The following is a 57,671-nucleotide window of genomic DNA, read 5'->3' on the forward strand; positions in this document are numbered from 1 at the left end:
GTTATGTGTTCCGGGTGAACCGGGATTTGGTGGTCCTCAATGATGTGAATTCGGGCAATGTCTGGCTGGTCAACCAGAACATGCAGCTCGTCAACAACTGGGACGACGTGGTGCCGCCCAAGAACCAGGCCGATGACCAGGACCAGGAGTCGGCGGACACCAACACCGTCAACGTCCTGCCCGACCGCACCAAACCCAACCGGCCCCCGGAAACCAAGCCTGACGCCGTCGGCGTCCGCCCGGGCCGCACCACCATCCTCCCCGTGCTCGACAACGACTCGGACCCCGACGGCGATGTCCTCACGGCCTCCGTCGGGGACAACGGCCCGGTATCCGGCAGCCTCGAGAACATCTACGGCGGCACCGCCTTCCAGATCACCGTCCCGGCGGACGCGTTGCCCGGCACCGAAACCTTTAGCTACAACGCCGCCGACGGCCGCGGCCTCTCCGCTGCCGGCAACATCACCCTGAACGTCGTCGGCCCGGACGAGAACTTTCCACCCTTGTTCAAACGCGGCGAGCCCACCACCATGCTGGTGGAGCAGGGCAAAACCGTCAGCCAGAACATCCTCACCGACTGGACCGACCCCGACGGCGATGACCTCGTGCTGATGGACGCCAAGGCCGACAACGACCAGGACCAGGTCAAGGTCCGCCGCGACGGGCTGCTCACCTACCAGGACTCCGGCGCCGCGCCGGGCAGGAAATCCGTCACCGTCACCGTCTGGGACGGCCGGGCCACCACCACCGGCAAGGTCGTCGTGAACGTCCAGCCTCCCGGCGCCCTGCCACCAGTGGTCAACGCCGACCACGTCACCGCCGTCGCCGGCCAGGACCTCGTGATCGCGCCGCTCAAGAACGACGTCGACCCCAACGGCGGCGCGCTGCGGCTGGCCCAGGTGGAGGCCGCCGGCACCGCGGAACTGGGTCCCGTGACCGACGGGGGAACTTTCACCTTCCGCAGCGGCACCCCCGGCCCCATCTACCTGAGCTATATCGCCAGCAACGGCCCGCAAAGCAGCCAGGGCCTGATCCGCGTGGACGTCGAATCCGGCAAGGACCCCGGCAACCCGGTGGCCGTGCACGACCTCGCCCTGATGCCCGTCGGCGGCAGTGTGCTCCTGGATCCGCTGGCCAACGACTCGGACCCGTCAGGCGGCGTGCTGGTGCTGCAGTCCGTCCAGCTGCCCGAGAACGCGACCGCCTCGGTCAGCGTGATCGACCACAGCGTCCTGCGGATCACCGACATCGTCGGCACCAAGGACCCGTTCACTTTCCGCTACACCATGTCCAACGGCACCAAGTCGGCCACCGGCAGTGTCTCCGTGGTTCCCGTCCCGGCTCCCGCCGTGCTCGAGGCCCCGCAGCCCAAGCCGGACGAGGTGAACGTGCGGGTCAACGACGTCGTCACCATCCCGGTGCTGGCCAACGACACCCACCCCCAGGGCGAGAAGCTCAGTGTGGATGCCGTCCTGCCGCAGCCCGTCCCCGAAACCGACGGGAAGAGCTTCGTCTCCGAAAACACCCTCCGCTTCATCGCCGGCGCGGAGCCCAGGACCGTCCGCGCGATCTACAACGCCGTCGACCCGCAGGGCCAGAAGAGCGCCGCGGCCGTCACCATCCACATCCTGCCGCTGGAGGGCGCGGAAAACTCCCGCCCGCAGCCCAGGAACCTCACCGCCCGTGTGGTGGCGGCCGGGTCTGTGCGGATTCCGGTGGAGCTCGACGGGATCGACCCCGACGGCGACTCCGTCCAGCTGACCGGGATCGACAGCACCCCGGCAATGGGCACCGCCACGGTGGGCAGCACCTTCATCGACTTCACGGCAGCCGGCGACGGCGCCGGCACGGACACCTTCCGCTACAAAGTGGTGGACCGCCAGGGCGCCATCAACACCGGCACCGTGACCGTGGGCATCGCCCCGCGCGGGGAGACGAACCAGTCACCCACCCCGGTGGACGACGAGGTCAAAGTCCGCCCCGGACGGCAGATCGCCGTGGACGCCACCGGCAACGACACCGACCCCGACGGCGACCAGATCCGGATCATCAGCGACGGCATCGAAGCCGCTCCGGAACTGCAGGCCACCGTCAGCAAGCAGTCTTCGCGCATCATCCTGCTCGCCCCCGGGGCAGAAGGGACCGTCAACGTGCGCTACTCCGTGGCGGACGACCGCGGCGCCACGGCGCAGGCCGCCATCGCCGTCAAGGTGCAGGCAGACGTGCCGCTGCAGGCCCCGATCGCCCGGGACGACCGGGTGACCTCCGCCCAGACGCTCGGCAAGACCGCCGTCGACGTCCCCGTCCTCAAAAATGACGAGGACCCCGACGGCGTCGGCGAAAACCTCAAGATCGCCACCGACGCCACGACCGCCCGGCCGGGCGCCGAGGGCACCATGAACGTGGAACTGACCGAACAGCCGCAGCTCATCCCGTACACGGTAGAGGACCTCGACGGACAGAAATCCACCGCCATCATCTGGGTCCCCGGCGTGGGCCAACAGGTCCCCACGCTGGCCAGGGACGAAGTGATTGAAGTCGTCGCCGGGCAGTCCGTCACCGTAGACCTCAAGGAATGGGTCAAGGTCCGTGACGGACGATCGCCGCGCCTGACCCAGGCCGACCGGATCAAACTGATCGGTGCCGACGGGTCAGACCCCGTTGCCGGCAACGGGGCCGCCCTGAAATACACGGCCGGCCAGGACTACGTGGGCCCCGGCTCGCTCAGCTTCGAAGTCACCGACGGATCCGGCCCGGACGACCCCGCCGGACTGAAGTCCACCCTCAGCATCCGCACCAAGGTGCTCCCGGACCCCAACCGGAACAACCCGCCGGTGCTGCTGGGCAGCCAGGTGGAGGTGCCCACGGCGGACTCCACCACGACCGACCTGGGCAAACTGACCACCGACCCCGATAACGGCGACGTGGACAAGATGGCGTATGAACTGGTGGGCGGTGTTCCGGCGGGCCTGGACGCCAGCATTGACGGGAAGACCCTCAAAGCCTCCGCCAAGGACGGCACTGAGGCCGGCGCCACAGGAGCGGTCCAGGTCAAGGCCAGGGACCCCCGCGGGCTCGAGGCCACCGCGACCTACCAGCTGACCGTCACGGCCTCCAACCGGCCCAAGCCGGTGGCCAACGACGATCTGGAACCCAACGCCGCCGCAGGCAAACCCGTCACCGTGCGGGTGCTCGACAATGACGCCAACCCGTTCCCGGAGACGGCGCTGAAGATCGTGTCGGCTGTGACCGAGACCGGCCAGGGCTCCGCGGACGTCAACGGGGACTCCGTCACCGTCACGCCGGCCGACGGGTTCTCGGGCACCATGATCGTGGCCTACACCGTCGCGGACAAGACCGGGGCGTCCTCGCGCTACGCAACGGCGCGGATCCGGCTGACGGTCAAGGACAAGCCGCTGGCGCCGACCACACCGCAGGCTGCGAGCGTGGGGGACAGCACCGCCTTGCTGAACTGGACTGCGCCCGCGGACCGTGGCTCGGCTATCACCAAGTACACGGTCACCGGCGAGGGCGGCTACAGCCAGGACTGCCCGGCCAACTCCTGCACGCTCACCGGGCTGGCCAACAACACCATGTACCACTTCCAGGTCACGGCCACCAACGCCCTGGGCACCTCCGAGCCGTCCCCGGCGTCGGCCGAAGTACGCCCCGACGTCAAGCCGGACACCCCGGCCGCGCCCGCAGCGAAGTACGGCGACACACAGCTCACCCTGACATGGCCGGCACCCGCTTCCAAGGGCTCGCCGGTCAAGTCCTACGACCTGGAGATCTCCCCGGCCCCGGCCGGGCAGAACGCCCAGATCCAGAACCTGGGCTCGGTGAGCTACGTCTGGAAGGGACTCAAGAACGGAGTGGCCTACAAGGTGCGCGTCCTGGCCCGCAATGACGCCAGGGAGCCCTCCGAATGGAGCGCCTACTCCGCAGCGGAAACCCCTGCCGGGGTGCCCGTCACCCCGGCAGCGCCGAATGCGACGGCGGCTGGCCCAGTGGGCAACCAGAGCCAGCTCAAGGTGAACTGGACGGCCCCGAACAACAACGGCGACGCTGTTTCGGCCTACACGCTGACCACCCTGCGCGGCGGCGCCGCCGTGGCAACCCAGCAGGTGTCCGGCACCACGCAGAACGTCACCGTGGCCAACTCGGAAGCGGACTACACCTTCACGGTGTCCGCCACAAATAAGGCCGGAACCTCCGGAACGAGCGCCCAGTCCGCGGCCGTGCGCGCCGTGGGCAAACCGGCGATGGTGGGCCAGCCGTCGGCAACCCTGGTGGATACCGGCGGCGACGGCGGCAAGATCGACGTCCGCTTCACCGCGCTCACCGCGGAGCAGCGCAACGGCTCCAGCGCCGGTGAAATCACGTACAAATACAAGCTCACGTCCGGCGCCGGCAGCGGCAACATTGTCGCCGGCGGCGCGGTGGTGGCCGCCCCCAACGGGACCGCCACCGCCGTGGTGGTCTGGGCGGTCTCCTCGAGGAGCTCCAGCACCGGCGACGCCAGCCCCGCCTCGGCTTCGGTGAACCCGTACGGACTCGCGTCCGCACCGGCCGTCACCGGAGCCAGCAAGCCCCAGGGCGACAGGTCCGTGTCCTGGACCTGGACCCAGCCCAACGGCAACGGACGTCCCGTCACCGGCTACCAGTACAGCCTCGACGGCGGCGGCTGGGTCGACACCGACCAGCGCTCCTTCTCCGCCGGTGCCGGCTACAGCGAAACCAAGACGCTGCGTGTCCGCGCCATCAGCGCGGGCCAGCCCGGCCGGATCGGCCAGGACAACTCCCGCAGCGGTTCGGAGCCGCCGCCACCGGTTCCGGTGTCCCAGATCCAGGTCGAGGCCAGCACCGTCAGGACGTGTCCAGGCAAACCGAACCAGACCGACACGTACTCGCCCGGTCCGCCGAAGGACTGCGGCGTCGGCTGGGTCGAACGGGCTGAGGGCAAGCTCGCCATCAACTGCACCAAGGACATCTACGGCAACGGCACCCCTTGGTACCGCGTCACCGAAGGCAGCCACCCGGGCTGGTTCGTCAAGTCCACCACCGTGGACCTCACCGGACCTCGCCCCGGCGGCTGCTGATGCGTCCAACTAGACTTACCGCCGGACACAGCAGGATTCCCTGCCGGCGGGCCACCCAGCACTTTCTACCAGAACAGATTCACCCAGAACAGAAGAGGACCACCCCATGACCATGACCACCGAACAGGCCGAATGGTTTTCCGGCACCTTCGAGAAGCTCGTCGCCAACGTCGGCCAGGCCGTCCTGGGCAAGACCCACGTCATCCGGCTGACCTTCACCGCGATGCTCGCCGAGGGACATGTCCTCTTCGAGGACGCCCCGGGCACCGGCAAGACCATGCTGGCCCGTGCCCTCGCGGCCACCGTCCAGGGTTCGAACAACCGCATCCAGTTCACCCCGGACCTGCTGCCCTCGGACGTCACCGGCGTGACCATCTACGACCAGAAGACGCAGAAGTTCGAGTTCCACAAGGGGCCCATCTTCAACAACATCGTCCTCGCCGACGAAATCAACCGGGCCTCGCCCAAGACCCAGTCGGCACTGCTGGAGGTCATGGAGGAATCCCGCGTCACGGTGGACGGAACCACCTACGAGGCCGGCCGCCCGTTTATGGTGATGGCGACCCAGAACCCGATCGAGCAGGCCGGCACCTACCGGCTGCCCGAGGCCCAGCTGGACCGCTTCCTCATGAAGACCTCCATCGGTTACCCCGATCACGCCTCCACGGTGCAGTTGCTCGGCGGCGCCAACCTCAAGGACCGCTCCAAGGAGATCACCCCCGTCATCACCACCCAGGCGATCGCGGACATGGCAGACCTTGCCGCCACGACGCATGTGGACACCGCAGTGCTCGAATACATCTCCCGGCTGTGCGAGGAGACCCGCAACGCCCCGGAAACCCGGCTCGGCGTCTCCGTCCGCGGCGCCCTCGCGATGGTCCGCGCCGCCAAGGTCTGGGCCGCCAGCCAGGGACGCAACTTCGTGCTCCCGGACGACATCAAGGAGCTGGCCGCCGTCGTCTGGACGCACCGCTTCGTGATGGACCCGGAAGCCGAGTTCTCCGGTGCGACCCCCGAGGCTGTGCTGACCCGCGTCCTCGCCGCGGTCGCCGCACCGCAGCAGCGCGCCTCCCTTGTCTAAGAGCACCGGCTAGCAGCACCGGCACCCAGAAAACCCAGCACGAACAAAGGCACCCATATGTCCTCCAGCACTCCGCTGACCCGGCTTGCTGAACGCCTGCAACAGCCCTTCCACCGGGACGGCAGGCGCACCCGGCTGCATCCCGGCTCGATCTGGACCGAGGCGGGAAGCACTGCAGGCCTGGTCCTCGCCCCGGCCTGGCGCGCCGTCCGCGCGCTGTGGCTGCGCCACGTGTGGCCTGTCCTGTCCGTGGTGAGCCTCCTGGGCTGGTTCGTCCTGGCGGCCTCGATCCTGCTCTGGACCCTTGGCCAGGCGTTCGGCTGGCAGGAAGCCAAGGCGGCAGCGATCGCCGCGTTCGTCCTGTTCGTCCTCGCCGTCGGCTTCATTCTGGGCCGCTCCTCCTATGGCGTGGTCCTGGATCTGGCGCGGACGCGGGTGGCGGTGGGGGACAGCGCCGTCGGCAGCATTGCGGTCTCCAACACCTCCGCCCGGCCCCTGCTGGCCGCGGACCTGGAACTCCCGGTGGGGGCTGCCACAGCCGTGTTCCACCTGCCGAGGATGAAACCCCGGCAGGTCCATGAGGACCTGTTCACCATCCCCACCGCGCGCCGGGCCGTGATTGTGGTGGGTCCGGTCCGCTCCGTCCGCGCCGACCCGCTGCACCTGCTGCGCCGCCAGGTGCGCTGGACCGAACCCGAGGACCTGTTCGTGCACCCGAAAACCACGGCGCTGGCCGGCTCGGCCGCCGGATTCATCCGCGACCTGGAGGGTATGCCCACCACGGACCTGTCCAGTGCCGACGTATCCTTCCACGCGCTGCGCGACTACGTGCCGGGCGATGACCGGAGGCACATCCACTGGAAGACCACGGCACGCACCAACAAGCTCATGGTCCGCCAGTTCGAGGAAACCCGCCGCGCACACCTCGCCATTTCGCTGTCCATCAACGCGGACGAATACGCCTCCGAAGAGGAGTTCGAGCTGGCCATCTCCGCCGCCGCCTCGATCGGACGGCAGGCCATCCGCGAACAACGCGACCTCGATGTGCTCACCCAGAAGGGCCCGCTGCGCTGCGAAACCGGCCGCAACATGCTCGATGAAATGACGCGGATCGTCGGCGCACCACAGCGCAGGACAGCCGTTGACCTCGCACGGAGCCTTGCGGACACCGTCCCCAACGCCTCCGTGGTGTTCCTGATTGTGGGCAGCAACGTCACCGCCACCCAGCTGCGCTCCGCCGCGGCCGCGGTGCCCTTGGGTGTCCGCACCCTCGCCATCCGGCTCCAGTCCGGGGCCGCCCCGGCCCGGGCCACCATCGGGGACCTGACCGTGCTGACCCTCGGCGACCTCCCGGACCTGGCCATCGTGCTGAGGAAGGCAGCAGCATGAGCACCGCAACCCCGCTCCGCTCCCGCAACCACACTGCAGCTGCGAAGCGCTCCGGCTTTGCCGGCGGCCAGCCGCTCTGGCACCTCGGGCTCGACGCCGGTGCCCTCACCGTGCTGCTTGGCCTGGGGGTGCTGGGCTTCAGCCTCAGCTTCGGGGGGGACCCCTACTATCTGGTCGCGGGCTTCGGCGGCATCCTGCTGGGCCTGGCCCTGGCGGCGGCCGCGGTGCACTTCCGGCTCGGGCTCCTGATCACCGCTGCCCTCACGCTCGGGGCATACCTGGTCTTCGGCACCGCCCTGGCCGTCCCGGAAGCCTCCTTCGCCGGGGTGCTGCCCACCCTCGATTCGCTGCGCACCCTGCTGCTCGGGGTCGTGTTCGCCTGGAAGGACATGCTCACCGTCGGTGTGCCGGTCGGCACCGCCGGCGGCACCCTGATTGTGCCGTTCCTGAGTTCACTCCTCACCGCGCTGGCGGCCGGGCTGCTGATCTGGCGGCTCAAGAGCCCGTACTGGCCGCTGCTGCCGGTGCTGGTCCTGTTCATCACCGGCATCGCCTTCAGCACGAACGCCGGGTTCCTCACGGTGGAACGCGGTATCTCACTCACCGTGGTCGCGATCGCCTGGGCCACCTTCCGCCGCGACGCACTCCGCCGCAGCGACACCCGCACGGTTTCCGTCAACCGGCCGGAGACGGACGAGGCCGCCGCCCGCGCGGCCGCCCTGCGCCGGCTTGGCACCGCCGCGGCGGTGATCGCCGTCGCCGTGGCGGTCACCGCCGTCGCGTCCCCGCTGGTCACCGCCGGCGACGACCGCCGCGTGCTGCGCAACACGATCGTCCCGCCGTTCGATCCCAAGGACTATGTGACGCCGCTGGCGAGCTTCCGCAGCCTCGTCAAGGACAAAAAGGACGACAACCTCTTCGTCGTCAAGGGCCTGCCCAGGGATGCCCGGGTGCGCCTGGCCGCGCTCGACTCCTTCAACGGCACCAACTACAACATGGACCCGAACGGTTCCGGCAGCTTCAGCAAGGTGGGCGACGCGAAGTCCCTTAACACCCTGGCCGACTCCACCGGGATTGTGCCCAGCAACAACTACACCCTGGACATCACGATCGAGGACTACCAGGGCTACTTCCTCCCCGGCGGCCGCAAGACCACCGGAATCAGCTTCGCCCGAGACGGCTCGGGCGCAGCGTCCGGCCTGTATTTCAACGCCGGCACGGACACGGCCGTGACCACCAGGGGGCTGGCGAAGGGCGATGCCTACCGCGTCCAGGTGGCCGATCCCGCCACCCTGGAACACGGGCAGCTGACGCAGTACGACTTCGCCCAATTGTCCCTCCCGGACCCCGCCGAAGTGCCCCCCGTCGTCGGGTCCCAGGCGAACGACCTCGCCTCCGATGCCCCCACCGCCATTGACCGGGTGCGCCAGATCGAGGCGCACTTCCAGAAGAAGGGCGCCTTCAGCAACGGCCTGATCGCCGACGGCCAGCTGCCCAGCGTTTCCGGCCACGGCGCCAACCGCGTCCGGAGCCTGCTCACCGCCAAACAGATGCTGGGCGACGACGAGCAGTACGCCGTGGCGATGTCCCTTATGCTGCGCCACCTCGGCATCCCCTCCCGGGTGGTGATGGGGTTCTACCCGGATCCCAAGAGCCCGGAAAACGGCGCCGGCGAAGTCAGGATCACGGGCAAGGACGTCCACGCCTGGGTCGAGGTCGCCTTCGACCGCGTGGGCTGGGTGTCCTTCGATCCCACCCCGCCCAAGGACAATGTGCCGATCCCGCCGGATCCGGAGAACAAGTCCAAGCCCAAGCCGCAGGTGCTGCAACCGCCGCCGCCGCCGCAGGAGCCCGCGGACCTTCCGCCCGACTCCTCACCGGATGCGCTCGATGCCGACGAGAAGAAGAACAACCCCTGGCTCTTCTGGGGACCCCTCCTCACGGCGGTCGGCCTGGCGCTCATCCCGGTCGCGGTCCTGGCACTGCCGCTGCTGCTGATCGCCCTGCTCAAGTCCCGTCGCCGGAAGGCCCGCTTCAGCGAAGGCCCGCCGGCGCAGCGCGTCGGCGGCGGCTGGAGCGAAGTCGTCAGCCTTGCGACGGACCTCGGCGCCGGGGTGGACACCCGCGCCACCCGGCGCGAGTCCGCCGTCGTGCTCGCCGGTGCGTTCCCGGCCACCGGCGGAACCACCACGCTCCTCGCCCACCGGGCCGATGCGGCGATCTTCGGCGCCGGCCAGCCGAGCGAGGACCAGGTGCGGCAGTACTGGGAGAGCGTGGATGGCTCGCTCAAGGAGATGACCGGAACGCTTGGCTTCTGGGCCCGGCAGCGGGCCCGGTTCTCGCCGCGTTCCCTGCTGGCCGACGGCCGGGCCGCGCTCAAGCGCCGGGGCCCCGGGTCCGGCCGCCCCGGCTTCAAGCGCGCGGCGCCCGCCGGTCCGCAAACCCCTGCCGGTACAGTGGAGTCCGGTCCGCCGGCGGCAGCCCACCCTGATGCTGCCGCCAACCCCCCGGTCGACGCCAGCCAGACCGCCAGGAAGAACCGCAACACGCCATGACCGACGACACCGAGCTCTGCCCGCGCTGCCAGCAGCCGCTCCGCCACGGGGCTGCTTTCTGCACCTCCTGCGGGACGCCACTGAGTAACCGTTCCGCGCGGAATGTCCGTAACGTGCGGGAGCTTCCCGCGGCCGGGGACCAGCAGGAGATCCACGCGTGGGGTCCCGGCGGCGCGGACGCCCGGAACCCCGCCGCCGGGCACACCGGCCTGATCCCCGGTAGTATCCCCGTAGCGCAGGGCCCAGCCACGGGCCGCGGACCAGGGGGAGGGACTTCCATGCCGAACAAGCTTGAACTGGTTCCCGCCGCTGCCGGAAAGCGGCTGGGGGCCGCCGTGCTGGACTGGCTGCCGCCGGTCACCATCCTGGCGATTCTGCTGGCGATCGGTTTCGCCGGGGTCACCAGGAGCCAAAGCGGGGGCTTCATCGTCTACGACACCTCCTCCCTGGTGCTGTTCGGCGGGATCGGCGCGGGACTCACTCTGATCTACACGGCGGTTCTCGCGTCGCTCGAAGCCCGTTCCGGCGCGACCCCCGGCAACCGGCTGATGGGCATCCGCAGCACGGATGCTGACGGCTCCGCCCCGGGCGGGGGAGCGGTGTTCCTCCGCGGCCTCATCACCGGTGCCGGCGTGCTGCTCGGAGTGGCCGCTGCCGCCGCGGTCGTGATCTTCCAGTGGTTCGGCGTCGCGCTGCTGGTGCTGGGACCCCTGCTGTTCCTGGGCACGGCCTGGGCTGTCCTCGTGGTGCTCTCCAACACCTGGGACCGCAACGGCCAGCTCCGCGGCTGGCACGACACAGCCGCCAAGACCCTCGTCTTCGACGTCAAAGCCGGACGCAGTCCGATCACCACCGGCGGCATCCAGGGCCCGTACAGCTTCGCGCCGATGGACCTTCCCCCGGTGCAGCAGGTCATGTCGCCGCTGGCGGCCGCCGCAGCCGCCGCCCCCGCGCCGGTTGCTCCCGCGGTCCCGGCGGTCCTCAATCCCCGCCAGTGGCAGCCGCCCGCGGCGCCGCAGCCCGCGCCGCCCGCCCCGACACCACCCTCGCTCAACGTGGATTTCCAGCCGGGCACGCACCCCGACGACGACCACGACCGCACCCGGGCCCGGGGCGACACCCACGCTCCGGTCACCGTGGCGATCCTCCGGATCCGGCTGGACGACGGCCGGGACGTCGAGCTGGACCGCACCGTGCTGATCGGCCGGAACCCCGCCGGACACCCCGGGGAGGACACCGCGCAGCTCATCCGGGTCGCCGATCCCGGCCGTTCCATTTCCAAGACCCACCTGCACCTGCTTGCCGGAGACGGGGGGGTCTGGGTCACCGACCGCGACTCCACCAACGGCAGCTCCGTCACCACCCCGGACGGTAGCCGTACCGCCCTCGCGGCGGGCGAGCCCGCCCACGTCCGCCCCGGGTCCACCGTGCACTTCGGTGACCGCTCCTTCTACCTAGGACAGGCATGATTCCCCAGCCGGCCGCCGTTTCCTCCCCCGCCAACTCCGACAGTGCCCCCGTGCCGGGCCCGGGCAGTACCCCAGGCCTGCGGCTGAACCCCGGATTCGGCACGGACCGCGGCCTGCGCCGCGAAATGAACGAGGATTCCTATATTGCCTCCGATCCCGTCTTCGCTGTCGCGGACGGCATGGGCGGGCACGAGGCCGGTGAGATCGCCAGCGGCATCTGCGTCCGCACGCTCGCCCGGATCCCGCAGCTGGCGGGCGGCGGGCGGGACGCCACCGCCGGCGTCGTGCAGGAGCACCTGCTGATGGCCGACGAAAGCATCCGCGAGGCCACGGGTGCCCGCGCCGGGACCACACTTTCCGGCGTTGTGGTGGTGGAGCAGATGGGGGTCCCGTACTGGCTGGTCCTCAACATCGGCGACTCCCGGACCTACCGGCTCAGCCAGGGCAAACTCAAGCAGGTCAGCGTCGACCACTCCGAGGTCCAGGAACTCGTGGACGCCGGACAGATCAGCCAGGCGCAGGCCGCCGTGCACCCTCGCCGCCACGTCGTCACCCGCGCCCTGGGCACCGGCGACGAGATCGAGGCCGACTACTGGCTGCTGCCCGTCGAGGAGGGGGACAGGATCCTGGTCTGCTCCGACGGGCTCAACGGCGAACTCGACGACGAGCACATCTCCAATATCCTGCGCTCCCAGACGGACCCGCAGGCGGCCGTCGATGAACTCATCCAGGCCGCCCTGCGCAGCGGCGGCCGGGACAATGTCACCTGCATCGTCGTGGACGCCACCAATGTCAACAACGACGACGGCGCCGCCCGGACCGCGCCGCGCAGCGCCGCCGCAGCGGAGGACATGGACACCCTGCCGCGGACCGAGGCCCTGGACCTGGCCCCCACCGGGGATCCGGTTTCTGCGGGACAGGTTCCTGAAGGACAGGGCAAGGACCCACATGATGGCAAGCAGTAACCCCGCCGCGGCCGCGCGTTACGCGCCCGGCAGCTGGCTCGGTATGGTGCGCTCCGGGACCGTGGTCCTGCTGGGGCCGGACAGCGCGCCGGCCCTGGTTGACTCACTGTGGGAGCTGCTGGCCACCGGTCCCGACGCACCTGAGGTGCTCGAGGCGGTGTCCTCGGCCTCGGGCGGTTCGCTCGCCCGGCTGCCGTGGTTCGCGATCGTGGCCCACCGCGGCCCCATCCAGGTGTTCCTGCGCGGTGAGATCGACCTCACCGTGGACCTGCCGTCCGGCCCGGTGGAACTGAGTGGCCGCGAGGTCACCACCTGGACGGAACGGCGCTTCGCGCAGGCCGACGGATTCAGCCTGAATGTCCCCGGCGCCGGCACCGCAGGGACCTCCGGCGCCGTGGCGGACCTGCCGCTGGCTGACGGGGTGGTCCTGCTCCAGTGCCTCCGGGTGGACTTCGCCGGTGCAGCCATTTCGGCGGCCTTCACCGGTGCTGCCGTTCCGGCGGCCGCCCCGGCGGTCCCAGCCGCGGCAGTCCCCGCAGCGGCAGCCTTGGCGGCTGATGGGGAGCCAGTTGCGGCGGACACCGGGACAGCGGCTCAGGATGAAGCGGCCAAGGATGAAGCAGCCGTGGAGGACGAAGTCCTGGCGGCCGCCGAAGCCGACATCGCGGCGGAGCTGAGCGAGTACGGTGCCTCCGCGGAGACCGTGCTGGAGTTCCCCGGCGCGGACTTCGAGCTCGACGGCACCCTGCACGAAGAACCGGAAACGGAACCCGAACCCGAACCCGAACCGGAACCGGACGCCGAATCCGCAGCGGCCGGTCGTGAGCCGGAACCATCCGCGCAGCGGCCTGCCGCGGCACCGGAACCGGCCGAACAGGAGCCCACCGGCACCTACGACCACCTTTGGGAACAGACGGTGATGCGGAACATCGAAGACGCGGCCGTCCGCGAGGATCCCGACGCCGAACCCGCGGTCGAATCCGCCAGCCCGGACTCCGCCGGCACCGGGTCCGCCGGCGCAGAGCCTGGGCCGGCGAAGGAGGCCGCGGAACCCGAAGCCGCCCCCGCTCCCGCCCCAGCCCCAGCTCCCGCACCCGAACCGTCCGCGCCGCCGCGCCCGCCGCTGCCCACCGGGCTGATCGACTCCGTCCCCTGGCACACCGGCGGCGACCGGCAGCCGTCGTCGGCGTCCCGGGCACCAGCAATGTCGCCCCCGCCGGCGTTGGCGCCTGCGCCCGCGGCGGCTGGGCCTGCACCCGCGGCGCTGCCGCCGTCGGCTCCGCAGCCGCCTGCCCTGCAACTGCCTGCCCTGCACCTGCCGGCCCGCCCGCCGGAAGCGGATGCCGACCATGACGGCGAGACGATCATGAAGAGCGACCTCCCAGGGGCCGGCCCGCGGCCGTCCAGTGCGCAGCGCCCGTCCACAGGACCGGCTACGGACCCGGCCACCGGACCCTTGGTGCTGGCCCGCGTCTGCCCGCAGGGCCACGCCAACCCGTCCACGTACTCCCAGTGCGGCCGCTGCGGCCAGCCGCTGCCCGGCGACGGCGTCCAGGTCCGGCGGCCCCAGCTGGGCCGGATGCGCCTGTCCACCGGCGAGCTGATCGACCTCGACCAGTCACTCATCGTGGGACGCCAGCCCTCGGTGTCGCGCGTCCAGGGCGCCGTGATGCCCAAGCTGATCCAGGTGGCGAGTCCCAGCGGAGACATTTCCCGCTCTCACGTGGAGGTCCGGCTCGAAGGCTGGCACGTTATGCTCTGCGACCTCAAGGCAACCAACGGCACCGTGCTGGTCCGCGAGGGCCAGCCCCCGCGCCGGCTCGCGCAGGGCGAAATGGCCATCCTGCTCGACGGCGACATCGCAGAAGTCGGCGACGGCATCTCGCTGCGCTTTGAGGAGATCCCGTGAGCTCAAAACGGCCCGTCGCCCCGCCGCCAGTCATCCCGGGGTTCACTTACATCAGCCTGCTCGGCTCCGGCGGCTTCTCCGACGTCTACCTCTACGAGCAGGACCGGCCCCACCGCAAGGTCGCCGTCAAGGTGCTGCTCTCGGACCTGAAAACCGAAGGCGCCCGCCGCCGCTTCGAATCCGAAGCCAACCTGATGGCGCAGCTGTCCTCGCACCCGTACATCGTGACGATCTTCGAAGCCGAGATCACCGATTCCGGGCATTCCTACCTCGCCATGGAGTATTGCTCCCGGCCCAGCCTGGACGTCCGCTACCGGCGGCAGCGCTTCAGCGTGGACGAGGTCCTGGCCATCGGCATCCAGGTGGCGTCCGCCGTCGAGACCGCCCACCGGGCCGGGATCGCGCACCGGGACATCAAGCCCGCCAACATCCTGGTCACGGACTACAACCGGCCCGCACTGACGGACTTCGGCATCTCCGGCACCCTGGCCGGGGACGCGGACGAGGACGCGGGCATGTCCATCCCATGGTCCCCGCCGGAGCAGTTCACCGGCCACCATGTCGACGGCGTCCTGGTGGACGTCTGGGCGCTCGGCGCCACGCTCTATACCCTGCTGGCCGGACGGTCCCCGTTTGTGCTGCCGGGGGCGGACAATTCCCAGCGTGAGCTGATCTCACGGATCACCAACCTGCCGGTGCCGAAACTGGGCCGCGCCGACGTGCCGGAATCCCTGGAACTGGCGCTCTCGACGGCGATGGCCAAGTCCGCTTCCTCCCGCTACTCCTCAGCGCACGCCTTCGCGCTGGCCCTGCAGCGGATCCAGGCCGAACTGAATCTCTCCGTGACATCGTTCGAAGTCCTGGAGGAGCCGCGCGCCGAGGAAAACCAGCCGGACGACGGCTTCGAGGAAACCAGGGTCCGCAGCATCGCCGCGATCGACCCGGACGCCACCGGCAGCGCCCCCACCTTCCCGGCCCGGTTCCGCGGCACGGACACGGGTTCCACTCCCGACAACGCCACCACCTTCAACAACGCCACCACCTTCAACACCGAAACCGCCCAGCGCCCGGCGCTGCCCGGCTTCGGTGCGCCCGGTGCGCCCGGTGCGCCCGGCGCGGCCCGGACTTCCGCCGCCCCGACTCCCGCTACCGGAGGTCCCGCCCCCGACGACGACCTTGCGGCCACGGTCAACCGTTCCAGTGCGGCCCCTCCCGCCAGCAGCGGGGGCGAGGGTGCGGGGGAGCAGCCGGCCGGCCACGGCCGCCGCAAGCTGCTGCTCTCCATTGCCGGCGGCACCGTCCTGGTGGCCGGCGTCGCCCTCGGGATCGTGGCCGGCACCACCCGGCCCGAGCCGGCGCCGAAAGCCACCGACCAGGTCAGCAGACCGCCCGCGGACGCCCTGGACAACGGCACCGTGCCGGACGTCACCGGGCTGGCCGGGGTGGCCGGTGCGGCCGGGAAAGTCAACTTCACCTGGACCAACCCGCAGCCGAAACCCGGCGACAGCTATAAATGGCGGGTCCACACCCTCAAAGGTGACGGCGAGTACCAGTCGTCCGCCGGACCCGCCGCGGACATCGCGGCGAACCCGGCCGAACCCAGCTGCATCCAGGTCATGATCGTCCGCAGCGACGGGGCTTCCTCGCCGCTGGGCCCTGATTCCATCGCCTGCGTCCCGAACTAGCGCCACCAACGACTTTTCTGAAAGGCACGGACTATGGGGGATCTGGCAATAGATTTCTGCGGCGAGTGGCATGAACCCTCGGACGGGGACATCTTCAGCATCGGCCGCGAAGGCGACCTTGAGGTGGACGACAACCCGTATCTGCACCGGCAGTTCCTGCAGATCGCCAGCTATGACGGCATCTGGTGGCTGAGCAACGTCGGCAGCATGCTGTGCGCGACCATTGCCGATGCCTCCGGCGGGATGCAGGCCTGGCTCTCGCCCGGCGCCCGGATTCCGCTGGTGTTCAGCCTCACCAACGTCATCTTCACCGCCGGCCCCACCACGTACGAGTTTGCCGTGCATCTGCGGACCCCCGCGTTCCGGCAGGAATCCCGCGACGAGGACAGCGGCGGCGACACCACGATCGGCCCGGTGCTCTTCACCGACTCGCAGAAGTCCCTGATCGTGGCCGTCGCCGAACCCGTGCTGCGCCGGGAGGGGACCGGTTTCAGTGCCATCCCGTCCTCGGCCGACGCCGCCAAAACCCTGGGCTGGGCCCTGACGCGGTTCAACAGAAAGCTGGACAACGTGTGCGACAAGCTCGACAAGGTGGGGGTCGCCGGTCTGCGGGGAGGCGGCGGGAAGCTCGCCACCAACCGCCGCGCGCGGCTCGTGGAATACGCCGTCACCTCACACCTGGTGACCCCGGCTGACCTGTATCTGCTGCAACAGCACCCTGCTGAAAAGCACAACGCTGAAAAGCACACAACTGACGAACTGACTGGAGTCGACGTAGCGTGAGAATCCGACTGACGCTGCGCCGCGACCCGGCCGACGCCAAAGACCTCGCCGTCACCGTTGACGGCCTCGCCACCGTGGCGGACATCGCCACGCAGCTCTGGGCGGCCGATCCGGCCCGGCGCGGGACCCCGCCGCCGTCGAACCTGTCCCTGAGCATCGAGGAGGCCTTCGCCGCCGGCGGCATGAAGGGCAGCATCCTGGACCGCAAGGACAACCTGCTCGAATCCGGGCTGCGGCCCGGGTCCATTGTCTCGCTGACCCAGCTCAGTGAGCAGTTCGCGACGCCCGGGGCGAACCGGGGACCGGCGGCGGCGACGCTGCGTGTGCTGTCCGGGCCCGACGTCGGACGTGAATTCTCGCTGCCATCGGGCACCAGCTACGTCGGCCGGGACCGCGACGTCGACGTCCGGCTCACGGACCCGCTCACCTCCAAGCGGCACGCCCGCATCACCGTCGGCGAGACGGTCGAGATCGTGGACACGAACTCGGCCAACGGGCTGCTGATGGACGGGCTGCCGGTCACCCGCGCCACGCTGAACTCCTCGGACACCGTGACCCTGGGCGACACCACTGTCTCCGTGGTCTCGCTCGGCACCGGACACAGTTCCGCCCCGAGCTCGCCGTTGATCGACTTCAACCGCTCGCCGCGCGTGGTGCCCCGGTTCGAGCAGCAGAAACGGATGCTCCCGGCCGGGCCCAAACGCCAGGAGCACCACGCCTTCCCGTACATCATGCTGCTCGCGCCGCTGATGATGGGCGGCATCCTGTTCGCCGTCACGCAGAACGTGCTCTCGGTCATCTTTATGCTGATGATGCCGCTGTTCATCGTGGGCCACTATGTGGACCAGAAGCTGCAGGCCAAACGGGAGCGCAAGGAACAACACAAGCAGTTCCGCGGGTCCATGGCCGCCTTCCGGACGGACATCACCCGGCTGCAGAACGTGGAACGCTCGGTCCGGCTGCAGGAAGCACCCTCGGTCAGCGACACGGTCGACTCGATCTACAAGCTCGGCCCGCTGCTCTGGACCCACCGGCCCGAGCACACCGGCTTCCTGGGACTGCGCTTCGGCCTGGGCACGGCGCCTTCGCGGATCCAGTTCGAGGAGCCCAACAGCAACGACACCGAGGCCGAGTACATGGCCGAGATCCAGGAGTGCCTGGCGCAGTTCCGGGACATCGAAGGGGTGCCGATCGTCTCGCAGCTGCGTTCCGCCGGGTCCTTCGGACTCGCCGGGTCCCGGGGCCTCGTCGACGAGGTGGCCCGCGGCATGGTCCTGCAGTTCGTCGGCCTGCACTCGCCCGCGGAAGTCGTCCTGGCCGCCATCACCTCGGCGCAGTCCAAGGAACGCTGGGAATGGCTGCAGTGGCTCCCGCACGTCGGCTCCGGCCACAGCCCGCTCAGCGGCGACCACCTCGCCGCCGGCCCCGCGGGCGGATCGGCCCTGCTGTCCCGGCTGGAAGACCTGATTGACCAGCGGGAGGCCGCCTCCCAGGCCCCGCGCCCGGCCCCGCGGCCCGGCGTCGACCCACTCAGCACGGACCTTCCGGAACCGCTGCTGCCCGCCGTGCTGGTGGTCGTCGAGGACGACGCCCCGGTGGACCGCGGCCGGCTCACCCGGGTCCTCGAGCGGGGCCCGGACTCCGGGGTGCACGTGATGTGGGTGGCGTCCTCGGTGCAGCAGCTTCCGGCCGCCTGCCGGGACTTCATGGCCGTCGACGGCGACCACGGCACCACCACCGGCCAGGTCCGGCTCGGCCGGCACACCTTCCCGGTGAGCTGCGAAAGCCTCGACACCGGCCTCGCCGCCCAGCTGGCCCGCATGCTCACACCCGTCGTCGACGTCGGCAAGCCGCTGGAGGACGACTCCGACCTGCCGCGTGCCGTGTCCTACGCGACCCTGATCGGCAAAGACTTCCTGGACAACCCGGCGGCCGTGGCCGAGCGCTGGACCGAAAACAACTCGGTCCGGGCCTCCGCCGTGCCCAACCGCAAGGACAACGGCTCGCTCCGGGCCCTGGTCGGTTCCAAGGGCATCGAACCGCTCTACCTCGACCTGAAAAACGAGGGCCCGCACGCCCTGGTCGGCGGGACCACCGGCGCCGGCAAGTCCGAGTTCCTGCAGTCCTGGGTGATGGGCATGGCCGCGGCCTACAGCCCGGACCGGGTGAGTTTCCTCTTTGTCGACTACAAGGGCGGCGCCGCGTTCGCGGACTGCCTGCACCTGCCGCACACCGTGGGCCTGGTCACCGACCTCTCCCCGCACCTCGTCCGCCGCGCCCTGACCTCGCTGCGGGCCGAGCTGCATTACCGGGAGCGGCTGCTGAACCGGAAAAAGGCCAAGGACCTGCTGGAACTCCAGCGCGAAGCGGACCCGGACGCGCCGCCGTACCTGATCATCATCGTGGACGAATTCGCGGCCCTCGCCACCGAGGTGCCGGAGTTCGTCGACGGTGTGGTGGACGTCGCCGCCCGCGGCCGTTCCCTGGGCCTGCACCTGATCCTGGCCACCCAGCGCCCGGCCGGCGTGATCAAGGAAAGCCTGCGCGCCAACACCAACCTGCGGGTGGCGCTGCGGATGGCCGACGTGGACGACGCGCTCGACATCCTCGGCGTGCCGACTGCCGCCTACTTCGACCCCTCCATTCCCGGACGCGGCGCCGCCAAGACCGGCCCCGGCCGGATCCAGGGTTTCCAGACCGGGTACGCCGGCGGCTGGACCACCGAGAAGCCGCAGCGGCCGCAGATCGAGATCGTCGAGATGGCCTTCGGCTCCGGCCCGGCCTGGGCTGCCCCGGCGCCCGCGACCCCGGTGAAGGAGGAGGCGGCGGGCCCGAACGACATCGCCCGGATGACGGCCAACATCATCAAGGCCGCCGACGTGCTCTCCATCGACCCGCCCCGCAAGCCCTGGCTGGACGAACTCGCCACCACCTACGACTTCTCCCGGCTGCCGAACCCGCGCACGGACGAACGGCTGCTCCTCGGGGTGGCGGACGACCCGGCGCACCAGGACCAGCCCACGGTGTTCTACGAACCGGACCGGGACGGCAACATGGCCATCTACGGCACCGGCGGCTCGGGCAAGTCCGCAGCCCTGCGCGGCATCGCGATCGCGGCCGCGGTCACCCCGCGCGGCGGGCCGGTGCACGTCTACGGCATCGACTGCGGCTCCTCGGGGCTGAAGATGCTCGATGAGCTGCCGCACGTCGGCGAGATCATCAACGGCGACGACGTCGAACGCGTCGGCCGGCTGCTGCGCTGGCTCCGGGACCTCGCCGACGACCGCGCGGCCCGCTATTCAGAAATCCGCGCGTCGACCATCGTGGAGTACCGGACCCTCGCGGACCGGCCGGAGGAAAAACGGATCTTCGTGCTGGTGGACGGCATGTCCGCCTTCCGCGAGGCCTACGAATACAGCAAGCTCTCCGCGCTCTGGGACATTTTCCTGCAGCTCGCCACCGACGGCCGCCCGCTGGGCATCCACCTCGTGGTCAGCGGGGACCGGCCCAACTCCGTGCCGGCGTCGCTGCTGGCCTCGATCCAGCGCCGGCTGGTGCTGCGCCTGTCCTCCGAGGATGACTACCTGTCGATGGATGTGCCCAAGGACGTCCTGGGCCAGGTCTCGCCTCCGGGCCGCGGCCTGCTGGGCAACCTTGAGGTCCAGCTCGCGGTGCTCGGCGGCAACTCCAACCTGGCCGTGCAGGCCCGCGAGGTGCACAAACTCACCGAGGCCATGCTGCGCCAGGGTGTCGAACGCGCCCCGCAGATCGAGCGCCTGCCGGACCAGATCGACCTCGACATCCTGCCCGCCGGCAGCCCGGACCTGCCGGTGATCGGCGTCGACGACGAGACGCTCCAGCCCGCTGAAATCCTGGCCAAGGGACCGCTGCTGCTGGCAGGCCCGCCCGGCTCCGGCCGCACCGTGGCCCTGGTGACCCTGGCCTACGCGCTGCGCCGCTCCAACCCCGGCGTCGAACTGCTGTACATCGGCTCCCGCCGCTCCGCCGCGGCGTCCCTGAAGCTCTGGGACCGCTCCGTGGTGGGCGCGGACGACGTCGAGGCAGCCATCGACGAGCTGGTGGACTACTCCACCGGCACCCCGGGCAAGCTCGCGATCTTCATCGAGGGACTGACCGACTTCACCGACACAGGAGCCGAATCCGGGATCGAACGGCTCATCACCGCCTCGATCAAGGCCGAACAGTGGGTGGTGGGGGAATCCGAGACCTCCACCTGGTCCTCGGCCTGGTCCCTCGCGCAGCCGTTCAAGTCCGGCCGCCGGGGCCTGCTGCTCAACCCCGGCGACATCGAGGGCGACAGCCTGCTCAGCACCTCACTGGGCCGGATCAGCACGGACTTCATCCCCGGCCGCGGCTACATCGTGGGCCGCGGCAAGGTCCGCAAGCTCCAGGTCGCGCTGCCGCCCGAGAACCGGAACTAGGCCCGTTGCCCTGTCAGTTGTGGTTGCTTCCGGGCCCAAATGGGGACAACAACTGATAGGGCATCGGGGAGGATCTAGGGCAGGATAGGTCTGTGAGCACAGCGAACACTGCAGCAGAAGCCGAAACACACACCCCCTCCGAGGCCGTGCGCGAGGAGTACGAGGTCCTCGTCGAGGAGGTCCGCAAGCACCGCTTCGCGTACTACCAGGAGGACGCCCCGATCATTGCGGACGCCGCGTTCGACGAGCTCTACCGGCGGCTGGAAACGATCGAGGCCATGCACCCGGAACTCGTGGCCAACGATTCCCCGACCCAGGAGGTGGGCGGCGAGGTGTCCGCCGCCTTTGCCGCCGTCGAACACCTGCAGCGGATGTACAGCCTGGAGGACGTCTTCTCCCTTGAGGAGCTTCAGGCGTGGATCGCCAAAGCGGAAGCGAACATCACCAAACTCGGCAACGGGACGCCGGCCTGGCTCACCGAACTCAAGATCGACGGGCTCGCCGTCAACCTGCTTTACCGCGACGGCGTGCTGATCCGGGCCGCCACCCGCGGCGACGGCACCACGGGGGAGGACATCACCCACAACGTCCTCACCATCAAGGAAATCCCGCAGCAGCTGCGCGGCGCGGGCTTCCCGGCCGAGATGGAGGTCCGGGGCGAGGTCTTTATCCCTTCCAAGGCCTTCGCCGAATTCAACGAGACGCTGATCGAGGCCGGCAAAGCGCCTTTGGCCAACCCCCGCAACGCCGCCGCCGGCTCGCTGCGCCAGAAGGACCCGGCGGAAACCGCCAAGCGTCCGCTCCGGATGTACGTGCACGGCATCGGCGCCCGCGAAGGGCTGGACACCGCCAGCCAGTCGGACACCTACCGCCAGCTCGCCGAGTGGGGGCTGCCCACCAGCCCGTACTTCGAGGTCCTCCCCGGGCTCAAGGACGTCCTGGCCTTCATCACCCGCTACGGCGACAAGCGGCACAGCCTCACCCACGAAATCGACGGCATCGTCATCAAGGTTGACGACTTCGCCACCCAGCGCGCGCTTGGCTACACCTCCCGCGTTCCGCGCTGGGCCGTCGCCTACAAGTACCCGCCCGAGGAGGTCCACACCAAGCTGCTGGACATCGCGGTCAACGTCGGCCGCACCGGCCGCGTCACCCCGTACGGCGTGATGGAGCCCGTCAAGGTCGCCGGCTCCACTGTGGAGATGGCGACCCTGCACAACCAGGAGGTCGTCAAGGCCAAGGGCGTCATGATCGGCGACATCGTGGTGCTGCGCAAGGCCGGTGACGTCATCCCGGAGATCGTCGGGCCGGTCCTGGCCCTGCGCGGGCAGCAGGATCCGCCGGTCCGCGACTTTGTGATGCCCACCGAATGCCCGGCCTGCGGCACTCCGCTGGCGCCGGCCAAGGAGGGGGACGTGGACATCCGCTGCCCCAACTCCCGCTCCTGCCCGGCGCAGCTGCGCGAACGCGTCTTCCACCTCGCCGGCCGCGGCGCCTTCGACATCGAGGCCCTCGGCTGGGAAGCCGCCATCGCCCTGACCCAGCCGGCCGAGCCGGAAACCCCGCCGCTGACCACAGAGGCGAACCTGTTCCGGCTGACCCCCGCAGACCTCGCCGGCGTCCGGATCCGGCGCGAAAAACGGTCCAAGGGCGTGGCCACCGGAGAGTTCGAACTGGTGCCGTACTTCTTCAGCAAAGGCACCGCCAAGACCCCGTCCAAGCCCACGGCCACCACGGAGAAGCTGTTCCGCGAACTGGAGAAGGCCAAAACCCAGCCGCTCTGGCGCATCCTCGTGGCGCTGTCCATCCGGCACGTCGGGCCGCGGGCCTCCCGCGCCCTCGCGACCGCGTTCGGGAGCATGGACGCCATCCGGCAGGCTTCCGAAGAGGAACTCGCCCACGTCGACGGCGTCGGGCCCGTGATCGCGGCGGCCCTGACCGAATGGTTCACCGAGGACTGGCACCGCGAGATCGTCGACACCTGGGCGGCCGACGGCGTCCGGATGGCGGACGACCGGGACGACTCCATGCCCCGGACCCTGGAGGGACTGACCATCGTGGTGACCGGCAGCCTGGAAGGCTTCAGCCGGGACGAGGCGAAGGAAGCCATCCTGATCCGCGGCGGCAAGGCATCCGGCTCGGTCTCGAAAAAGACGGACTACGTCGTGGCCGGCGAGAACGCGGGCACCAAGCTGGACAAGGCCGAACAGCTCGGCGTGCCGGTCCTGGACGAGGACGGCTTCCGCGCGCTGCTGGCGAACGGCCCGGCGGACGGGGCCGCCGGCGGCCCGGCGGAAAGTTCCGCGGACCCCGGAGCCGCCGGGGACGACGCCGGCGACGGCGCTGTTGAGGATGCCGAGGAGGACCACCAGGAAGTGGTGACCGAATGAGCCCCGGCGCCCCCGGCGCCCCCGGCCGGACCGCCGGTTCCCTGCCGGCCGCGCTGCTGGAACTCGCGCAGCAGGCGGCAGCGGCCGGGGCCGCGGTCCTGGCCGGCCGGAACGCCGCCGGGCTGGACGTCAGCAACAAGGGCGACACCGGGGACTGGGTGACCGCTTTCGATCTCGCCGCGGAAACCGCCGTCCGGGACGTCATTACCGCGGCGAGGCCGTTCGACATCATCACCGGCGAGGAAGGCGGCACCGTCCTTCCGGCGTCGCCCAGCGGCTACCGCTGGTCCATCGACCCGCTGGACGGGACCACCAACTTCATCCGCAACATCGTCTACTACGGCACCTCCGTGGCCGTGGCGGACCCCGACGGCGTCTGGCTGGCCGGCGTCGTCAACGCCCCGGCGCTGGGCCGGCGGTACTACGCGCTCCGCGGGCAGGGCGCCTGGCTTGAGGAGGACGGCAGGCTCACGCAGCTGTCCGGACCGGTCGCGGGGCGCACCGGGCAGATCCTGGCCACCGGTTTCAGCTACGACCCGGCCGTCCGTGCCGAACAGGCAGCCGGGCTGGGCACCATCATGGACGGCTTCGCCGACGTCCGCCGGCTCGGCTCCGCCGCCCTGGACCTCTGCCTCGTGGCGGACGGCACCCACGACGCCTACGGTGAACGGGGCCTGAACGAACACGACTTCGCCGCCGGTGCCCTGATCGCCGAGGAAGCCGGCTGCTGGGTGCGCCGTCCGCGGCTGACCAGCCCGCTGGCCGGCGGCCCCTCCGACGACGAACGCCTTGCGGCCTGGACCTGCGCCGGGACGCTGGAACTCGCCGGCACGTTCCCGCTCTAGCGCAGCCCCTTGCGGCCGGTGCCGTGCTGATAGTTCAGTCACGGAAACCGGCGATCCGTGATCCGGCCTCGGCGCCCGCCCGTACCATGGACAGGTGCATCCTCAGATCCTGATCCGCCCCGCAGTTCCGGCCGACTACGACGCCATCGCGCGCATCACCCGGGACGCCTACCTGGCCGCGGGCTACTTCGAGAGCGCCGACCACCCGTACATGCGCCAGATCCAGGACGTGGCCCGCCGGCATGCGAAGGCCACCATCTGGGTGGCGGAACGCGCCGGAAGCATCGTCGGCTCCGTGACCCTCGCCGTCGCCGGGGAACCCTACGCGGACATCGCCGAGGCCGACGAGCTGGAATTCCGGATGCTTGTGGTGGACCCGGCCGTGCAGCGCAGCGGTGCCGGCAAAGCCATGGTCCACGCCATCCTGGACCATGCACGCGCGCTGCCGGGAATCAACGCCGTGGCGCTGACCACGGGCCTGACCTGGGAAAGCGCCCATGGGCTCTACCAGAAGACCGGCTTCCAGCGGGCCCCCGAGCGTGACTGGGTCGTGCCGGACACCGACATCAAGCTGCTCGTCTACCGCCAGGAGCTGTAAGCCGGGACGGCAAGAAACCCGGGGCAACAGCCGCCGTCAGGTAGGGTTTAGGGCAATTGAAACGCTCAGGCACGGCAACCTGGAGGACCCATGGCACCGCACATCCCCGGCTCAATTGACGAGAAGCTCCTCGGTTTGTACCTCTCGGACCACCTGAGCGGCGCCACCGCCGGCGTCTCCCGGATCCAGCGCATGGCCGACGCCTTCGCCGACACCCCGGTGTCCGCCGAACTGTCCCGGGTCAGCGCCGAACTCACCCGGGAACGCGAGGTGCTCCGCAACCTGATCCAGGACCTGGGCGTGCGGCGGCGCCCGCACCGCCAGGCCGCCGCCTGGCTCGCCGAGCACGCCGGCCGGCTCAAGCTGAACGGGCGCATCGTGCGCCGGTCCCCGATGACCATGGTGCTGGAGGCCGAGCTGATGCGCGCCGCAGTCCTGGGAAAGCTCGGCGGCTGGCAGACCCTGGAAGAGCTGGCACCCGAGCTCGGACTGGACAAGGCCACGTTCACCGCATTCGCGGACGACGCCCGGGCGCAGATCGAGGCTCTCAGCCGCGTCCACGAACACGCCCGCAGCAACGCCTTCCGCAAGAACCGGGACATCAGCACCTAACCACAACGCGGGGTCACCTGCGGCCCATCCCGGGGTCCCGGATGGGCCGTATCTGACCCCGCGTTGCTTTGGGGGCGGTGGCCCGGGAGACGCCCACCCGGGTGGGCGTGCAGGAGCGCACCCGCCTCCGCGCCGCCACCATGGCCCTGCTGGCCCTGAGCCATCGGCATCGGCTAACAGGACCCACGAGGTGACAGTTCGCGCCGGTGTTTACTCAAAACATCGGCACGAACTCTCACCTCGGCGTGAACACCCTTCCCGGCAGGGGGTCCGCCGGGAAGTAACAGCAGGCGAACCCACGTAGACTGGGACGGAAAATAATCCGAACTTGCAGGGGAGATCCATGGCTGCGATCAACCGCGACGACGTCGCGCATCTCGCGCGTCTCGCGCACATCGAGATGAGTGCTGAAGAGCTCGACAGGATGGCCGGCGAACTCGCCGTCATCGTCGATTCAGTGAAATCCGTCAGTGAAGCCGCCGGTGATGACGTCCCGGCCACGTCCCACCCGATCCCGCTGACGAATGTGTTCCGCGAGGACGTCGTGGGCCACTCTTTCACCGCCGAGCAGGCACTCTCCGGCGCCCCCGATGCGTACGAAGGCCGCTTCAAGGTCCCGGCAATCCTGGATGAGGGCTAAGAACATGACTGAGAACAACGAACTGATCCGCTCCTCCGCCGCAACGCTCGCCGCCCGACTGGCCGCCCGCGACGTCTCCGCCGTCGAGGTCACCCAGGCGCACCTGGACCGCATCGCCGCCGTCGACGGCAAGGTCCACGCCTTCCTGCACGTCAACACGGACGAGGCGCTCGCCGTCGCCGCCGAGGTCGACGCGATCCGCGCCGCGGGAGGCGCCCCGGCCCAGGAACTGCACGCCCTCGCCGGGGTGCCGATCGCCGTCAAGGACCTGATTGTCACCATCGGCCAGCCCACCACGGCCGGCTCGAAAATCCTCGAAGGCTGGCACAGCCCCTACGACGCCACCGTTGTCAAGCGCCTGCGCGCCGCGAAGATGCCGATCCTGGGCAAGACCAACCTGGACGAATTCGCGATGGGCTCCTCCACCGAGCACTCCGCCTTCGGCCCCACCCACAACCCCTGGGACCTGGACCGGATCCCCGGTGGCTCCGGCGGCGGTTCCGCCGCCGCCGTCGCGGCCTTCGAGGCCCCGCTGGCCCTCGGCACCGACACCGGCGGCTCGATCCGCCAGCCCGGCGCCGTCACCGGCACCGTCGGAGTGAAGCCCACCTACGGCGGTGTGTCCCGTTACGGCGCGATCGCCATGGCCTCCTCGCTGGACCAGATCGGTCCGGTCTCGCGCACCGTGCTGGACTCCGCCCTGCTGCACCAGGTCATCGGCGGGCACGATCCGCGCGACTCGACCTCGCTGCCGGATCCGCTGGAGGACCTCGTCGCCGCCGCGTCGACCGGCAACGTGCACGGCATGAAGATCGGCATCATTAAGGAACTGCACGGCGAGGGCTACCAGACCGGCGTCGAGAACCGCTTCAACGAATCGCTCGAGCTGCTCAAGGGCGCCGGCGCCGAAATCGTGGAGGTGTCCTGCCCGAACTTCAAGTACGCGCTGGGCGCCTACTACCTGATCATGCCGTCGGAGGCTTCCTCCAACCTGGCCAAGTTCGACGGCGTCCGGTACGGCCTGCGGGTCCTGCCCGAAGACGGCCCGATGACGATTGAACGCGTGATGGGTGCCACCCGCGCCGCCGGATTCGGCGACGAGGTCAAGCGCCGCATCATCCTGGGCACCTACGCCCTGAGCGCCGGCTACTATGACGCCTACTACGGCTCGGCCCAGAAGGTGCGCACGCTGATCCAGCGCGACTTCGACGCCGCGTTCGCCCAGGCCGATGTGCTGATTTCCCCGACCGCGCCGACCACGGCGTTCAAGCTCGGCGAGAAGCTCAACGACCCGCTGGCGATGTACCTCAACGACGTCGCCACTATCCCCGCCAACATGGCCGGCGTCCCCGGGCTCTCCCTGCCCGGCGGCCTGGCCGACGAGGACGGACTGCCGGTCGGCGTCCAGCTGCTGGCCCCCGCCCGCCAGGATGCCCGGCTTTACCGCGTCGGCGCGGTGCTGGAATCCCTGCTCGAGGCCCAGTGGGGCGGCCCGCTGCTGGACCAGGCTCCCTCACTGACCGCTCCCGCACTGACTGCCCCGTCGATGACGGCCGGCCCTGCCCTGAACGACGCTGCCGCTTCGAGCCACGGAGGTTCCCACTAATGCCTGACGCAACCCTCAGCTTCGAAGAGGCGATGGAAAAGTACGATCCGGTCCTGGGCTTCGAGGTCCATGTGGAGCTCAACACCAAGACGAAGATGTTCTCCTCCGCCCCGAACGTGTTCGGCGACGAGCCCAACACCAACGTCAACGAGGTGGATCTGGGCATGCCCGGCGTGCTTCCCGTGGTGAACAGGACCGCGATCGAGTCCTCGATCAAGATCGGCCTGGCACTGAACTGCAAGATCGCCGAGACCTGCCGTTTCGCCCGGAAGAACTACTTCTACCCGGACACCCCGAAGAACTTCCAGACCTCCCAGTACGACGAGCCCATCGCGTACGACGGCTACCTGGACATCGAGCTCTCCGACGGCACCATGTTCCGCGTCGAAATCGAGCGCGCGCACATGGAGGAGGACGCCGGCAAGCTGACCCACATGGGCGGCGCCACCGGCCGCATCCAGGGCGCGGACTATTCCCTCGTGGACTACAACCGCTCCGGTGTGCCGCTCGTGGAGATCGTGACCAAGCCGATCGAGGGTGCCGGCAGCCGCGCGCCCGAGCTGGCCAAGGCCTACGTCGCCGCGGTCCGCGAGATCGTCAAGAACCTCGGCGTTTCCGACGCCAAGATGGAACGCGGCAATGTCCGCTGCGACGCCAACGTCTCGCTCCGCCCGCACGGCCGCGAACGCTTCGGCATCCGCTCCGAGACGAAGAACGTCAACTCCCTGCGCGCCGTCGAGCACGCCGTGCACTACGAGATCCGGCGGCACGCCGCTGTGCTGGACTCCGGCGAACCGGTCATCCAGGAGACCCGCCACTGGCACGAGGACACCCGCTCCACGACCTCGGGCCGGCCCAAGTCCGACGCCGACGACTACCGCTACTTCCCGGAACCGGACCTGGTGCCGATTGTCGCCTCCCGCGAATGGGTCGAGGAACTCCGCGCCACGCTGCCCGAGCCCCCGGCCGAACGCCGGAAGCGGCTGCAGGCCGACTGGGGCTACGCCGACCTGGAATTCCGCGACGTCGTCAACGCCGGCGTTCTGGATGAGATCGAGGAAACCATCGCCGCCGGCGCCACCGCCACGGTGGCCCGCAAGTGGTGGATGGGCGAAATCGTCGGACGGGCCAAGATCGCCGACGTCGATCCCGGCCAGCTCGGCGTCGCACCTGCGACCATTGTGGAACTGAACACGATGGTCGAAGACGGCAAGATCAACAACAAGATGGCCACCGAGGTCCTCGACGGCGTGCTCGCCGGCGAAGGCACCCCGGCGGAGATCGTGGCCAAGCGCGGCCTCGCCGTGGTCTCCGACGACGGACCCCTGCTCGAAGCCATCGACGCGGCCCTCGCCGCGCAGCCCGGCGTCGCGGACAAGATCCGCGGCGGCAAGGTCCAGGCGATCGGCGCGATCGTCGGCGGCGTCATGAAGGCGACCCGCGGCCAGGCCGACGCCGGACGCGTCCGCGAGCTGATCCTGGAGCGCCTCGGCGTCGAAGGCTAGGCCTTAGCCATCCACTAAATCGGTCATGATGGACTGCAGTGCTTCGCAGACCATCATGACCGATGTGCGTTTAAGGTTCTCCGGGCGGGCCAGGATGTCGATCCGGCGCCGGGTGCTGATGCCCTCAAGCGGCCGCAGCACAATGCCCGGGCCCAGCACCGGACGGGCCGTGTACCGGGGCAGCAGCCCGATCACACTCCCGGTCGCCACCAGCGCCGCCACCGTGGAGTAGTCGTTGATCCGGTGGACGACGTTCAGTTCCCGGCTGGAGAGGGCCGCGACGGCGGCGAGTACATCCGCGGGGGAGTAGCCGGTGCGGCTGGTCACCCAGGGTTCCCCGACGACGTCGTCCGCCGTCACCGCCCGCTGGCCGGCCAGCCGGTGCCCGGCCGGCAGCGCGACATCCAGCGGCTCGTGCGCGAGCGGAATCACCGCCACCCGCTCCCCGGGCCAGCGCGGGCTGTGGTCCATCCGGTGCGCGAGCACCAGGTCATACCGGGCCGTCAGCGCGGGGAAATCCTGCTGGGCCACATCCTCGTCGGAGAGCAGGATCCGCGGCTGGCCCGGCCCGGCCAGCAGCCGGGCGAGCGGGGCGAACAAGGCCTGCCCCGCGCTGTGGAACCCGCTCAGCGTCACCGGTGCCACCGGGGAGCCGTGGTACGCGCCGATCGCCGTCCTCGCGTCCGCCATGGCGGACACGACGGCGGCCCCGGCGTCCGCAAGGACCTGCCCGGCCTCGGTCAGGACCAGGTTCCGGCCCTCCCTGCGGGTCAGCGGCACCTCCACGGATTTCTGCAGGGCGGCCAGCTGCTGCGAGACCGCCGAGGGCGTAACGAGCAGGGTTTCGGCGACGGCCTTGACGCTGCCGAGCGCCCCGAGTTCGCGGAGCATCTCCAGCTGGTGGATTTCCATGCCGCCCAGTCTATGCGTAAGGAAAGGCTACATCGTCGATTGAGAAAAAGCCGGTTGTGCTAACGCTTTGCAGGGGCTCTAATGGGTGGGTTGTCCCACACGAGCTGTCCTACGGCAGCGGATCTTACCCGTGCCTGACCAAGGCACAGTCAGGAAGGCCCATGAAGGCTCTGTATAAGGCCGGCGCCCACGCAGGATTCGACCTCGTGGACCGTCCCGAACCGGAAACCGGGCCCGGCGATGTCCTGATCCGCGTCATGACCACCGGCATCTGCGGCACCGACCTGCACATCCAGTCGTGGGACGCGTGGGCGCAGGGCATCATCAACGCCCCCCTGATCGCCGGCCATGAGTTCTACGGCGAGGTCGTCGCCACCGGCGGGGACGTCCTGGACGTCAAGGTCGGCGACCGCGTATCCGGCGAGGGCCACATCGTCTGCGGCATCTGCCGCAACTGCCGCGCCGGCCGCAAGCAGATGTGCATCAACACCGTCAGCGTCGGCGTCCAGCGCGACGGCGCGTTCGCCGAGTACGTCGTAATCCCCGAGACCAACGTGTGGGTCCACCAGGACCCCTCCGTGACGCCGGAACTCGGCGCCATCTTCGACCCCTTCGGCAACGCCGTCCACACCGCTCTCAGCTTCCCCCTCGTCGGCGAGGACGTGCTGATCACTGGCGCCGGACCCATCGGACTGATGGCGATCGCCGTCGCCCGCCACGCCGGCGCCCGCAAGATCGCCATCACCGACGTGTCCGCCCCGCGGCTGGAACTGGCCCGGGCCCTCGGCGTCGACCTCGCGATCGACGTCTCGAAGAGGCGTGTCAAGGACGCCCAGTGCGAGCTGGGCATGCGCGAGGGATTCGACATCGGGATGGAAATGTCGGGACACCGCACGGCGCTGCCTGAGATGATCGAGAACATGAACCACGGCGGCCGGATCGCGATGCTGGGACTGCCCAGCCAGTCGATCGACATCGACTGGGGCAAAGTGGTCACGCATATGCTGACCATGAAGGGCATCTACGGCCGCGAAATGTTCGAGACCTGGTACGCGATGAGCGCCATGCTCTCCTCCAGCCCGGTCCTGCACGCGAACATCTCCGCCGTCGTGACGGACACCCTTCCCGCCACCGACTGGGAAAAGGGCTTTGAGATCGCCCGCGCCGGCGTGGGCGGCAAAGTGGTCCTCGACTGGACCTGCTTCTAACCCGCCCCGCAGCGGCCCACCGACCCCACCAGCTCAGGAGCACAACGACATGTATTCAGCCATCAAGGACCAGCTGCAGCACGAGCTGGACGAGATCCGCAGCGCCGGCCTGTTCAAGACCGAGCGGCACATTGACTCGCCGCAGGCCAGCCACATCAAAGCCGGGCAGATCGGCGGGGCAAGCGCGGAGGTGCTGAACTTCTGCGCCAACAACTACCTGGGCCTCGCCGACCACCCGGAGATCATCGCCGCCGCCAAGGCCGCGATGGACGACCGCGGCTTCGGCATGGCCAGCGTGCGGTTCATCTGCGGCACCCAGGACCTGCACCTGGCCCTTGAGGAACGCGTCTCCACGTTCCTCGGCACCGAAGACACCATCCTGTTCTCCAGCTGCTTCGACGCCAACGGCGGCGTGTTCGAATCGCTCTTCGGCCCGGAAGACGCCGTCATCTCCGACGCGCTGAACCACGCCTCGATCATCGACGGCATCCGGCTCTGCAAGGCCCAGCGCTTCCGCTACGCCAACCAGGACATGGCGGACCTCGAATCCCGGCTGATCGAGGCCACCACGCAGGAGAACCCGGCCCGCCGCAAGATCATCGTCACGGACGGTGTCTTCTCGATGGACGGCTTCCTCGCCCCGCTCGAGGCGATCTGCGACCTCGCGGAAAAATACGACGCCATGGTCATGGTGGACGACTCCCACGCCGTGGGCTTCATGGGCGCCAGCGGCGCGGGCACCCCGGAGCACGCCGGCGTCCCGGACCGCGTGGACATCTACACCGGCACCTTCGGCAAGGCCCTGGGCGGCGCCTCCGGCGGCTACGTCTCCGGCCGCCGCGAAGTCGTCGCGATGCTCCGCCAGAAGGCCCGCCCGTACCTGTTCTCCAACTCGCTGGCCCCGGCCATCGTCGCCGCGACGCTCAAGGCCCTGGACCTCGTGGAGAGCTCCGGGGACCTGCGCAGCAAGCTCTTCGCCAACGCCGCGCTGTTCCGGAGCCGGATGTCCGGGGAGGGCTTCGAGCTGCTCCCGGGCGAGCACGCCATCGTCCCGGTCATGTTCGGCGATGCCGTGATGGCCGCCAAGGTGGCGGACGCCATGCTGCACCACGGCGTCTTCGTCACGGCGTTCAGCTACCCGGTGGTGCCCAAGGGCGCGGCCCGGATCCGCGTCCAGCTCTCCGCCGCGCACAGCGCCGCGGACGTGGAGGCGTGCGTGCAGGCCTTCGTGCGCAGCCGCGACGCCGTCGCTGCCGCCGTCGCCGCCGGTTAGGCGGGGCGTCACCGGCACAGCAGAACCGAGGTTGCGGGGCCACAAACGGCGCCGCAACCGTTTCTGTCTGCAAGGATGGACCCATGTCAGCTAATTACGATGTCGTGATTGTCGGCGGCGGTATCGCCGGCCTGTCCCTTGCCTCCGCCCTCGCCGGCAAATGCAGCGTGGCGCTGGTCGAAGCTGAGCACTCGCTGGGGTACCACACCTCCGCCCGCTCGGCCCGGCAGCTGGTCCCCAGCTACGGGCCGCCCGTGGTCCAGGAACTGACCCTCCGCACGCTGGAGCTCATCGGCACCCGCGAGGGGACGCGGCCCGAACCCGTGCTCTCGCCGCGCCGGTTCATGCTGATCGGCGACGAGGACGCCGTCCAGGAGCAGGCCAGCGGCTTCATGCACCGGATCAGCCATGCCGACGCCCTGAAAATCTGCCCCGCGCTTAAACCGGAGTCCTTCACGGCCGCCGGACTGGACTCCGGATCCTTCGCCTGCAACGCGTCCCTGCTGCTGGAAGACCACCGGGAGTGGGCGGTTGAGGGCGGCGTGGACATCATCACCGGCGCTAAGGTCCACTCGGCCCAGCGGCTCGGCTCCGGCTGGCAACTCGGTGCCGGCCAGGAAGGCATTGAAGCCGCCGTCGTGGTCAACGCCGCCGGCGCCTGGGCGGACGAGCTCGCCGTGCTCAGCGGCGTCGAGAAGCTCGGACTCCAGCCCTACCGCCGCACCGCGGCGATTGTCGACGTCGACCACCCCCTCCCGCAGGGCTGCCCGATGGTGGCGTCGGCCGGCAGCTTCTACTTCCGGCCGGACGGACGGCGGCAGGTGCTGATCTCACCGTCCGAAACCGTGCCGAGCGGCCCCGAGGATGCCCAGCCCTATCCGGGCGACATCGAGGCGCTGGTCGCCCGGCTCAACACCCTCACCACGATGGGGATCGGCAGCATCCGCCGGGCCTGGACCGGGCTGCGGACCGAGGCCGCCGACGGCATCCCCGTGGTGGGCTTCGACGCCGAAGCCCCAGGTTTCTTCTGGCTCGCCGGCCAGGGCGGCTACGGCTTCCAGACCTCCTCCGGCATCGCTGAGCTGGCCGCGGGGCTGATCCTCGCAGGCCAGGGCGCCGCGGAGCCGCACCCGGCCGACAGTCCGGCATCCCGGACAGTCGCCGCTCTGGCGGCGACCCGGATGTCCATCCGGCGCTGAACAATGGACCCATGAGCACCCTGATCACCAACATCGCCGAGCTGATGACCCAGGACCCGGACCACCGGGTCCTGAAGAACGCGGCCGTGGTGATCGAGGGCGAACGGATCGCCTGGCTGGGGCAGGCGGCCGACGCGCCGGCCGCCGACCGGTCCGTCGATGCCGGCGGCCGTGCCCTGCTGCCGGGCTGGGTCGATTCGCACACCCACCTGATCTTCGCCGGGGACCGGACCGCCGAGTTCGAGGCCCGGATGGCGGGGGAGAGCTACAGCGCCGGCGGGATCGCCGTGACCACCGCCGCCACCCGGGGCACGGGCGACTTCGACCTCACCCGGCTGGCGATGGGCCGGGTGGCCGAGGCCGTCTCGCAGGGCACCACCTACCTGGAAACGAAGACCGGCTACGGCCTGGACATTGACAACGAGGCCCGCAGCGCCCGGATCGCCTCCACCGTGGTCGATGAGGTCACCTACCTCGGCGCGCACCTGGTGCCTGCGGGGATGGACGCCGGGGAGTACACGGACCTGGTCTGCGGGCCCATGCTCGCCGCCGTCCGGCCGTACGTGCGCTGGGCCGATGTCTTCTGCGAGCGGGGCGCCTTCACCGAAGACCAGTCCCGGCGCGTGCTCCAGGCCTGCCGGGACGCCGGGCTGGGCCTGCGCGTGCACGGCAACCAGCTCGGCGAGGGCCCCGGGGTGCGGCTCGCGGTGGAATTCGGTGCGGCCAGCGTGGACCACGTGAACCACCTGTCCGGCGCCGACGTCGACGCCCTCGCGGCCAGCTGGTCCGGCTGGGACGGGCCGGACAGCGACACAGGAACTGGTCGCGGCACGGTGGCGACGTGCCTGCCGGCCTGCGATCTGTCCACCCGCCAGCCGCTGGCGCCGGGCCGGGAACTGCTCGACGCCGGCGTGCAGCTCGCACTCGCCTCCAACTGCAACCCGGGCACCTCCTATACGAGCTCGATGGCGTTCTGCGTCGCCACCGCCGTGCTCCAGATGCGCCTCAGCGTCCACGAGGCGGTGCGCGCCGCGACATACGGCGGCGCGCTGGCGCTCGGGCGGGAGTCCGGGAACGACGCCGACGGCGAACGCGCCGTCGGCTCGATCGCCGTCGGCCACCGCGCGGACCTGCACCTGCTGAACGCGCCGTCCGCCACCCACCTGGCGTACCGGCCCGGCATGCCGCTGACCCACGCTGTCTGGCGCGCGGGGGCCCGCGCCCGCTGACCGTGCATCCATCCTGAAACGTGCGAGATCATGCTCTCGGCCCACCCCAGGAGGCAACCGTGGCCAGGCTGTTGGAGGAACTGGGCATCGCCCTCGATCAGCTGCGCGCCCAGCGCCAGTGGCCGGCCGGCCTGGCCCGGCGGCGGCGTTGTCCTGGCGGAGCTGCCACCGGTCACCAAACAGCAGCTCATGGCCAGCTTCGACGACTGGGTCGCCGACCCCGCGGTCACCAGGGCCGGGGTCGGGGCGTTCATCGCCGATCCGGCCCTGGTCGGAACGCCGTTCCTGGGCCGGTATTTCGTCTGCACAACGTCGGGCACCACCGGGCACCCCGGGATCTTCGTGCACGATCCCCGGTCCGTGGCCGTCTCCCAGTCCTTCGTCCTGCGTATCGACCTGGCCTGGCTGTCTCCCGCCGGGCTGCTGGCCATGGCCCGCCACGGACTGCGCTGGGCGGGTGCAGCAGCCGCTGGCACGGCTCGTGGCAGCCCTGAACGACTACGACCCCTCGGCCGTGACCGGCTACCCGAGTGCCCTCGCGCTGCTCGCCGGGGAACAGATGGCCGGCCGGCTCCACCTGAGACCGGTGGTGGTGGAGCTGGCCGGCGAGTCCTGCGGGCCGGACGTCCGGGCCCGCATCGCGGAGGCGTTCATGCCTACGCGGCCTCCGAGTTCACCCCGCTGGCGTTCGACTGCGGCCGCGGCTGGCTGCACGTAAACAGCGACTGGGCCATCCTGGAACCGGTCGGGGCCGACTACGCCCCCACGCCGCCGGGGGAGTACTCCCACACCGTGCGGCTCACCAACCTCGCCAACCGCGTGCAGCCCATCATCTGCTACGACCTCGGCGACTCGGTGCTGGCGAAGGCCGGCCCGTGCGGGTGCGGCAGCCCGCTGCCGGCCATCCGGGTCGCGGGCCGCCGCGACGACGTCCTGCGGCTGCCGGCCGCCGACGGAACCACGGTCCGGGTCCTTCCGCTCGCCATCGGATCCGTGCTCAACGAAACGCCCGGACTGCACCGCAGCCAGCTCCTCCAGACGGGTCCGGCGACCCTCCGGCTCCGGCTCGAACCCGAACCCGGCGCCGACGCCGCGGCGGTGTGGCACGCGGCGTCGGGGAAGCTGCGGGAGTACCTCGCCGGGCTGGAACTGGGGAACGTCGACGTCGTCCGTGCGGAAGAGCCGCCGGAACAGAGCGGGTCGAGCGGGAAGTTCCGGCAGGTGATCGCCCGGGTTCCGGAATGACCCGCGGCTGTTAGAAGATCATCGGCGGGGCGTCCAGTACCGTCTCATCGACGCGCCGGTCCTCCCACTGGCTGAACGGCTTGTCCAGCTCGTACTTGCCGTCCCCGCTGCGGTACAGGGTGCGGACCTCGGCGTTGTCCGGATTGTTGAGGGATTCGAAGTACTCCACGGACCAGTGGAACCAGCGCATGCAGAACAGCCGCATGGTGAGCCCGTGGGTGACAAACAGTGCGTTGGGGGCGTAACTGGGTCGGGACCAGTGCCGGTACAGGGTCTCCATGAACGAGGAGATCCGGTCATAGACATCCGAGCCGGACTCGCCTTCCCGGAAGCGGTAGAAGAAGTGGCCGTAGGCGTTCCGGAGTTCCTTCTGGTCCTCGATCTCACCGGCGATCTGGAAGTTGGCCCAGTCCTGCTCCCGCAGCCGCGGCTCCTCGATCACCCGCTCCACCAGCGGACCGAGGTTGAGCGCCTCGAGGGTCTGGTAGGCCCGCAGGTAAGGGGAGACGTACACGCACACCGGACGGCCGTCCAGCAGCCGCCGGACCTGCTCGCCGGCCGCCCGGGCCTGCTCCACGCCGAGGACGGTCAGCGGAATCCGGTAATCGGGCACCCGGTTGTAGATCGAGGTGTCGGCGTTGGCCGCGGACTGGCCGTGCCGGATCATGATGATTTTCCCGGGCGCACTCATAAACCCCAAGCATAGGCGTGAACGCCGGGCGGGCAGCGCAAGCCAAGACCGGGCAAGATAGGAACATGCTCGTTCCCGCCCGCCGCCGTTTGCGGTTAGAAGTCTGGATTGTCCTGGGCCTGTCCCTGGGGCAGTCCGCCGTGTACTCGGTCGTTCAGCTGCTGGACAAGCTGACCCGGGCGCCGCTGGCGGAGGGCAGCTCCACCCTGAACCGGTCGCAAAGCAGCCGCGAATACTTCGATCTCACCTACCAGCTGCTGGACATCCTCTTCGCCCTGGTGCCGGTGGTCCTGGCACTCTATTTCCTCACGGACCACCGCACGTCTGGCCCGTCCGGAGGCGGCAGCCGCGGCGTCACGGCGTTCCAGAAGCTGGGCCTCAATTTCGCCCGCCCCGGCAGGGACCTGCTGCAGGGGTTCGGCCTGGCGGCGCTGATCGGCATCCCGTCCCTGGGACTGTACGCCGCGGGCCGGGCGCTGGGCATCACGACGGCGATCATCCCCAGCGCGCTGGATTCCTACTGGTGGACCGTGCCGGTGCTGGTCCTCTCCGCGATCCGCCACGGGATCGTGGAGGAAGTGATCGTGGTGGGTTACCTGCTGGACCGGCTCCCCAAGCTCGGCTGGAGCCTGCCGCTGGCCATCTTCGCCAGTTCCATGCTGCGCGGCAGCTACCACCTCTACCAGGGCTTCGGGCCGTTCATCGGCAACGCCATCATGGGCGTCATCTTCGCGTACGCCTATACCAAAACCCGCCGGCTGATGCCGCTCGTGATCGCCCACGCCGTGCTGGACATCGTGGCGTTCGTCGGCTTCAGCCTCTTCGGCCGGTCCATCGGCCTCGGCTGAGTCTGCATAAAGCAACGCGACAAAACAACGCGACAAAACAACGCGACAAAACAACGCGACAAAACAACGCGACAAAACAACGCGGGGTCACATCGCGCCCATCCGGGGCCTCCGGACGGGCGCGATGTGACCCCGCGTTGCCCTGCAGTGCGGGACGCCGGGCGGGGCCGCGCACCTCCGGGCCGGGCCGGGCCGTGCACCTCCGGGCGGGGGCGGGGCTGGGGCTGGGGCTTTAAAAAGTATCGGCCGCCATCGGTGGGTGACGTCATTGGCACCCGCTGATGGCGGCCGAAGTGTGGGGCGGTGAAGCGTCAGATCGTAACGGCTCCGGAAGCCGTCTCGAACGTGACGGACAGGATGCCGGGCGTCCCGCGGGGGGCGAGCCAGTTCACGGCCACGTCTTCCAGCGGCTTCTCGACCGGGACGCCGAGCCATTCGGTGACACGCTGCGCCGAACCGGCAATCGTCAGGGCGGACATCTTGACGTTGCTCTCGTAGGCCTTCGACGGGTGGAGGTCCGGATCGCCTTCCCACTTGAGCATGTAGGGGACCTGGGGATCGGAGATGAGTCCGAGGATGCCGATCTGCTTCCAGACCAGCTCACGGCCGTCCGGGAACTTGCGGTTGCCGTTGACGGCGGCGCGGCCGAGCCGCTCCTCGAACGGGGCAAGGTCGTCAACTTCAACGCACCAGCCCATCCAGCCGCCGCCTGCTTCGGAGCGGGCGCGGACGGCCTGGCCGAAGGGGGCCTTGTCGGACGCGGGGTGGTTCAGGACCTCCACGATCTCGACATATTTGTGTCCCGCGAGCGGGATGATCATGTTGCGGGTCCCGAATCTGGGGTGTACTCCGCCCTTCACGGCTTCGACGCCGAGGGCAGACGCAATTCGTTCGGTGGTGGCAGCTAGGCCATCTTGTTCACAGGCGTAAGAGACGTGATCCATGCGCATGCCCTCATCTTGGCACTTTGTGATGCGGCTCTCAGCTTAGGATCTCCTAACCGTGGTGGGATGTCATTTTCGGGGATCCCCGCCGGCACTGATCCGCGTCACCTCGGCGGACGGCAGGGCTTTCCTGTCCCACCGGACGTGAAACTTCATGTTCGTGTCACAAAGGCATCCACAACCGGAACCGGTTCCTAGACTGGTTGCAGGTCATGAGTGCCAGCACACAGCCCCGGCTTGCTGGTCGGCAACCCTCGTCACGCGGTGGGGTGCCCCGGGTGAAGACCTGGCCGACCGGCATCCGCCGGACGGCAAGCGCGGCACCAGTGCAGTCCCGGGCCAACGAGTTCGCGGGATGCCTGGGCCCAGCCCCTTGAGGAGTGTCCCAATGTCCAGTGCCTGGTCCTTTGAAACCCGCCAGATCCACGCCGGCCAGGAGCCGGACAGCGTCACCGGCGCCCGCTCACTGCCGATCTACCAGACGACGTCGTTCGTCTTCCCCAGCGCCGAAAGCGCCGCCAACCGCTTCGCCCTTGCCGAACTGGCTCCCATCTACACCCGGATCGGCAACCCCACCCAGGACGCCGTGGAACAGCGGGTGGCCAGCCTGGAGGGCGGACTCGCGGCCCTGCTGCTGAGCTCCGGCATGGCTGCGGAGACCCTGGCGATCATGAACGTCGCCGAGGCCGGCGACCATGTGGTGGCCAGCCCCAGCCTTTACGGCGGCACGTACAACCTGCTGGCGCACACGCTGAAGAAGTTCGGCATCTCCGTCACCTTCGTCGAGGATCCGGACAACCTGGCCCAGTGGCGTGACGCCGTGCAGCCCAACACCAAGCTGTTCTTCGGCGAAGTGGTCTCCAACCCCCGCCAGGATGTGCTGGACATCGAGGGCATCTCGGAGGTGGCGCACGAGGCCGGTGTCCCGCTGATCGTGGACAACACGCTCTCCACCCCGTACCTGATCCGGCCGATCGAGTGGGGTGCGGACATTGTGGTGCATTCCGCCACCAAGTACCTTGGCGGCCACGGCACCGCGATCGCGGGCGTGATCGTGGATTCCGGCAACTTCGACTTCGGCAGGGACCCGGAGCGTTTCCCCGGCTTCAACACCCCGGACCCCACCTACAACGGCCTGGTCTACGCCCGGGACCTCGGTGCGGACGGTGCCCTCGGTGCCAATCTCTCCTTCATCCTCAAGGCGCGCGTCCAGTTGCTGCGCGACCTCGGCTCCGCGGTGTCCCCGTTCAACGCCTTCCTCATCTCCCAGGGCATCGAGACCCTGAGCCTGCGGATGGAGCGGCACGTCGCCAACGCCATCAAAGTGGCCGAATGGCTCGAGGCCAGGGACGACGTCGAATCGGTCGCCTACGCGGGGCTGCCGTCCAGCCCCTGGTACGAGCGCGGCCGCAAGTACGGCCCGAAGGGGACCGGTGCCGTCGTTTCCTTCAACCTTGCCGGGGGAGCCGAGGCGGGCAAACGCTTCGTCGACGCCCTCGAACTGCACTCGCACGTGGCCAACATCGGCGACGTGCGCTCCCTCGTCATCCACCCGGCGTCGACCACCCACAGCCAGCTCTCCCCGGAACAGCAGACCGCGGCCGGCGTGAATCCCGGCCTGGTCCGGCTCTCCGTGGGCCTGGAGCACATCGACGACATCCTGGCCGACCTCGACGCCGGATTCCGGGCGGCCAAAACCGCCTGAGCACCGCCCGGCGTCCCGGCCCCGGGGCGCCCGGGCCCCGGGGCCCGGGGTTAACTGCGGCAAGACCGGGGTGAGTCTTAAGTTCGTCACAATCTTCGCCACCGGGCCGCCGCATTTCGTACACTCAGTGGAGGTCATGAGTGCCAGTGACAGCCCCGGCTTGCTGGCCGGCAACCCTCCTTTTGCGGCGGGGTGCCCCGGGTGAAGACCTGGCCTGCCGGTCATCTGACGGCGGGCAAGCGCGAAGTTAGGTCCTCACATGAGCATTGCCGTCACCCGCCAGGGTGTGCCTGTAAGCACGACCGCCCACCCCCATGCCCCGGTCCCGGACGGAACGGTCCGGCACCTCCGGATCGGCGACCTCAAGCTCGAATCCGGGGCCCTGCTGCCGGACGCTACCCTCGGCTACGAGACGTGGGGGACCCTCAACCCGGACCGCTCCAATGCGGTGCTGATCGAGCATGCGCTGACGGGTGACACCCACGTCACGCAGGGCGCCAGCGAGGAGCCGGGCTGGTGGGAGCAGCTCGCGGGCCCCGGAGCCCCGGTGGACACGGACAAGTACTTCGTCGTCTCGATCAACATCCTCGGCGGCTGCTACGGCTCGACGGGGCCGTCGTCGGCGGCGCCCGACGGAAAACCCTGGGGCTCACGGTTCCCGCTCGTGACGCTGCGGGACACCACGGAGGCCGAGGCCAGGCTGGCGGATGCCCTGGGCATCCGGAGCTGGTACGCCGTGCTCGGCGGTTCCCTGGGCGGGGCGCGCGCCCTGGAATGGGCCGTCAGCTACCCGGAGCGGGTCCGGCGCTGCGGCGTGATTTCGGTCGGCGCCAGCAGCACCGCCGAGCAGATCGCCTTCGCCCAGGCGCAGACCCTCGCCATCCGGCAGGACCCCAACTTCAAGGGCGGGAACTACTACGGAGGTCCGGAGCCGGAAGCGGGCCTGGCCCTGGCCCGGCGGATCGCGCACATCACCTACCGCTCGGCCGCGGAGCTGGACGGACGCTTCGGCCGGAACGCCCAGGACGCCGAGGCCCCGCTGGAAGCCGGATCCCTCGCCGGGCGCGGCCGCTACCAGGTGGAGAGCTACCTCGACCACCAGGGCAACAAACTGGTCCGCCGCTTCGACGCGAACAGCTACATCGCCATCACCGAAGCGCTCATGAGCCATGACATCAGCCGGGGCCGCGGTGCCCTCGCCGAGGCCCTGGCTCCCGCCACGGCGGAGTTCCTGCTGGCGGCCGTGGACTCGGACCGGCTGTACTTCCCGGCCCAGTCGCATGCCCTCGCCGCTGCCCTGCCCGGCGAAGTTGCCGTGCACACCATCGAGGCACCGATCGGGCACGACGGTTTCCTGACCGAGATCGGCCAGCTGAACAGCCAGCTCCGGCGGTACTTCTTCAGCTAGACCTTCGGCTCGACTTCTGCCGGACCGGCAGCCACCCTGGACCACAGTGGATTGGAACGCACATCCGGACTGGGAGTTTGACCCAGCCTCCGCCGGATCCTGCGCCACATCCCGCGCGAATCTGTGGACGGAAGCACCGGAGAATCAGGCCAGCTGTGCATTTTTGCAGATGCGCTCTGCACTAATGGCCGTTGAGGCCACGGTCGCGAGCGTCCATACTCGTGGGGAATGATGCCCCGTGTCACAAATCACAGGCGTCCACAGCCCAGAGGTCCATAGGGTGTCGACGGAGACACCGAAGGAGTCGAAATGAGTACACAAAACGCCGCCGCCAGGCGCCCGGAAGAGGAAGACGTCAAGACGTCCGGACTCAAGAAGGTAGTAACGGCCTCCATGGCCGGCACCGTCGTCGAATGGTATGAGTTCTTCCTCTACGCCTCGGCCGCCACCCTCGTGTTCGGCAAGACGTTCTTCCCCAACTCCGGCACGGAACTGGACGGCATTATTGCCGCCTTCCTTACCTACGCCGTTGGTTTCGTCGCCCGTCCGATCGGCGGCATCGTCTTTGGCCACTTCGGCGACAAGTTCGGCCGCAAGCAGCTGCTCCAGCTCAGCATCGTCCTGGTCGGTGTCTCCACCTTCCTGATGGGCTGCCTCCCGACCTTCCAGCAGATCGGCTACTGGGCCCCGGCCCTCCTCGTCTTCCTGCGCTTCGCCCAGGGCTTCGCCGTCGGCGGTGAATGGGGCGGAGCCGTCCTCCTCGTCGCCGAGCACAGCCCGAGCAAGTCCCGCGGATTCTGGTCCGCATGGCCGCAGTCCGCCGTTCCGCTGGGCAACCTCCTCGCCACCGGCGTGCTGTTCACCCTGTCCGCCACACTCTCCCCCGCCGACTTCCTCAGCTGGGGCTGGCGCGTTGCCTTCTGGCTCTCCGCCGTCATCGTCCTGGTCGGCTACTACATCCGCACCAAGGTTACCGACGCACCGATCTTCCTCGAGGCACAAAAAGAAGTCACCGTCGAGAAGAAGGGCTACGGCGTCGGCGAAGTGTTCCGCCGCTACCCCCGCGGCGTCTTCACCGCGATGGGCCTGCGCTTCGCGGAGAACATCCTCTACTACCTCGTGGTCACGTTCTCCATCACCTACCTCAAGGTCATCGTCCAGACGGACACCTCCCGCATCCTGCTGCTGCTGCTTGTGGCGCACTTCATCCACTTCGCTGTGATCCCGATGGTCGGCCGCATGTCCGACCACTTCGGCCGCAAACCGGTCTACATGACCGGCGCCATCCTGGGCGGCACCTGGGGCTTCTTCGCCTTCCCGATGATGGACACCAAGAACGACCTCATCATCCTCGCGGCGATCACCATCGGCCTGCTGTTCCACTCGCTCATGTACGCCGGCCAGCCGGCCATCATGGCCGAGATGTTCCCGACCCGGATGCGCTACTCCGGCGTCTCGCTGGGCTACCAGGTCACCTCGATCGTGGCAGGTTCGATGGCCCCGATCATCGCCGTCGCCCTGCTGAGCCAGTTCAAGTCCTCCACCCCGGTCGCCATCTACCTGCTCGGCGCCTGCATGGTAACGATGGTGGCGGTGTTCTTCCTCAAGGAGACCCGCGGCATCTCACTGCACGACGTCGATGCCGCCGATGCCCAGGGCACCGCGGACCTCTTGGCCGCAGGCAAGAAGTAACCGGCAAGAAGTAACAGCCAAGAAGTAACCGCCAGGCAAGCAACCGCCACGAAGTTACGGCGAACAACACCAAACAGCCCGGTCCCCGCAGTGCGGGGCCGGGCTGTTTGGTGGTTCTGCCCGGACGGCCGGGACGGTCAGCCAGCCAGGACTTCCTGGCGGTCGGAGATCTCGGTCCGGACCGCTTCGAGGACGGCCTGCACGGGGGCCGAGCGCAGCGATTCCGCGCGTGCCACCGCCCAGATCGGAAGCTGCCGCTGGAAATCGTCCGGCAGGACGGGCAGGAAACTTGGGTCGCCGACCGCCAGGAAGTTGGGCAGCAGGCCGATCCCGGCGCCCCGCCGGACGGCCTGCAGCTGGGCAAAGATGCTGGTCGCCTGGAAGCTGGAGCGCGGCATGGGAAGCTGCGTGGAGCGGTGGCCCAGTTCGGCGACCTGCAGCGCCGACTCCACGTAGGAGACAAAGCCGTGCTGCCGGACGTCGTCGAGCGTCTCCGGCAGTCCGTGTTCGCGGGCGTACTGCGGACTGGCGTACAGCCGGAGGAAGTAGTTGGACAGGAAGATGGCCTGCGCGTTGCTGGCGTCCAGATTGCCCACCACCACTTCAAGATCCACCCCGGAGCGGTTCTGGCTGACCTTGCGGGTGGCGCTGAGCAATTCGACGTTGAGCTGAGGGTGGCCCTGCTGCAGCCGGACAAGCGCCGGTGCGACGAATTCGGCGCCGAAGCCGTCGGGGGTACTGATCCGGACCAGTCCGGAGAGTACGTCCTCGGACTGCGCGATCCGGTTCGTGAGCGCACCGAGGGTGCCCTCGATCGCCTCGGCGGCCGCCACGGCCTCCTGGCCAAGGTCCGTCAGCTCCCAGCCGTGCGGGCTCCGCTCCAGGGTGCGCCCGCCCAGCTGTTTGTCCAGGGCCAGGATCCGGCGGGAGATGGTGGTGTGCGTGGTGCCCAGGGTCTCCGCCACCGCATTGAACCTGCCCAGCCGTGCCACGGTCAGCAGGATCAGCAGGTCGTCCGGGCTCGGAAGCCGCCGCAAGTCCACTGGAACCCCCCTGGAGAAGCATGTGCATTCATGCACATGCCATCTGTAGTTTTTTGCCTTGATTGCACTGTAGCAGGGTGTGATGCTTGACACGGAACATCCGGCGATTGCCGGATCACGCGCACCACCCACAGCACTAAGAGCAGCACGACGAACAGCAAAGGAGCTTATGCCATGGCAGTAATCGCTTGGATCGGACTGGGGAACATGGGCGGGTCCATGTCGGTGAACCTCGTCAAGGCCGGCCACGATGTCCGCGGGTTCGACCTTAATGCCCAGGCCGTTGCCGCCGCCGTCGCCGGCGGCGTCAAGCCCGCCGGAAGCATCGCCGAAGCGGTCGACGGCGCCGACGTCGTCTTCTCGATGCTGCCCAAGGGCGAGCACGCCCGCGCCGTCTACCTCGGCGAGGACGGCGTCCTGGCCCACGCGGACACACGCACGCTGCTGGTGGATTCCTCCACGATCGACATAGCCTCGGCCCAGGCCCTGCACGACGCCGCTGCTGCCGCCGGCTTCCGGTTCGTCGATGCCCCGGTCTCCGGCGGGATGAGCGGCGCGAAGGCCGCCACCCTGACCTTTATGATCGGCGGCGAGGAAGGTGCCGTGGCCGAGGCCACGGACTACATCAAGCCGATGGCGGCGAACATCATTCCCACCGGCGGCGCCACCACCGGCCAGGCCGCGAAGATCTGCAACAACCTCATGCTCTTCATCAACCTGGCCTCGACCGCGGAAGGTGCCGTGCTGGCGGACCGGCTCGGACTGGACAAGCAGGTCTTCTGGGACATCGCCTCCGTGTCCTCCGGCGACAGTTGGGCCCTGCGCACCTGGTACCCGGTCGCCGGCGTGGTCCCCACGGCGGCCTCCAACAACGACTTCGCCCCGACCTTCACCACCGAGCTGGCGAACAAGGACATCGGACTTGCCATCAGCGCGGCGCGGGACACCGGCACCCCTCTGGAACTCGGCGAGCACGTCCAGCAGCTCTTCCAGCGCCTCATCGATTCCGGCAATGCCGGCATGGACTGCTCCGCGATCGTCAAGCTGGTCGACGGCACCCTGGACACCGGCAAGTAGCCACTGCCCTGCAGCCAGCTGCTGACCCAAAAACCCCCACGAAAGGGACCCACCCCATGGAACGCATTCCGCACTTCATCAACGGCGCCCTGGTTTCCGACGCCGAGCGCTACGGCCCCGTTTTCAACCCGGCCACCGGCGAACAGGAGAAGGAGGTCGCCCTGGCCTCCGCCGCCCGTGTCGAGGAGGCCATCGAGGCCGCCCGCGCCGCCCTGCCCGGCTGGCGCGCCACCAGCCTGGCCAAGCGCACCAATATCTTCTTCACGGTCCGTGAACTGCTGATGCAGCGCCGGCCCGAACTGGCAGCCCTGCTGACCAGCGAACATGGCAAGGTCCTCTCCGACGCCGAGGGCGAGATCACCCGCGGCCTGGAGAACATCGAGTTCGCCACCGGGTTGTCCCACGCGCTCAAGGGTGAGCGCTCCGAGCAGGTGGCCGGCGGCGTCGACGTCCACTCAGTGCGCCAGCCGGTCGGTGTGGTCGCCTGCATTACGCCGTTCAACTTCCCGGCCATGGTGCCGCTGTGGATGATCGGCAGCGCCCTGGCCTGCGGCAACACTGTGCTGCTCAAGCCCAGTGAGAAGGACCCGTCCTCGGCCATGTTCATCGCGCAGGTCTTCGCCGAGGCCGGACTGCCCGCCGGTGTCCTCAACGTCGTCCACGGCGACAAGGAGGCCGTTGACGTGCTGCTCGAACACGCGGACGTCAAGGCCATCAGCTTCGTCGGATCGACGCCGGTTGCCCAGTCCATCTACAAGCGCGCCGCCGACCACGGCAAGCGGGTTCAGGCGCTGGGCGGCGCCAAGAACCACATGGTGGTCCTGCCGGACGCGGACCTGAACATGGCCGCCGACGCTGCCGTGTCCGCCGCGTACGGCTCCGCCGGCGAGCGCTGCATGGCAGTCAGCGTCCTGGTCGCCGTCGGGAACATTGCCGATGAGCTCGTCGAGGCCATCACCACCCGGATGGGCACCCTGAAGATCGGCCCCGGGACCGACCCGGCGTCGCAGATGGGCCCGCTCATCACCGCCGCGCACCGGGACAGGGTCGCCTCCTATGTCGCCGGTGCGGCCCAGGAAGGCGCCACCGTTGTCGTGGACGGCCGGGAGCAGGAGTTCGATTCCAACGGCTTCTTCATCGGCGTCAGCCTGGTGGACCACGTCAAGCCCGGCATGAAGGTCTACGACGACGAGATCTTCGGCCCGGTCCTGTCCGTGGTCCGCGTCGAGAGCTACGCGGACGCCGTCAGGCTCGTCAACGACAACGAGTTCGGCAACGGTGTGGCGATTTTCACCCGCGACGGCGGTGCCGCGCGGCAGTTCGAGTTCGACGTCGAGGCCGGCATGGTGGGCGTCAACGTGCCGATCCCGGTTCCGGTGGGAACCTTCTCCTTCGGCGGCTGGAAGAACTCGCTCTTCGGCGACACCCACATGTACGGACCGGAGAGCATTCGCTTCTACACCCGCGGCAAGGTCGTCACCACCCGCTGGCCGGACCCGTCCACCTCGGTGATCGACCTCGGCTTCCCCCAGGTCGACTGACCCGGCAGACTAACCCGGCAGATTAACCCGGCAGACTGACCCGGCCACCCGGCCCGCCGGCCCGGCCCGGACCGCCTTAAACAAAGCAACGCGGGGTCACTTCGCGCCCATCCGGCACCGGATCTTGGGCGCAGAGTGACCCCGCGTTGCTTTGTGCTGTGTGTGGTGGGGGCTAGCCCTTCATGATCTCCGCGCGCTGGGCCATGTAGTCCTCCATGGTGAGCTCGCCCTCGCTGTACCGCTGGTCCAGTTCCGCGAGCTTGCGCGCCCGGAAGCCCTGCGGGGCCGACGGCGGCGGAGGCACCGCGGGGCCCGACGGCTGCTGGCTGCCGGGCTGCGGCGCCTTGGACTGCTGCTGGTCCTGCTGGAAGGGCCGGGGCTGGTTGCCGGGGTAGCCGGGGCTGTCCTCATAGGGGACGGGGGGCTGATAGCCCTGCTGGCCGGGATACTGTTGGCCGGGGTACTGCTGGTTGGCCGGCGGCGCGGGCTGCTGCGGGGCGCCGAGCTGGCCGAAGGCACCGTAGTAGTCCCGCTGGGTAAAACCGTCACGCGGCTGCTTGTTCTGCGGGCCCGGGTAGTGGCCGGGATTGTCTCCGGGGAATTGCCCGAACTGGTCCGGGCCGCCGGGCATGCCCTGGTTCTGGTTCCGGCCGCGCATCGACTTCTTGTAGTAGCGCATCGCCATCGGGATCAGGAATGACAAAATGATGATCCAAAAGAACAGATTGTTCACGGTACCGGGCCTCTCAGGAAGTGTTCTTCCAGCTTAACGCCCACACCCGGACCGTGGTGCCCGCGCAGGGCCTTCAGGAGCGCACGGGCTCTTCGGCGCCGGGCGGACCCTCGCCGGAGCCGAGCGGCATTCCGGGGCCGAAAACGGGCCCGGGGAGGGGTCGCTTGGCCGTGATGCCGTCGCCGGAGGAACGGTGGCGGAGCCGGCGGACCACCCAGGGAACGAAGTATTCGCGCGCCCAGACCAGATCGCCGGAGCGCGCCTGCTGCCAGCTGCGCTGCGGCAGGGGCTTGGGGGAGAGCGGTTCCAGGGTGTGCTCGACGTTGAGCGAATCCAGGACCATGGCCGCGATGGTGTGATGGCCCAGCGGTGAGAAATGCAAGCGGTCCGCGTCCCACGTTTGCGGATCGTTCAGCTGCCGCAGGGACCACATGTCCGCGATGATGGCGTCATGGCGGGCCGCGATGGTGCGGAGGTTCTCGTTGTAAATGGCCACTTTGCTGCGCACCCGGCCCAGCACGGACGAGCCGGTGTCCGGACCGTTGAAAAGGACCACCGTGGCGCCGGCCAGGCTAAGGATCTGCACCACCGAGTCCAGCTTCTCGGCCAGGGCATCCGGATCCCCGCCGGGCCGGATCAGGTCGTTCCCGCCGGCGGACAGCGTCACGAGGTCGGGCCGGAGGGACAGGCAGTGGGCCAGCTGCTGGTCCACGATCTGCTGCAGGAGCCGGCCCCGGACCGCGAGGTTGGCGTAGGCAAAGTCCTCGTGGCCGCGGCTCAGCTCCTCGGCCACCCGGTCCGCCCAGCCCCGGTGGCCCCCCGGGCTCGCCGGCTCGGGATCGCCGATGCCTTCGGTGAAGGAGTCTCCCATGGCCACATAGCGGGTCCAGGGGTGGATCACGGCATTCTCTGGAGAGTTCTCCATGGCGTCAGTTTCACTCACCTTCTTATCGTGCACTCTTCCTGCAAAGCTACGCCACCGCAGGTTGTTACCTTCGGGTAACTGTAAGAATGGAGCCATGACTCAAGCCGCTGCCTTCCCCGCCCCCGTTGTCCTATGGTCCAAGCCCGGTCAGGAGCGTGCCGGAAAGCCGCTCCTGGTCCTGCTGCACGGCTACGGGGCCAACGAAGAGGACCTCCTGAGCCTGGCGGACATGCTGCCGCAGGAATTTGTGGTGGCCTCGGTGCGGGCTCCGTTGGTCTCCGGCGCGGGGTTCACCTGGTTCCCGCTGACAGCGTCGATTGACTACTCCCTCGACGCGGTCAAGGATGCCGCCTCGTACGTGGAGGACTGGCTGGATTCGGTCCGGCCGAACCACCCGTCCGTGTCGCTGCTGGGCTTTTCGATGGGCATGGCACTGGCCACCACCTTGCTGCGGCGGCGGCCCGCGGACTATGCCGCCGTCGTCGGGCTGTCGGGTTTCGCCGTGGATGCCGGAAATGACCCCAGCTTCCACGACGCCGAACTGGACGGGACGGTGCCGATGTTCTGGGGCCGCGACCAGCAGGATCCGGTGATCACGCCGGACAAGGTCGAGTTCACCATGGGCTGGGTACGCAAGCACGTGAAGCTCACCAAGGTGCTCTACGCCGGGATGTGGCACGGCATCAACCAGCAGGAAATCGGGCACGTCTCCGAGTTCCTCACCCATGGGGTGCTGGACAAGTAGCCGTCCGACGCCGGAAGCCAGCCGCCCGGCGTCGGACGACGGCGTCAGGCCCCGGCGGGCGTGCTGATCCGCACGGTCCGGTTGTTGACCGTGACGGTGTCGCCGTGGTGGAGCTGGCGGCCCCGGCGCTCGTCGATCTCACCGTTGACCTTGACGAGTCCGCCCTTGATCAGCTCCGCCGCCTCCACCCCGTCCTCGACCAGGCTGGCCAGCTTCAGGAGCTGGCCGAGCCGGATCATGTCGTCGCGGATGGGGATCTCTTCAATTTCCGTGTTGCTCATACAAGCAATGATGCCTGACATAAGGTGGCAGCCATGACCCACACGCCCCGGCTTCCGTTCCTCGCCGGGTTGCCCCTCGCCGTGGCAGCGGGGCTCCTCATGCCGGTACAGGGCCGGATCAACGGCGCGCTCGGGGCCGTTCTCGCGGACGGAATCGCCGCCGCGGTGGTGAGCTTCACCACCGGGCTGGTGCTGATGATCCTGGTATCGCTGGCGCTGCCACGGGGCCGGTACGGGCTGCGGCAGATCCTGCCGGCGGTGCGGGGACGTGAGTTCCCGCCCTACTATGTCCTGGCCGGCTGCATCGGCGGGTTCTTCGTTTTCGCACAGTCCTTCACGGTGGGTCTGCTCGGGGTTGCCTTGTTCACCGTCGCCACCGTGACCGGGCAGACCCTCAGCGGGCTGCTCGTGGACCGGATGGGCATCGGGCCGGCCGGCCGGAGATCCATCACCGGCATCCGGGTGATCGGCAGCATTTTGACCGTCGCCGCCGTCGCCTGGGCCGTATCGCCGCGCGTCTCCGGTGCCGGTTCAGGGCTGTCGGAGCTCCTCGTTCCGGTGCTCCTTCCCGTGCTTGCCGGATTCCTGATGAGCTTCCAGCAGGCCATGAACGGCACCGCCGCCGTGCATTACGGCACGCCCATCGCAGCGACCCTGATGAACTTCGTCGCCGGCGCGGTCCTGCTCTGGGCCGCCTGGCTGGTCAAGGTCGCCGTCGCGGGAGCTGGCAACCCGCTGCCGGGGGAGTGGTGGTACTACCTGGGCGGGCCCCTGGGCTGCATCTTTATCGGCGTTGGAGCCCTGCTGGTCCGGAGCCTGGGCGTGCTGGTGACCGGACTGGGCATGATCGCGGGCCAGCTGCTCGGCTCGCTGGGGCTGGACCTCGCGTTCCCGGCACCCGGTACCGTGGTGGCGCTGCCCACCGTGCTCGGGACACTGCTGACCCTTGCCGCGATTGTGCTCGCCAGCCTGCCCTGGCCCAACGGTGCCCTGGGACGGGGCCGCCGGGAGCCCACGGGCCGGTAGGCTAGGAGGCGCAGCTTCCTGCGCCGCCATCATTGTGCACCCCTCCCGGGATGTGGGCCTGGTGCGTGTGCGGGTTTCGTGTCTGAAATTTGCGTTTTTGTAGTGCCCCGTCCGGCAACCAGCCGGGGTCCCGGGGCTGAAACCGCGGACCGCACCCAGCGGCCCTGTAGAAAGTGGAGTTCCCATGGCAGCAAAATCCGTCCTCGACCAGATCATTTCCCTCGCCAAGCGACGGGGTTTCGTATTCCAGGCCGGTGAAATCTATGGTGGCTCGCGTTCTGCCTGGGACTACGGACCCCTCGGTGCGGAGCTGAAGGAAAACATCAAGCGCCAGTGGTGGCAGTCCGTGGTCCGCGGCCGCGAAGACGTCGTCGGCCTGGATTCCTCCGTCATCCTGCCGCGCCAGGTCTGGGAAGCGTCCGGCCACGTCGATGTCTTCTCCGACCCGCTGGTCGAGTGTCTCTCCTGCCACAAGCGCTACCGCGCCGACCACCTCGAGGAAGAGTACGAGGAGAAGAAGGGCCGTCCCGCCGAGAACGGCCTCAAGGACATCGCCTGCGCCAACTGCGGCACCCGCGGCGAATGGACCGAACCGCAGGAATTCTCCGGCCTGCTCAAGACCTACCTCGGCCCGGTGGCTTCCGAAGAGGGCCTGCACTACCTGCGCCCCGAAACGGCCCAGGGCATCTTCGTCAACTTTTCCAACGTGCTCACCACCTCGCGCAAGAAGCCCCCGTTCGGGATCGGCCAGATCGGCAAGTCCTTCCGCAACGAGATCACCCCGGGCAACTTCATTTTCCGCACCCGTGAGTTCGAGCAGATGGAAATGGAATTCTTCGTCGAACCCGGCACCGACGAGCAGTGGCACCAGTACTGGATGAAGGAGCGGATGTCCTGGTACACCGGCCTCGGCATCCGGGAGGAGAACCTGCGCTTCTTCGAGCACCCGCTGGAAAAGCTCAGCCACTACTCCAAGGGCACCACGGACATCGAATACCGCTTCGGGTTCCAAGGCTCCGAGTGGGGCGAGCTCGAGGGCGTCGCCAACCGCACGGACTTCGACCTGTCCACGCACTCCAAGGCCTCCGGCCAGGACCTGAGTTACTTCAACCAGGCCACCAACGAGCGCTACACCCCGTACGTGATCGAACCCGCCGCCGGCCTCACCCGCTCCTTCATGGCGTTTATGATCGACGCGTACACCGAGGACGAGGCGCCCAACGCCAAGGGCGGCGTCGACATCCGCACCGTGCTCAAGCTCGATCCGCGCCTGGCCCCGGTCAAGGCAGCCGTGCTGCCGCTGAGCCGCAACGAGGACCTGTCCCCGAAGGCCAAGGACCTCGCCGCCCAGTTGCGCAAGAACTGGAACATCGAGTTCGACGACGCCGGCGCCATTGGCCGCCGTTACCGCCGCCAGGACGAGATCGGCACCCCGTTCTGCATCACCGTGGACTTCGAGACGCTGGAGGACCAGGCTGTCACGATCCGTGAACGCGACACCATGAGCCAGGAACGTGTCTCCCTGGACAAGGTGGAGGGCTACCTGGCCGCACGGCTGATCGGCGCCTGATCGTGGCGATCGCATACCGTGAATGGCGCGACGGCGATGACCTGGCGCTGCTCGAAATGTGGGGCGGGCCCGAAACCGAGCAGGCCCGGCAGTTCCGCGGCACCCTGGCGCCCTCGGGCAACGCCCCGTGGCGCCGCTGCATCGTGGCCGAGGACGTCGTCGACGGCGTGGCGATCCCGGTCGCGGCCGGGGTGGTCCACGAGGCCTCGCTGCACCCCGAACGGCTCTGGGCCTACATCGAGGTCGACCGGCAGCACCGCCGCGCCGGCGTCGGCTCCACGCTGCTGACCATGCTCCGGCACGAAGCCGCACAGTCGCCGTCGGGCGTCTCCCGGCTCCGGACCAAGGTGGAACCGGGCACCCCCGGGGCGGCCTTCGCCGAGGCGGCCGGGCTCGCCCCGATCCAGCGGTCCCGGCTCGTCGTCGTCGACCCCGGAGCCCTCCGCCTGCCGGTCTTCGGCGACGGTTCCGAGGCTGCCGCCTCCGAGCAGGTCGAGGACCTTGCCACCGGTTCGGTGGAACTCAGCGGCGTCGTGGGCCGTTACTACACGTCCGTGCACGGCTGGGACAGCCCCGGCGACCTCAGCATCGGCACGGTCCAGCGGTTGTTCCTCGACGAGCTCAGCGGGGCCCACGGTGCCATTGTGCTGCGGGCGCCGAAGGCCAGCGCCTTCGGCCACGGGGTGCCGGCCAGCAGGAAGGGCCGGCTCCAGGCGTTCGCCATCAGCTACGCCGAGCTTGCCCCCGCAGGGGCCAGCCCCGCAGGGGACCAGGCTGCAGGGGAGAAGGCTGCAGCGGCGGACGCTGCCCCGGCCGGCCAGCCCACCGACGTGTTCCTGGGCCACGAGCCGGAGCTCTCCGCGGAGGAGGCCCAGGCCGCGGTCCGGGACCTGCTGGCGCTGATTGCGTTCCAGCACCCCGTGCTGCTGGAACTGGATGACTCGATGGAGGCGCTGCGTGCCGTCGTCGAGCCGCTGCTGGGGAGCGGCAAAGCCCGCGTCCAGGGCGCCGAAACCCTGGTCGTCTCCGACCCGGAGTAGGCCCCTTTAACGCAGCTGACCCGCAGTAGGGAACTACTGCGGGTCAGCTGCGTTAAGGCCACATACGGTGTGGGACTACTTGCCCGGCGGCATCACCGGCGGAACGAAGTCGAACGTCATCCCCAGGAGCCAGACGAGCAGCAGCACCACCGGCAGGTGGAAGACGAACTGCAGGAACGTGAAGCCGACCAGGTCGCGGGCCCGCAGCCTCAGCACCGCCAGCAGCGGCAGCATAAAGAACGGGTTGATCAGGTTCGGCAGGGCCTCGGCAATGTTGTAGATCTGCACGGTCCAGCCGAGGTTCATCTGCACATCGGTGGCGGACTGCATCACATACGGCGCCTCCACCAGCCACTTGCCGCCGCCGGAGGGGACCAGCAGGCCCAGCAGGGCCGTGTACAGCGCAATGACGACGGCGAAGCCGCCGCCGCTGCCGATCTCCGTGAAGAACTCGGCCAGATGCGCGGAGATGGTCATGCCGCCGTGGCCGGTGGCCTTGGTCAGGATCGCGGCCATCGCGGCGTAGAGCGGGAACTGGACCAGGATGCCGGCCGTCGCCGGGACGGCCTTGGTGACGGCCTGCAGGAAGTTCCGCGGGGTGCCGTGCAGCACCAGGCCGAGAATGAGGAAGACCAGCAGGTAGCCGTTGAGGCTGCTCACGACGGTGAGGAAGGGCTTGGTCAGGAACTGCGAGACCAGCCAGCCGAGCGTCAGGATGCCGGCCAGAATGGGCAGGATCATGCTGTATTCGAGCCATTCGCCCGGGCGGGAGCGCGGCTCCGGTTCGCTCGGTTCGTCGTCGAGGTCGACGCCGAGATCCTCCGCGGTGCGGATGGCGCCGCCCTCGGGTGCCGAGAAGTGCGCGATCACCGTGGTGAGGGCCATCAGGATGGCCAGGGTGAGCAGCGACTGCCAGGTGAAGATCGTGGTCCCGAAGTCCAGGATGCCGGTGATCTTCAGGAGGGCCGGCGGCAGCGAGGCCGCGGTGGCCTGCAGCTGCGCCGCGGAGGAGGACAGGCCGAGCGCCCAGACGGCGCCGAGGCCCATGAAGGCCGCGGCGCCGAGCGCGCGGTAGTCCACGCTCAGGTCCTTGCGGCGGGCGATCGCGCGGGCCAGCAGGCCGCCGAAGATGAGGCTGAGGCCCCAGTTGAGGAAGGACACCGACATGGACATCAGCGCCACGAAGCTCACGGCCGTGCGTGCGGTCGCCGGGATGAGGGCCAGCCGGTTGATCAGCCGGGCCACGGGCGGGGAGGTGGCCACGACGTAGCCGGTCAGCACCACCATGGCCATCTGCAGGGTGAAAGCGGTCAGGTCCCAGAATCCGTTGCCGAAGGAATCGGCGATCGCCTGGGGCGAGGCGCCGATGGCCAGGGCGGCCACGGCGATGATCATGACGCCGGCCAGGGCGAAGATGTAGGCGTCCGGGAACCATTTCTCGGTCCACGCCGCCATCCGTTGGGCTATGCGGGCGAGACCACGTTCTTCACCGATTCCGCTTTGTGTCAGGACTGTGTTTGCCACAGAGGAGTACCTCTCCATTGAGTGCGATTTTGTACCCGTTGGAGTTTAGTCAGGACGATCGTGGTAACCGGGCTTATCGGCGCCGGCCGCCGGCGCGCCGCGGACCCTCGGCCTCGTCCAGGCGCTGGCGTTCCTCGTCGGTGGGTGCTCCGCCGCCAAGGTCCGCCGGCATCCACCATGCGCCCGGGGACGGCGTCAGGGGAAAGTCCGCGATGCAGGCGTCGATCCCGGCCTGGAGGATCCCGCGCAGCGCTTCGGTGGCTTTCCGGGCGTCCTGGGCCGGGTCAACGGTCACCGGTTCGCCGACATGGATCCTGACCGGGGCGCGCCAGGCGCGGGCCGGGGAGAAGCCGTGGCGGCGGGTCATCAGCCGGTGGGAGCCCCAGACGGACACGGGAATGATGGGCACCCCGGCCTCCGCGGCCATCCGCACGGCCCCGGTCTTGCATTCACGCACGCGGAAACTGCGGCTGACGCCCGCCTCCGGCAGGATCGCGATGTACTCGCCCGCCTTCAGCCGGGCGACGGCGGCGTCATAGGCGTGGGATCCCGAGTCGTACCCCACCGCGACGTGCCCGGCGGCGCTGACCGCGGGCCCGGCAAACCAGTGGTCGGCGGCCGCCTGGGTGACCAGGAAGCGCATCTGGGCCTTGGCATAACACCACAGCAGCAGCTCGGCAAACACGAAGTCGAGGTACCCGAAGTGCGTAATGGCGACGACGGCGCCCCGGCCGGGGACGACGCGGCGGGACGCACCGCGCGGGGCACCGTTGCCGGGCTCCGGTGCCCGGAGGTGCCCGCCTCCGGAGACGATGACCTGGATCCGGAACAGCCCGCGCAGCGCCAGCCCGGTGCGGACAATGACGCGGTAGAAACGGTCGCTGGGCCGGGGCCGCCACGGCATCCTAGCGACCGCCTGGCTGGTGCCGGCCGGCCCGGTGACCGCCGGGCCGGTGACCGCCGCCGCGCGGCCTGCGGGGCGGGAGGGGCAGGAAGCCTGAGGTGGATTCCACGTATTCCCTGTAGCCGGGGCGGGCGGACATGGCCTTCTCGGTGAGCGGCTTGCCGGATTTGCCGGCGAGCAGCCAGATCATCAGGGCGGGGGAGAGGACAGTCAGAACCCCTGGCCAGGAATCAGCGGCGACGAGGAAAATCCCGGTCCACACGGCGGCGTCGCCGAAGTAGTTCGGGTGGCGGGTGTACCGCCAGAGCCCGGTGTTGAGCACGGTGCCGCGCCTGGACGGATCGGCCTTGAACTGCGCCAGTTGCCAGTCGCCGACCGTCTCGAAGACGAAGCCGACCACCCACAGCAGCACGCCCAGCCAGGCCAGCCAGCCGAGGCCCCCGGTGCTGAACATCCCCACCTGGACGGTGAGCGAGACGAAGAACAGGATCAGTCCCTGCGGCAGGTAGACCTTGCGCAGGGCGAGGACGTTGCGGGACCCGGGGGCGGAGGAGAGCAGGTCCACGTACCGCGGATCCTCGTGGCCACCACGGGCCCGGAGGCCGATGTGGAGGGCAAGGCGGATGCCCCAGACCGCCACGAGCGCCAGCAGCAGCAGGCGGCGGCCGCCGTCGCCGTCTCCGGCCGAGAGGAACCAGGAGATGGCGGCCACGACGACGAACCCCAGGCCCCAGACGGTGTCCATGACGGAATGGCGGCTCTGGCGGACGGCGACGGCGAAGGTGAGGCCCAGCAGCACCACCAGGCCCGCCGCCACCCACGGAAGGCTGGCCAGGAAAGCCCCCAACGGGAAGACACTGAGCGGAAAGTCCGGCATCACAGCACCACCGGGAGGCTGGCTCCGGCGGCGGGCAGGAGGCTGCGGAACGCGTCGGCGCTGCCGCGGAGGTCGCGGCCTGAACTGACGGCGAAGTTTGCGAGGATGAAGCCGTTGGCCAGCGAGTTCCACAGACCCACCCGGCGGAACATAAAGTGCCCGGCACCCTTGAGGGCGACGTAGTCCACGGACTTAGCGACGCCGTCGGCCCGTCGGGCGTAGGCGAGCGAGTTCGCGGGGCTGGTCCAGCGGTCCTCGGTGCCATGGACAATCAGGATCCGGCGGCCCGCCACGGGCTCCACCGGGGTCTGGACATCGAGCCAGGGCGCCAGGGCGACGACGGCTTCCACCTGCGGGTGGTCCGCGACACAGAGTGCTGTCAGGCCGCCCATCGAGTGGCCGAGAAGGTAAACGGGGACGCCGGGGTGTTCGCGGCTGATGTGGGAGAGCGCCCAGCG

At 69.2% G+C, this 57,671-nt stretch carries 43 protein-coding genes and 2 riboswitches (1 of these 45 running past the window's edge); of the genes, 32 read left to right on the forward strand and 11 right to left on the reverse strand.

The window, feature by feature from the left end; all coding sequences use genetic code 11:
- The 17 genes from ACZYX4_RS04300 to gatB all read left to right on the forward strand — a co-directional run.
- Window positions 1-5,099, forward strand: a 5,099-nt coding sequence (locus tag ACZYX4_RS04300; RefSeq protein WP_463873966.1) for an Ig-like domain-containing protein, incomplete at its 5' end; no start/stop codon positions are given.
- Between the two features lie 106 nt (window positions 5,100-5,205).
- Window positions 5,206-6,180, forward strand: a complete 975-nt coding sequence (locus ACZYX4_RS04305; RefSeq protein WP_463873968.1) for an AAA family ATPase — start codon at window positions 5,206-5,208, stop codon at window positions 6,178-6,180.
- Between the two features lie 57 nt (window positions 6,181-6,237).
- The gene (locus tag ACZYX4_RS04310) at window positions 6,238-7,569 is read left to right on the forward strand and encodes a DUF58 domain-containing protein (RefSeq protein WP_463873969.1); all 1,332 of its coding nucleotides are present in this window, start codon (window positions 6,238-6,240) and stop codon (window positions 7,567-7,569) included.
- Entirely contained in the window at window positions 7,566-10,124 is a 2,559-nt protein-coding gene (locus tag ACZYX4_RS04315; protein WP_463873971.1) for a transglutaminase-like domain-containing protein, read from the forward strand. Before ACZYX4_RS04310 ends, ACZYX4_RS04315 begins: the two co-directional genes overlap by 4 nt.
- Entirely contained in the window at window positions 10,121-11,593 is a 1,473-nt protein-coding gene (locus ACZYX4_RS04320) for an RDD family protein (protein ID WP_463873972.1), read from the forward strand. Before ACZYX4_RS04315 ends, ACZYX4_RS04320 begins: the two co-directional genes overlap by 4 nt.
- Window positions 11,590-12,558 (forward strand): PP2C family protein-serine/threonine phosphatase, encoded by a 969-nt coding sequence (locus tag ACZYX4_RS04325; RefSeq protein ID WP_463873974.1) that lies wholly within the window; start codon window positions 11,590-11,592, stop codon window positions 12,556-12,558. The genes ACZYX4_RS04320 and ACZYX4_RS04325 overlap by 4 nt, the downstream gene beginning before the upstream one ends.
- Complete coding sequence (locus tag ACZYX4_RS04330; protein ID WP_463873976.1) at window positions 12,542-14,467, forward strand: FHA domain-containing protein; 1,926 nt, start codon at window positions 12,542-12,544, stop codon at window positions 14,465-14,467. Before ACZYX4_RS04325 ends, ACZYX4_RS04330 begins: the two co-directional genes overlap by 17 nt.
- Window positions 14,464-16,152, forward strand: a complete 1,689-nt coding sequence (locus tag ACZYX4_RS04335; RefSeq protein ID WP_463873978.1) for a serine/threonine-protein kinase — start codon at window positions 14,464-14,466, stop codon at window positions 16,150-16,152. The genes ACZYX4_RS04330 and ACZYX4_RS04335 overlap by 4 nt, the downstream gene beginning before the upstream one ends.
- A 33-nt stretch (window positions 16,153-16,185) precedes the next feature.
- Window positions 16,186-16,935, forward strand: coding sequence for a hypothetical protein (locus tag ACZYX4_RS04340; protein ID WP_463873979.1), 750 nt, complete (start codon window positions 16,186-16,188; stop codon window positions 16,933-16,935).
- Window positions 16,932-21,377 (forward strand): FtsK/SpoIIIE domain-containing protein, encoded by a 4,446-nt coding sequence (locus ACZYX4_RS04345; RefSeq protein ID WP_463873980.1) that lies wholly within the window; start codon window positions 16,932-16,934, stop codon window positions 21,375-21,377. Before ACZYX4_RS04340 ends, ACZYX4_RS04345 begins: the two co-directional genes overlap by 4 nt.
- Before the next feature lie 92 nt (window positions 21,378-21,469).
- A complete protein-coding gene (ligA, locus tag ACZYX4_RS04350; protein ID WP_463873981.1) occupies window positions 21,470-23,767 on the forward strand; it encodes an NAD-dependent DNA ligase LigA in 2,298 nt (765 codons plus the stop codon).
- On the forward strand, window positions 23,764-24,612 hold the full coding sequence (locus ACZYX4_RS04355) for an inositol monophosphatase family protein (protein WP_463873982.1): 849 nt from the start codon (window positions 23,764-23,766) through the stop codon (window positions 24,610-24,612). The genes ligA and ACZYX4_RS04355 overlap by 4 nt, the downstream gene beginning before the upstream one ends.
- Before the next feature lie 94 nt (window positions 24,613-24,706).
- Window positions 24,707-25,210 (forward strand): GNAT family N-acetyltransferase, encoded by a 504-nt coding sequence (locus ACZYX4_RS04360; RefSeq protein ID WP_463873984.1) that lies wholly within the window; start codon window positions 24,707-24,709, stop codon window positions 25,208-25,210.
- Window positions 25,211-25,300: 90 nt separating this feature from the next.
- Window positions 25,301-25,822: a hypothetical protein gene (locus ACZYX4_RS04365; protein WP_463873986.1), complete on the forward strand. Its 522-nt coding sequence runs from the start codon at window positions 25,301-25,303 to the stop codon at window positions 25,820-25,822.
- 343 nt (window positions 25,823-26,165) lie between these two features.
- Complete coding sequence (gatC, locus tag ACZYX4_RS04370) at window positions 26,166-26,462, forward strand: Asp-tRNA(Asn)/Glu-tRNA(Gln) amidotransferase subunit GatC (protein ID WP_463873987.1); 297 nt, start codon at window positions 26,166-26,168, stop codon at window positions 26,460-26,462.
- Between the two features lie 4 nt (window positions 26,463-26,466).
- Entirely contained in the window at window positions 26,467-28,068 is a 1,602-nt protein-coding gene (gene gatA, locus ACZYX4_RS04375; protein WP_463873988.1) for an Asp-tRNA(Asn)/Glu-tRNA(Gln) amidotransferase subunit GatA, read from the forward strand.
- Window positions 28,068-29,573 carry an Asp-tRNA(Asn)/Glu-tRNA(Gln) amidotransferase subunit GatB gene (gene gatB / locus ACZYX4_RS04380; RefSeq protein WP_463873989.1) on the forward strand — a complete coding sequence of 502 codons (1,506 nt, stop codon included), beginning with the start codon at window positions 28,068-28,070 and terminating at the stop codon, window positions 29,571-29,573. Before gatA ends, gatB begins: the two co-directional genes overlap by 1 nt.
- 3 nt (window positions 29,574-29,576) lie before the next feature.
- Here the strand turns inward: gatB and ACZYX4_RS04385 are convergent, their stop codons facing one another.
- The gene (locus ACZYX4_RS04385; RefSeq protein ID WP_463873990.1) at window positions 29,577-30,485 is read right to left on the reverse strand and encodes a LysR family transcriptional regulator; all 909 of its coding nucleotides are present in this window, start codon (window positions 30,483-30,485) and stop codon (window positions 29,577-29,579) included.
- 161 nt (window positions 30,486-30,646) lie between these two features.
- Here ACZYX4_RS04385 and tdh point away from each other — a divergent pair, with 161 nt between their 5' ends.
- The 5 genes from tdh to ACZYX4_RS04410 all read left to right on the forward strand — a co-directional run bounded on the left by tdh (window position 30,647) and on the right by ACZYX4_RS04410 (window position 36,639).
- Window positions 30,647-31,693, forward strand: a complete 1,047-nt coding sequence (gene tdh / locus ACZYX4_RS04390; RefSeq protein ID WP_463873991.1) for an L-threonine 3-dehydrogenase — start codon at window positions 30,647-30,649, stop codon at window positions 31,691-31,693.
- Window positions 31,694-31,742: 49 nt separating this feature from the next.
- Entirely contained in the window at window positions 31,743-32,966 is a 1,224-nt protein-coding gene (locus ACZYX4_RS04395) for a glycine C-acetyltransferase (RefSeq protein ID WP_463873992.1), read from the forward strand.
- Between the two features lie 83 nt (window positions 32,967-33,049).
- Window positions 33,050-34,165 carry an NAD(P)/FAD-dependent oxidoreductase gene (locus tag ACZYX4_RS04400; RefSeq protein ID WP_463873994.1) on the forward strand — a complete coding sequence of 372 codons (1,116 nt, stop codon included), beginning with the start codon at window positions 33,050-33,052 and terminating at the stop codon, window positions 34,163-34,165.
- An 11-nt stretch (window positions 34,166-34,176) separates the two neighbouring features.
- On the forward strand, window positions 34,177-35,394 hold the full coding sequence (locus tag ACZYX4_RS04405) for an amidohydrolase family protein (protein WP_463873996.1): 1,218 nt from the start codon (window positions 34,177-34,179) through the stop codon (window positions 35,392-35,394).
- Between the two features lie 189 nt (window positions 35,395-35,583).
- Complete coding sequence (locus tag ACZYX4_RS04410) at window positions 35,584-36,639, forward strand: phenylacetate--CoA ligase family protein (protein ID WP_463873997.1); 1,056 nt, start codon at window positions 35,584-35,586, stop codon at window positions 36,637-36,639.
- A 10-nt stretch (window positions 36,640-36,649) separates the two neighbouring features.
- On the opposite strand, the gene ACZYX4_RS04415 is transcribed toward ACZYX4_RS04410, so the two are convergent.
- Window positions 36,650-37,330 carry a histidine phosphatase family protein gene (locus ACZYX4_RS04415; RefSeq protein ID WP_463873999.1) on the reverse strand — a complete coding sequence of 227 codons (681 nt, stop codon included), beginning with the start codon at window positions 37,328-37,330 and terminating at the stop codon, window positions 36,650-36,652.
- A 65-nt stretch (window positions 37,331-37,395) separates the two neighbouring features.
- Between ACZYX4_RS04415 and ACZYX4_RS04420 the strand changes: the two genes are divergently transcribed.
- Window positions 37,396-38,178, forward strand: a complete 783-nt coding sequence (locus tag ACZYX4_RS04420) for a CPBP family intramembrane glutamic endopeptidase (protein ID WP_463874001.1) — start codon at window positions 37,396-37,398, stop codon at window positions 38,176-38,178.
- A 311-nt stretch (window positions 38,179-38,489) separates the two neighbouring features.
- Here ACZYX4_RS04420 and ACZYX4_RS04425 read toward each other — a convergent pair whose 3' ends face one another.
- A complete protein-coding gene (locus tag ACZYX4_RS04425) occupies window positions 38,490-39,128 on the reverse strand; it encodes a VOC family protein (protein WP_463874002.1) in 639 nt (212 codons plus the stop codon).
- A gap of 202 nt (window positions 39,129-39,330) precedes the next feature.
- Window positions 39,331-39,446: riboswitch (SAM riboswitch) on the forward strand.
- 64 nt (window positions 39,447-39,510) lie between these two features.
- On the opposite strand from ACZYX4_RS04425, the gene ACZYX4_RS04430 reads away from it, so the two are divergent.
- The 3 genes from ACZYX4_RS04430 to ACZYX4_RS04440 all read left to right on the forward strand — a co-directional run bounded on the left by ACZYX4_RS04430 (window position 39,511) and on the right by ACZYX4_RS04440 (window position 43,927).
- Window positions 39,511-40,827, forward strand: a complete 1,317-nt coding sequence (locus ACZYX4_RS04430) for a bifunctional o-acetylhomoserine/o-acetylserine sulfhydrylase (protein ID WP_463874003.1) — start codon at window positions 39,511-39,513, stop codon at window positions 40,825-40,827.
- A 132-nt stretch (window positions 40,828-40,959) separates the two neighbouring features.
- Window positions 40,960-41,075, forward strand: a riboswitch (SAM riboswitch).
- 11 nt (window positions 41,076-41,086) lie between these two features.
- Complete coding sequence (gene metX / locus ACZYX4_RS04435; RefSeq protein WP_463874005.1) at window positions 41,087-42,235, forward strand: homoserine O-acetyltransferase MetX; 1,149 nt, start codon at window positions 41,087-41,089, stop codon at window positions 42,233-42,235.
- 309 nt (window positions 42,236-42,544) lie between these two features.
- The gene (locus ACZYX4_RS04440) at window positions 42,545-43,927 is read left to right on the forward strand and encodes an MFS transporter (RefSeq protein ID WP_463874006.1); all 1,383 of its coding nucleotides are present in this window, start codon (window positions 42,545-42,547) and stop codon (window positions 43,925-43,927) included.
- 137 nt (window positions 43,928-44,064) lie between these two features.
- Here the strand turns inward: ACZYX4_RS04440 and ACZYX4_RS04445 are convergent, their stop codons facing one another.
- Window positions 44,065-44,964, reverse strand: a complete 900-nt coding sequence (locus ACZYX4_RS04445) for a LysR family transcriptional regulator (RefSeq protein ID WP_463874260.1) — start codon at window positions 44,962-44,964, stop codon at window positions 44,065-44,067.
- A gap of 180 nt (window positions 44,965-45,144) precedes the next feature.
- Here ACZYX4_RS04445 and mmsB point away from each other — a divergent pair, with 180 nt between their 5' ends.
- Both mmsB and ACZYX4_RS04455 read left to right on the forward strand, forming a co-directional pair.
- The gene (gene mmsB / locus ACZYX4_RS04450) at window positions 45,145-46,047 is read left to right on the forward strand and encodes a 3-hydroxyisobutyrate dehydrogenase (RefSeq protein WP_463874007.1); all 903 of its coding nucleotides are present in this window, start codon (window positions 45,145-45,147) and stop codon (window positions 46,045-46,047) included.
- A gap of 56 nt (window positions 46,048-46,103) precedes the next feature.
- Entirely contained in the window at window positions 46,104-47,588 is a 1,485-nt protein-coding gene (locus ACZYX4_RS04455; protein ID WP_463874008.1) for a CoA-acylating methylmalonate-semialdehyde dehydrogenase, read from the forward strand.
- Window positions 47,589-47,760: 172 nt separating this feature from the next.
- On the opposite strand, the gene ACZYX4_RS04460 is transcribed toward ACZYX4_RS04455, so the two are convergent.
- Complete coding sequence (locus ACZYX4_RS04460; RefSeq protein WP_463874009.1) at window positions 47,761-48,321, reverse strand: SHOCT domain-containing protein; 561 nt, start codon at window positions 48,319-48,321, stop codon at window positions 47,761-47,763.
- A gap of 73 nt (window positions 48,322-48,394) precedes the next feature.
- Entirely contained in the window at window positions 48,395-49,246 is an 852-nt protein-coding gene (locus tag ACZYX4_RS04465; protein WP_463874011.1) for an SGNH/GDSL hydrolase family protein, read from the reverse strand.
- A 94-nt stretch (window positions 49,247-49,340) separates the two neighbouring features.
- Here ACZYX4_RS04465 and ACZYX4_RS04470 point away from each other — a divergent pair, with 94 nt between their 5' ends.
- Entirely contained in the window at window positions 49,341-49,991 is a 651-nt protein-coding gene (locus tag ACZYX4_RS04470; protein WP_463874012.1) for an alpha/beta hydrolase, read from the forward strand.
- Window positions 49,992-50,035: 44 nt separating this feature from the next.
- Here the strand turns inward: ACZYX4_RS04470 and ACZYX4_RS04475 are convergent, their stop codons facing one another.
- Entirely contained in the window at window positions 50,036-50,272 is a 237-nt protein-coding gene (locus tag ACZYX4_RS04475) for an RNA-binding S4 domain-containing protein (RefSeq protein WP_463874013.1), read from the reverse strand.
- Between the two features lie 33 nt (window positions 50,273-50,305).
- On the opposite strand from ACZYX4_RS04475, the gene ACZYX4_RS04480 reads away from it, so the two are divergent.
- The 3 genes from ACZYX4_RS04480 (at window position 50,306) to ACZYX4_RS04490 (ending at window position 53,908) form a co-directional block, all read left to right on the forward strand.
- On the forward strand, window positions 50,306-51,298 hold the full coding sequence (locus tag ACZYX4_RS04480) for a DMT family transporter (RefSeq protein ID WP_463874014.1): 993 nt from the start codon (window positions 50,306-50,308) through the stop codon (window positions 51,296-51,298).
- 184 nt (window positions 51,299-51,482) lie between these two features.
- Window positions 51,483-52,868, forward strand: a complete 1,386-nt coding sequence (locus tag ACZYX4_RS04485; protein ID WP_463874016.1) for a glycine--tRNA ligase — start codon at window positions 51,483-51,485, stop codon at window positions 52,866-52,868.
- Window positions 52,869-52,870: 2 nt separating this feature from the next.
- A complete protein-coding gene (locus tag ACZYX4_RS04490) occupies window positions 52,871-53,908 on the forward strand; it encodes a GNAT family N-acetyltransferase (RefSeq protein ID WP_463874017.1) in 1,038 nt (345 codons plus the stop codon).
- A gap of 75 nt (window positions 53,909-53,983) precedes the next feature.
- On the opposite strand, the gene ACZYX4_RS04495 is transcribed toward ACZYX4_RS04490, so the two are convergent.
- The 4 genes from ACZYX4_RS04495 to ACZYX4_RS04510 form a co-directional block, all read right to left on the reverse strand.
- Window positions 53,984-55,432 carry a short-chain fatty acid transporter gene (locus ACZYX4_RS04495; RefSeq protein ID WP_463874019.1) on the reverse strand — a complete coding sequence of 483 codons (1,449 nt, stop codon included), beginning with the start codon at window positions 55,430-55,432 and terminating at the stop codon, window positions 53,984-53,986.
- 73 nt (window positions 55,433-55,505) lie between these two features.
- The gene (locus ACZYX4_RS04500) at window positions 55,506-56,336 is read right to left on the reverse strand and encodes a lysophospholipid acyltransferase family protein (protein WP_463874020.1); all 831 of its coding nucleotides are present in this window, start codon (window positions 56,334-56,336) and stop codon (window positions 55,506-55,508) included.
- Window position 56,337: 1 nt separating this feature from the next.
- Window positions 56,338-57,213: a DUF1295 domain-containing protein gene (locus tag ACZYX4_RS04505; RefSeq protein ID WP_463874021.1), complete on the reverse strand. Its 876-nt coding sequence runs from the start codon at window positions 57,211-57,213 to the stop codon at window positions 56,338-56,340.
- Window positions 57,213-57,671, reverse strand: partial view of an alpha/beta hydrolase gene (locus ACZYX4_RS04510; protein ID WP_463874261.1) — the 3' portion only. The gene runs 294 nt beyond the window's last position; 459 of the gene's 753 nt are visible here — the last part of the coding sequence; its start codon lies off the right edge, out of view — the gene reads right to left on this strand; the stop codon is at window positions 57,213-57,215. The genes ACZYX4_RS04505 and ACZYX4_RS04510 overlap by 1 nt, the downstream gene beginning before the upstream one ends.

Source organism: Pseudarthrobacter leeuwenhoeki (assembly GCF_055412885.1).

Coding starts and splice junctions, on each gene's coding strand:
- ACZYX4_RS04305 (WP_463873968.1), top strand. CDS start 5,206: ATGACCATGACCACCGAACAGGCCGAATGGTTTTCCGGCACCTTCGAG.
- ACZYX4_RS04310 (WP_463873969.1), top strand. CDS start 6,238: ATGTCCTCCAGCACTCCGCTGACCCGGCTTGCTGAACGCCTGCAACAG.
- ACZYX4_RS04315 (WP_463873971.1), top strand. CDS start 7,566: ATGAGCACCGCAACCCCGCTCCGCTCCCGCAACCACACTGCAGCTGCG.
- ACZYX4_RS04320 (WP_463873972.1), top strand. CDS start 10,121: ATGACCGACGACACCGAGCTCTGCCCGCGCTGCCAGCAGCCGCTCCGC.
- ACZYX4_RS04325 (WP_463873974.1), top strand. CDS start 11,590: ATGATTCCCCAGCCGGCCGCCGTTTCCTCCCCCGCCAACTCCGACAGT.
- ACZYX4_RS04330 (WP_463873976.1), top strand. CDS start 12,542: ATGATGGCAAGCAGTAACCCCGCCGCGGCCGCGCGTTACGCGCCCGGC.
- ACZYX4_RS04340 (WP_463873979.1), top strand. CDS start 16,186: ATGGGGGATCTGGCAATAGATTTCTGCGGCGAGTGGCATGAACCCTCG.
- ACZYX4_RS04355 (WP_463873982.1), top strand. CDS start 23,764: ATGAGCCCCGGCGCCCCCGGCGCCCCCGGCCGGACCGCCGGTTCCCTG.
- ACZYX4_RS04365 (WP_463873986.1), top strand. CDS start 25,301: ATGGCACCGCACATCCCCGGCTCAATTGACGAGAAGCTCCTCGGTTTG.
- gatC (WP_463873987.1), top strand. CDS start 26,166: ATGGCTGCGATCAACCGCGACGACGTCGCGCATCTCGCGCGTCTCGCG.
- gatA (WP_463873988.1), top strand. CDS start 26,467: ATGACTGAGAACAACGAACTGATCCGCTCCTCCGCCGCAACGCTCGCC.
- gatB (WP_463873989.1), top strand. CDS start 28,068: ATGCCTGACGCAACCCTCAGCTTCGAAGAGGCGATGGAAAAGTACGAT.
- ACZYX4_RS04385 (WP_463873990.1), bottom strand. CDS start 30,485: ATGGAAATCCACCAGCTGGAGATGCTCCGCGAACTCGGGGCGCTCGGC.
- tdh (WP_463873991.1), top strand. CDS start 30,647: ATGAAGGCTCTGTATAAGGCCGGCGCCCACGCAGGATTCGACCTCGTG.
- ACZYX4_RS04395 (WP_463873992.1), top strand. CDS start 31,743: ATGTATTCAGCCATCAAGGACCAGCTGCAGCACGAGCTGGACGAGATC.
- ACZYX4_RS04400 (WP_463873994.1), top strand. CDS start 33,050: ATGTCAGCTAATTACGATGTCGTGATTGTCGGCGGCGGTATCGCCGGC.
- ACZYX4_RS04405 (WP_463873996.1), top strand. CDS start 34,177: ATGAGCACCCTGATCACCAACATCGCCGAGCTGATGACCCAGGACCCG.
- ACZYX4_RS04410 (WP_463873997.1), top strand. CDS start 35,584: ATGGCCAGCTTCGACGACTGGGTCGCCGACCCCGCGGTCACCAGGGCC.
- ACZYX4_RS04415 (WP_463873999.1), bottom strand. CDS start 37,330: ATGAGTGCGCCCGGGAAAATCATCATGATCCGGCACGGCCAGTCCGCG.
- ACZYX4_RS04420 (WP_463874001.1), top strand. CDS start 37,396: ATGCTCGTTCCCGCCCGCCGCCGTTTGCGGTTAGAAGTCTGGATTGTC.
- ACZYX4_RS04425 (WP_463874002.1), bottom strand. CDS start 39,128: ATGCGCATGGATCACGTCTCTTACGCCTGTGAACAAGATGGCCTAGCT.
- ACZYX4_RS04430 (WP_463874003.1), top strand. CDS start 39,511: ATGTCCAGTGCCTGGTCCTTTGAAACCCGCCAGATCCACGCCGGCCAG.
- metX (WP_463874005.1), top strand. CDS start 41,087: ATGAGCATTGCCGTCACCCGCCAGGGTGTGCCTGTAAGCACGACCGCC.
- ACZYX4_RS04440 (WP_463874006.1), top strand. CDS start 42,545: ATGAGTACACAAAACGCCGCCGCCAGGCGCCCGGAAGAGGAAGACGTC.
- mmsB (WP_463874007.1), top strand. CDS start 45,145: ATGGCAGTAATCGCTTGGATCGGACTGGGGAACATGGGCGGGTCCATG.
- ACZYX4_RS04455 (WP_463874008.1), top strand. CDS start 46,104: ATGGAACGCATTCCGCACTTCATCAACGGCGCCCTGGTTTCCGACGCC.
- ACZYX4_RS04465 (WP_463874011.1), bottom strand. CDS start 49,246: ATGGAGAACTCTCCAGAGAATGCCGTGATCCACCCCTGGACCCGCTAT.
- ACZYX4_RS04470 (WP_463874012.1), top strand. CDS start 49,341: ATGACTCAAGCCGCTGCCTTCCCCGCCCCCGTTGTCCTATGGTCCAAG.
- ACZYX4_RS04475 (WP_463874013.1), bottom strand. CDS start 50,272: ATGAGCAACACGGAAATTGAAGAGATCCCCATCCGCGACGACATGATC.
- ACZYX4_RS04480 (WP_463874014.1), top strand. CDS start 50,306: ATGACCCACACGCCCCGGCTTCCGTTCCTCGCCGGGTTGCCCCTCGCC.
- ACZYX4_RS04485 (WP_463874016.1), top strand. CDS start 51,483: ATGGCAGCAAAATCCGTCCTCGACCAGATCATTTCCCTCGCCAAGCGA.
- ACZYX4_RS04500 (WP_463874020.1), bottom strand. CDS start 56,336: ATGCCGTGGCGGCCCCGGCCCAGCGACCGTTTCTACCGCGTCATTGTC.
- ACZYX4_RS04505 (WP_463874021.1), bottom strand. CDS start 57,213: ATGCCGGACTTTCCGCTCAGTGTCTTCCCGTTGGGGGCTTTCCTGGCC.